Origin of the sequence: Flavobacterium sp. LC2016-13 (assembly GCF_009707955.1) — a bacterium.
In the GTDB taxonomy this organism is placed as follows: domain Bacteria; phylum Bacteroidota; class Bacteroidia; order Flavobacteriales; family Flavobacteriaceae; genus Flavobacterium.
Genome location: NZ_WMDQ01000017.1, coordinates 1 through 57671 on the forward strand (window position 1 = coordinate 1; position 57671 = coordinate 57671).

At 33.4% G+C, this 57671-nt stretch carries 40 protein-coding genes (1 of these 40 running past the window's edge); 30 read left to right on the forward strand and 10 right to left on the reverse strand.

The window, feature by feature from the left end; all coding sequences use genetic code 11:
- Positions 1-543: 543 nt before the first annotated feature.
- Entirely contained in the window at positions 544-1563 is a 1020-nt protein-coding gene (locus tag GKZ86_RS23010) for a proline-specific peptidase family protein (protein WP_154785386.1), read from the reverse strand.
- Positions 1564-1838: 275 nt separating this feature from the next.
- Here GKZ86_RS23010 and GKZ86_RS23015 point away from each other — a divergent pair, with 275 nt between their 5' ends.
- Both GKZ86_RS23015 and nagB read left to right on the forward strand, forming a co-directional pair.
- Entirely contained in the window at positions 1839-3935 is a 2097-nt protein-coding gene (locus GKZ86_RS23015) for an alpha-L-fucosidase (protein ID WP_154785387.1), read from the forward strand.
- A 145-nt stretch (positions 3936-4080) separates the two neighbouring features.
- Positions 4081-5994 carry a glucosamine-6-phosphate deaminase gene (nagB, locus tag GKZ86_RS23020; RefSeq protein ID WP_154785388.1) on the forward strand — a complete coding sequence of 638 codons (1914 nt, stop codon included), beginning with the start codon at positions 4081-4083 and terminating at the stop codon, positions 5992-5994.
- Positions 5995-6238: 244 nt separating this feature from the next.
- Here the strand turns inward: nagB and GKZ86_RS23025 are convergent, their stop codons facing one another.
- Together GKZ86_RS23025 and GKZ86_RS23030 are read right to left on the reverse strand one after the other, a co-directional pair.
- A complete protein-coding gene (locus GKZ86_RS23025) occupies positions 6239-6955 on the reverse strand; it encodes a LytTR family DNA-binding domain-containing protein (protein ID WP_154785389.1) in 717 nt (238 codons plus the stop codon).
- Between the two features lie 65 nt (positions 6956-7020).
- Positions 7021-8079, reverse strand: coding sequence for a sensor histidine kinase (locus GKZ86_RS23030; RefSeq protein WP_154785390.1), 1059 nt, complete (start codon positions 8077-8079; stop codon positions 7021-7023).
- A gap of 122 nt (positions 8080-8201) precedes the next feature.
- On the opposite strand from GKZ86_RS23030, the gene GKZ86_RS23035 reads away from it, so the two are divergent.
- From GKZ86_RS23035 to GKZ86_RS23115, 17 genes are all read left to right on the forward strand, one after another.
- A complete protein-coding gene (locus tag GKZ86_RS23035) occupies positions 8202-10430 on the forward strand; it encodes a GH92 family glycosyl hydrolase (protein WP_154785391.1) in 2229 nt (742 codons plus the stop codon).
- Positions 10431-10480: 50 nt separating this feature from the next.
- Complete coding sequence (locus GKZ86_RS23040) at positions 10481-12358, forward strand: sodium:solute symporter family protein (RefSeq protein WP_154785392.1); 1878 nt, start codon at positions 10481-10483, stop codon at positions 12356-12358.
- A gap of 94 nt (positions 12359-12452) precedes the next feature.
- Entirely contained in the window at positions 12453-13418 is a 966-nt protein-coding gene (locus GKZ86_RS23045; protein ID WP_154785393.1) for a glycoside hydrolase family 130 protein, read from the forward strand.
- Positions 13419-13425: 7 nt separating this feature from the next.
- Positions 13426-14496, forward strand: coding sequence for a carbohydrate-binding family 9-like protein (locus GKZ86_RS23050; RefSeq protein ID WP_154785394.1), 1071 nt, complete (start codon positions 13426-13428; stop codon positions 14494-14496).
- 6 nt (positions 14497-14502) lie between these two features.
- Positions 14503-15582, forward strand: coding sequence for a putative glycoside hydrolase (locus GKZ86_RS23055; RefSeq protein ID WP_154785395.1), 1080 nt, complete (start codon positions 14503-14505; stop codon positions 15580-15582).
- 6 nt (positions 15583-15588) lie between these two features.
- Complete coding sequence (locus GKZ86_RS23060) at positions 15589-16617, forward strand: isoaspartyl peptidase/L-asparaginase family protein (protein WP_154785396.1); 1029 nt, start codon at positions 15589-15591, stop codon at positions 16615-16617.
- A 189-nt stretch (positions 16618-16806) separates the two neighbouring features.
- On the forward strand, positions 16807-19947 hold the full coding sequence (locus GKZ86_RS23065; RefSeq protein WP_154785397.1) for a glycoside hydrolase family 2 TIM barrel-domain containing protein: 3141 nt from the start codon (positions 16807-16809) through the stop codon (positions 19945-19947).
- A 6-nt stretch (positions 19948-19953) separates the two neighbouring features.
- Entirely contained in the window at positions 19954-22275 is a 2322-nt protein-coding gene (locus GKZ86_RS23070) for a family 20 glycosylhydrolase (RefSeq protein WP_154785398.1), read from the forward strand.
- Between the two features lie 219 nt (positions 22276-22494).
- Positions 22495-23979 carry an alpha-L-fucosidase gene (locus GKZ86_RS23075; protein ID WP_154785399.1) on the forward strand — a complete coding sequence of 495 codons (1485 nt, stop codon included), beginning with the start codon at positions 22495-22497 and terminating at the stop codon, positions 23977-23979.
- Between the two features lie 10 nt (positions 23980-23989).
- Positions 23990-26230 (forward strand): GH92 family glycosyl hydrolase, encoded by a 2241-nt coding sequence (locus GKZ86_RS23080; RefSeq protein WP_154785400.1) that lies wholly within the window; start codon positions 23990-23992, stop codon positions 26228-26230.
- Positions 26231-26243: 13 nt separating this feature from the next.
- Positions 26244-28904 carry a glycoside hydrolase family 3 protein gene (locus tag GKZ86_RS23085; protein WP_154785401.1) on the forward strand — a complete coding sequence of 887 codons (2661 nt, stop codon included), beginning with the start codon at positions 26244-26246 and terminating at the stop codon, positions 28902-28904.
- 255 nt (positions 28905-29159) lie between these two features.
- Positions 29160-32267, forward strand: a complete 3108-nt coding sequence (locus tag GKZ86_RS23090; RefSeq protein ID WP_154785402.1) for a SusC/RagA family TonB-linked outer membrane protein — start codon at positions 29160-29162, stop codon at positions 32265-32267.
- 17 nt (positions 32268-32284) lie between these two features.
- Positions 32285-33892 (forward strand): SusD/RagB family nutrient-binding outer membrane lipoprotein, encoded by a 1608-nt coding sequence (locus GKZ86_RS23095; RefSeq protein ID WP_154785403.1) that lies wholly within the window; start codon positions 32285-32287, stop codon positions 33890-33892.
- Positions 33893-34087: 195 nt separating this feature from the next.
- On the forward strand, positions 34088-35413 hold the full coding sequence (locus GKZ86_RS23100; protein ID WP_154785437.1) for a sugar MFS transporter: 1326 nt from the start codon (positions 34088-34090) through the stop codon (positions 35411-35413).
- Between the two features lie 113 nt (positions 35414-35526).
- Positions 35527-36552 (forward strand): exo-alpha-sialidase, encoded by a 1026-nt coding sequence (locus GKZ86_RS23105; RefSeq protein WP_228526548.1) that lies wholly within the window; start codon positions 35527-35529, stop codon positions 36550-36552.
- Between the two features lie 34 nt (positions 36553-36586).
- A complete protein-coding gene (locus tag GKZ86_RS23110) occupies positions 36587-37567 on the forward strand; it encodes a M20/M25/M40 family metallo-hydrolase (RefSeq protein WP_154785405.1) in 981 nt (326 codons plus the stop codon).
- A gap of 231 nt (positions 37568-37798) precedes the next feature.
- A complete protein-coding gene (locus GKZ86_RS23115) occupies positions 37799-38209 on the forward strand; it encodes a helix-turn-helix domain-containing protein (protein WP_154785406.1) in 411 nt (136 codons plus the stop codon).
- A gap of 931 nt (positions 38210-39140) precedes the next feature.
- Here the strand turns inward: GKZ86_RS23115 and GKZ86_RS23120 are convergent.
- Positions 39141-39494 (reverse strand): helix-turn-helix domain-containing protein, encoded by a 354-nt coding sequence (locus tag GKZ86_RS23120; protein WP_154785407.1) that lies wholly within the window; start codon positions 39492-39494, stop codon positions 39141-39143.
- Between the two features lie 101 nt (positions 39495-39595).
- On the opposite strand from GKZ86_RS23120, the gene GKZ86_RS23125 reads away from it, so the two are divergent.
- A complete protein-coding gene (locus tag GKZ86_RS23125; protein WP_154785408.1) occupies positions 39596-40387 on the forward strand; it encodes an SDR family oxidoreductase in 792 nt (263 codons plus the stop codon).
- 182 nt (positions 40388-40569) lie between these two features.
- Here GKZ86_RS23125 and GKZ86_RS23130 read toward each other — a convergent pair whose 3' ends face one another.
- Positions 40570-40980 (reverse strand): hypothetical protein, encoded by a 411-nt coding sequence (locus GKZ86_RS23130; protein ID WP_154785409.1) that lies wholly within the window; start codon positions 40978-40980, stop codon positions 40570-40572.
- A gap of 174 nt (positions 40981-41154) precedes the next feature.
- Positions 41155-41742: a hypothetical protein gene (locus GKZ86_RS23135; protein WP_154785410.1), complete on the reverse strand. Its 588-nt coding sequence runs from the start codon at positions 41740-41742 to the stop codon at positions 41155-41157.
- 497 nt (positions 41743-42239) lie between these two features.
- On the opposite strand from GKZ86_RS23135, the gene GKZ86_RS23140 reads away from it, so the two are divergent.
- The 4 genes from GKZ86_RS23140 to GKZ86_RS23155 all read left to right on the forward strand — a co-directional run bounded on the left by GKZ86_RS23140 (position 42240) and on the right by GKZ86_RS23155 (position 48179).
- Positions 42240-43427, forward strand: coding sequence for an FAD-dependent oxidoreductase (locus tag GKZ86_RS23140; RefSeq protein WP_154785411.1), 1188 nt, complete (start codon positions 42240-42242; stop codon positions 43425-43427).
- A gap of 42 nt (positions 43428-43469) precedes the next feature.
- Positions 43470-43769, forward strand: coding sequence for an NAD(P)-binding protein (locus GKZ86_RS25500; protein WP_228526549.1), 300 nt, complete (start codon positions 43470-43472; stop codon positions 43767-43769).
- A 58-nt stretch (positions 43770-43827) separates the two neighbouring features.
- A complete protein-coding gene (locus GKZ86_RS23150) occupies positions 43828-45369 on the forward strand; it encodes a peroxidase, FMP-type (protein ID WP_154785412.1) in 1542 nt (513 codons plus the stop codon).
- Positions 45370-45776: 407 nt separating this feature from the next.
- Entirely contained in the window at positions 45777-48179 is a 2403-nt protein-coding gene (locus GKZ86_RS23155) for a TonB-dependent receptor (RefSeq protein ID WP_154785413.1), read from the forward strand.
- Positions 48180-48282: 103 nt separating this feature from the next.
- On the opposite strand, the gene GKZ86_RS23160 is transcribed toward GKZ86_RS23155, so the two are convergent.
- The 4 genes from GKZ86_RS23160 to GKZ86_RS23175 all read right to left on the reverse strand — a co-directional run bounded on the left by GKZ86_RS23160 (position 48283) and on the right by GKZ86_RS23175 (position 50689).
- On the reverse strand, positions 48283-48858 hold the full coding sequence (locus GKZ86_RS23160; RefSeq protein ID WP_154785414.1) for a phosphatase PAP2 family protein: 576 nt from the start codon (positions 48856-48858) through the stop codon (positions 48283-48285).
- A gap of 88 nt (positions 48859-48946) precedes the next feature.
- The gene (locus GKZ86_RS23165; RefSeq protein ID WP_154785415.1) at positions 48947-49711 is read right to left on the reverse strand and encodes a phosphatase PAP2 family protein; all 765 of its coding nucleotides are present in this window, start codon (positions 49709-49711) and stop codon (positions 48947-48949) included.
- 80 nt (positions 49712-49791) lie between these two features.
- Positions 49792-50130 carry a helix-turn-helix transcriptional regulator gene (locus GKZ86_RS23170; RefSeq protein WP_154785416.1) on the reverse strand — a complete coding sequence of 113 codons (339 nt, stop codon included), beginning with the start codon at positions 50128-50130 and terminating at the stop codon, positions 49792-49794.
- Positions 50131-50272: 142 nt separating this feature from the next.
- Complete coding sequence (locus tag GKZ86_RS23175) at positions 50273-50689, reverse strand: EamA family transporter (protein ID WP_154785417.1); 417 nt, start codon at positions 50687-50689, stop codon at positions 50273-50275.
- A 214-nt stretch (positions 50690-50903) separates the two neighbouring features.
- On the opposite strand from GKZ86_RS23175, the gene GKZ86_RS23180 reads away from it, so the two are divergent.
- The 6 genes from GKZ86_RS23180 to GKZ86_RS23205 all read left to right on the forward strand — a co-directional run.
- Positions 50904-53360, forward strand: a complete 2457-nt coding sequence (locus tag GKZ86_RS23180) for a TonB-dependent receptor domain-containing protein (protein ID WP_154785418.1) — start codon at positions 50904-50906, stop codon at positions 53358-53360.
- Positions 53361-53466: 106 nt separating this feature from the next.
- Complete coding sequence (locus GKZ86_RS23185; RefSeq protein ID WP_194632472.1) at positions 53467-54009, forward strand: YncE family protein; 543 nt, start codon at positions 53467-53469, stop codon at positions 54007-54009.
- Positions 54010-54136: 127 nt separating this feature from the next.
- Positions 54137-54472 carry a YncE family protein gene (locus GKZ86_RS23190; protein ID WP_154785420.1) on the forward strand — a complete coding sequence of 112 codons (336 nt, stop codon included), beginning with the start codon at positions 54137-54139 and terminating at the stop codon, positions 54470-54472.
- Between the two features lie 27 nt (positions 54473-54499).
- The gene (locus GKZ86_RS23195) at positions 54500-55735 is read left to right on the forward strand and encodes a TolC family protein (RefSeq protein WP_194632474.1); all 1236 of its coding nucleotides are present in this window, start codon (positions 54500-54502) and stop codon (positions 55733-55735) included.
- Positions 55728-56654, forward strand: a complete 927-nt coding sequence (locus GKZ86_RS23200; protein ID WP_154785422.1) for an efflux RND transporter periplasmic adaptor subunit — start codon at positions 55728-55730, stop codon at positions 56652-56654. The genes GKZ86_RS23195 and GKZ86_RS23200 overlap by 8 nt, the downstream gene beginning before the upstream one ends.
- Positions 56655-56658: 4 nt before the next feature.
- Positions 56659-57671: the beginning of an efflux RND transporter permease subunit gene (locus GKZ86_RS23205; protein WP_154785423.1), read on the forward strand. 2035 nt of this gene lie beyond the right edge of the window; 1013 of the gene's 3048 nt are visible here — the first part of the coding sequence; the start codon lies at positions 56659-56661; the stop codon falls past the right edge of the window.

Genomic DNA, 57671 nt, shown 5'->3' on the forward strand with positions numbered 1-57671 from the left:
TTAAGCCCGCCTGCGCAGATGGTACTGCAGTTATGTGGGAGAGTATGTCGTCGCCTTTCTTTTGAAAACACCCTATTCTTATGAATAGGGTGTTTTTTGTTTTATAAAAGTTTTTTATTTTCCCTCAAATTAACTTCTAGAGATTTTATTCTTCTAAAATTAGCCTTAATTAGATCTTTTAATCCTTCTTTTTGCAATCGCTTGAGTTGGATCACTACTAAACAGCAATTATTTCTTGCTTCTGTTAAATTATATTTACTTAAAGAGATTTTTTATTGTATCATCTATTTAATGGGAATGGGCAGTTACTGGTGCTTTATTATTGTACGCAATAATTATAAAATATCTTTACATCTGATAATGCTTTGAATTAGCAAAAGATTATTTAATTTATATTGGAGGTTGTAAAAATTAAGCTAAAAAAGCTTCTTAAATTAATAAGAAGCTTTTTTGCAAATTGTTATTTATTTAGATAGATTTCAAAGGAGATAAAACATTTAAAGCTATTTAAGAAGTGAGAATTTAATATTTGACTTAGTAATTTTAAAATTTATCAGTATCTACATCATGTATAAATTGAATAACACCATTCATAAAAACTTTCTGATCATCCCACATTGCTAAATGGCTTCCATTTGGACAATATAAGAAGTGTCCTTTTTGAACTAACTTGCTTTGTTCCTCCATAGCTTTTGGATCCATAGTGTCATATTTAGCTCCAATCATTAAGGTTGGAATTGTTATTTCTTTTAAACGATTTTTTACATCCCATTTTGCTAAGCGACCACTGATACCGAATTCACTAGGTCCTTGCATTAGAGTGTATACTTCTCCATTAACATGCTTACTTGCTCGTTTTAAACCATCTGGCCATTCTTTTAATCTGCATAGATGTTGTTGATAAAAGTTTGGAATCAATAATTCCATATAACGAGGATTATTGAAATCTTTTTTTGCTTCTAAAGCTCTTATCTCTGCCAGAATTTCGGGTTTCATTTGCTTAGCTAATACTTCATCTGCATATTTACCATATTCTGGTGCACTGGCAACCATATTAGCAACCAATAAACCTTTTAAGTTTTTTTGGTATTTTAATGCATATTCCATTGCAAGAATTCCTCCCCATGAATTTCCTAAAACATAAAAATTATTATTATCAGCTCCTATAGCTTTACGTACTTGTTCTACTTCTTCAACAAAACGTTCTGTTGTCCATAAAGTACTATCTTTTGGTTGATCGCTATAATATGATCCTAATTGATCATATTCATAGAATTCAAAACCCTCACGTTGAAAAAAGGTTTCAAAACATTCCATATATTCATGTGTCATTGCCGGGCCACCATGTAATAATAGTACTTTTATTTTTGGATTATTGCCAAAACGTTTTGTCCATACTTTGAATTCTCCAAAGGGAGTTTTAATTGGAATCATTTTTACCCCGGCAGATTCTACATTACTATTTTCGTTGTAGGTAAAATAATTTGAAAGTGTTTCTGATTTTGTTTCATTTTTACACGAAACTGTAAGAGCAATTAATGCTAAAAGAAGAATTGAGCGCATGTTTATTAGAATTGAGGTTTGACGATTTTTGTGCTAACTAAAATACAAATTATAATTATACTTAATAAGGTTCTATTTGTATTTGAATGTGTGTAATTTATATAGCTAGTTTTTGTAATTTTTGTATAATCTTAAATAATATCATTTTGTATATCTTCCGGCTCCCAATACTCTCCAAAAAACGTTATTGGTCGAAATAGTGTTAATCAAAACAATGATTTACTTTAAATTTAGCTTTTTAATTAGCTAACCAACAAAATATCAATCGATACTTGATGAAAAATATATTTTTAATACTGAGTTTTTTTTGCTTAATAGAACCAATTAATAGTCAGGAATTAGCAAAATCACCTGAACCATTTGGTCCGTTGCCAACACAAAAGCAATTAGACTGGCACGAAATGGAATTTTATGCTTTTGTACACTTCTCATTAAATACTTTTACCAATAAAGAATGGGGTTATGGCGATGAATCTCCTGAGCTCTTCAATCCGACCAATTTAGATGTCCGCCAATGGGCACGTGTGGTGAAAGCAGCTGGAATGAAAGGAATTATATTAGTAGCAAAACATCACGACGGATTTTGTTTATGGCCATCGGCTTATACAGAACGTTCTGTGAAAAATTCTCCTTGGCAAAATGGTAAAGGCGATCTTGTTAAAGAATTAGCTGCAGCTTGTAAAGAATACGATTTAAAATTAGGATTATATCTTTCGCCCTGGGACAGAAATCGTGCAGATTATGGAAAACCTGAATACGTTACGTATTTCAGAAATCAGTTAAAAGAATTGCTAACCAATTATGGAGATGTTTTCGAAATGTGGTTTGATGGTGCCAATGGCGGCGATGGTTATTATGGCGGAGCTAACGAAACCAGAAAAATCAATACACTTGAATATTATAATTGGGATGAGACCTATAAACTAATTTACAAAATAGCACCAAAAACATTAGTTTGGGGAGTTGGCCCTTCAGAAGCGCGTTGGATTGGAAACGAAGAAGGTCGCGCTGGTAAAACAAACTGGTCACTTTTACGTCAAAAAGATGAGTTAGCAGGAAAAGTACATTATACTGAATTTACATCGGGTCATGAAGATGGAGAGAAATGGGTTCCGGGTGAAGCAGATGTATCAATAAGACCAGGATGGTTTTACCACGCTGTTGAAGATGATAAAGTACGTCCGCTTGACGAAATGGTCGATATTTATTATGAATCGATTGGTCGAAATGCCACTTTATTACTTAATCTTCCGGTAGACAGAAGAGGTCTTGTTCATGAAAATGATGAAGCAAGATTAAAAGAACTGGTTGCAACTATAAAAGAAGATTTTAAAACCGAATTATTAGCAGGAAGTAAAATTACTTCAGATAATACTAGAGCAAATAGCAATGAATTTGCACCTGAAAATGTAGTTGACGGAAATAAAAACACGTATTGGGCTACAAATGATAATGTAAAAACAGCATCAATTGTATTTGAATTTGATAAACCTAAAGCTATCGATCGAATTCTACTTCAGGAATATATAAAATTAGGACAACGAGTTAAAGCTTTTACTGTTGAAGCTAAAGTTGATGGAAAATGGATAACGATTGCTAATGAAACAACGATTGGGTATAAAAGAATTTTAAGAATAGAAAGAGTTACAGCTTCGGCACTTAAAATAAATATTACTGATTCGAAAGCGAGTATTGTTATTTCGAATATTGCGGCTTATAATGCACCAACTTTTGTGCGCACACCAGAAATTCAACGTGATAAAAATGGAAATGTCACTCTAAAGTCTGAAGAAGGAAATACTATTTATTATACTGTTGATGGTTCTGCGCCGTCTGCAAAAAGTACCTTATATAAAGGAGTGTTTAAATACAATAAAGCAGTTCAGATAAAAGCAATTGCGATCAATAAAAAAGAAAATATCAGCAGTGCGGTAATAATTGCAAAATATGGTGTTTCTAAAGAAAAATGGAAAATTGTTACCGCTTCAAGTGGCGATATGAATTCGGTAAATAGAATTATAGACGGAAATCCAGCTACAGATTGGGGTTTTGGAAACGATACCAATAAACTTCCGCAAGAAGTAGTAATTGATATGGGAGCTATTCTAAAAATAAACGGTTTTACTTATGTTCCGCAGCAAGTAGGAAACAATCTTAATTTAATTTCTAAATATGAGTTTTATACGAGTTTAGATAACGTAAAATGGACAATACAATCTGAGGGAGAATTTTCAAATATTAAAAATAATCCGATAGAACAACTGAAAACATTTACTGAAACAAAAGCAAGATACCTTCGATTTGTTGCGAAATCTGCAGAAGGAAAAGGTCAGTCGGTTTCTATTGGTGAAATAAATGTGATAGAAAAGTAAAAAAAATGAATCTTAATTGCTGTTGAATTTTTTTAAAGTTTCCAATTATGTCTTTTGCCGAAGTTAACAGGTTATTAGTCGAATTTTTAATTTAATAATCAGGCTAATTCTTAATTTTATAATATAAATTAAACAAAACAGGTAAATGATTAAAGAAGGCATAAATTTTAAAGAAGCTGGGAAATTCGAGGAAACTCGTTTTGAGAAGGTTCACAATGTTATTTTTGAATCATCAAAAGAAGCTTCTGTTTTAGTTGCCCAAGAAATAGCAAATATAATTCAAAGAAAAGATGAATTAAATGAGCCTTGCGTTTTAGGGTTGGCAACAGGATCTTCGCCTATAAAAGTTTATGAAGAATTAGTTAGATTACATAAAGAAGAAGGCTTAAGTTTTGCTAATGTAGTGACCTTTAATTTAGATGAATATTATCCAATGGATAAAAATAATATTCAGAGTTACTATTATTTTATGCATGAGCATCTTTTTAATCATGTTGATATTCATCCGGAAAATATTAATGTTCCGAATGGAAATGTAAGTAATGAAGATTTACAACAATATTGTATAGATTATGAAATGAAAATTAAAGCCTATGGCGGATTGGATTTTCAACTATTAGGAATTGGCAGAACAGGACATATCGGTTTTAATGAACCGGGATCTCACGTTAATTCCGGAACAAGAAGCATAACACTTGATCATTTAACGCGTCAGGATGCAGCATCTTCATTTTTAGGTATCGATAATGTACCAAGAAAAGCGATTACAATGGGAATTGGTACTGTAAAAAATGCCAAAAGAATTGTATTGCTTGGATGGGGAATCAGTAAAGCTGAAATAATTAAAAAAACAATAGAAGGGGAAATCTCTTCAAGAGTGCCCGCAACGTATTTACAACAGCATAACAACACAACATTTGTTTTAGATACCGAAGCCTCATCAGAATTAACGAGAGTAAAAACACCTTGGCTTGTAAAATCTGTAATCTGGACAGATGAGTTAAAATTAAAAGCAGTGGCCTGGTTAAGCGAATTGACCAAAAAACCTTTTCTTAAATTAACTGACAAAGATTATAATGATAACGGAATGTCAAGTGTTTTAACAGAAGAAGGAACTGCATACGATTTGAACATTAAAATGTTCAACAAAATGCAGCAAACCATTACAGGTTGGCCTGGAGGAAAACCGAACGCAGATGATACTTACAGACCAGAACGCGCGACTCCGGAAAAAAAGAGAATTATCATTTTTAGTCCACATCCGGATGACGATGTTATTTCGATGGGAGGAACTTTTGACAGACTTGTAGAGCAAGGACATGACGTTCATATTGCATATCAAACCTCTGGAAATATTGCAGTTTCAAACGAAGAAGCTTTAAAATTTGCAGAAATTTCTAAAGCATTAAATGCTAATTCTGTTGAATCTGAAAATATTATTAACTTTTTGAAAAGTAAAAAAGCAAATGATATTGATTCATTAGAAGTTAGAAAATTAAAAGGATTAATTAGAAGAAGTGAGTCTGTTGCAGCCACCAGATATTTAGGCGTGCCGGATTCGAATGTTAACTTTTTAGATTTGCCATTTTATGAAACAGGTACTGTTAAAAAGAATAATCTTGGAGAAGATGATATTCAAATTATGTGTGATATTATTGAAAGAATAAAACCGCATCAAATTTATGCTGCGGGAGATTTAGCAGACCCTCATGGAACCCATAAAGTTTGTTTAGATAGTTTGTTTGAAGCTTTAAAAAGATTAAAGCACAATAAATTTATGGATGATTGCTGGGTCTGGTTATATAGAGGAGCATGGCATGAATGGGAATCTTACCAAATCGAGATGGCGGTTCCAATGAGTCCTGATCAGGTTCTTAAAAAGCGTCATGCTATTTTCTATCACCAATCTCAAAAAGACGGAGTGATGTTTCAGGGAGATGACAGTAGAGAATTTTGGGTAAGAGTAGAAGATAGAAATAGATTAACAGCAGAAAAATATCATGCTTTAGGATTGGCTGATTACTCAGCAATTGAAGCATTCAAAAGATATCATTTTTAGTTTTCTAAAATAAAATACAATAAATTATTTTTTAATGGTTTATTTTGGTTAGTTACCTGTATGTTGAAATGCGACCTTTATGGTCGCATTTTTTTTGTTAATTTTCAACGTAATTTTTTGTCATCCTGAGCGAAGTCGAAGGGCACAACGTAATTCCACAATCAAAAACTAAAAAACCTTTATCAAAGCTTTTAAACTTTGATAAAGGTTTTTTAATAATCTTCAATTAAACTCAAACTTCAGTTTACATCGGAGAATTCAAAATTCTTTGTTTTACATGATCGATATAAGATCTTCCAATCACATATCTAAGACCTTCAATTTCGATGCTATTTCCTTCAACGGCATCAATTTTATCAATGGCAATTGTGTAAGATCTGTGTATTCTTAAAAAATTTCTTTCCGGTAATAAATCTGTAAAATCAGATAATGTACTATGTATGATATATTTTCCTGTAAGCGTGTTTATTTTCAAATAATCTTTTAAACTCTCAATAACCAGAATTTCATTAAAAAAGATTTTCTTCATTCTTTTCTTGTCAATCTTCACAAAAATAAAAGGACTTTCTGTATTATTTTCCTGCTGAACATTGCCGGTATTATTACTAAGTCTTTTGCTGATTTTGTTAAGCGTTTTCATTAACCTCGGAAACTCAATTGGTTTTACTAAATAATCTAAAACATCCAATTCATAAGTTTCTATTGCAAATTGACTATACGCACTCGTAATAACAAGTATAGGCGGGTTTTCTAAACTTTTAATAAAATTGATACCATCGAGAACCGGCATATTAATATCCAGGAAAACAACATCGACTTTATTACTTTTTAAAAAATTAAGACCTTCAATCGGGTTACTAAAAGTATTTACTACCTCAAAATTTTCAACTGGCTCCAGGTAATTTTTAATTACATTAATTGCCAATGGCTCGTCATCTATGATCAAACAATTTATCTTCATTGGTTATAATTTTTAGAAAGAAATAATTTTAGTAGGTATAGTTGTAAAAAAAGGTTCAATTGTCTCTAAGCCACCTTAATTACAAGCTTTACGACAAAAATATCCTTTTTATTTTTAAATGAAAGCTTATAGTCATTTTTATTATAACCTAATTCAAGTCTTTTTTGTACATTTTCTAAACCTATACCACTAGACTTGTTAAAAAGGTCTTTATGTTGCGTAATTTCCGGCATTGGGTTAGTAATAGTGAAATGCAAAAAATCTCCTTTTACCTTAAAATCAATATCAATTAAGACTTTTCCTGTATTTTTATTTACGCCATGCTTAAAAGCATTTTCAATAAAGGTAAGTAATATAATAGGACTAATTTCTTTATCATGAATATCTCCGGAAATAGACATATTAACTTCTAAACGGCCATCATTTCTAATACGTTCCAAATCCAGATAATTCTGAATACAAAGTATTTCCTTCTCTAAAGTTTGTCGTGTACTTTTTGTATCATATAACATGTAACGCATTAACTCAGAAAGTTTAAGAACAATTTTTGGAGTTTTATCTGATTTTTCTACAGATAAAGAATAAATATTATTTAGTGTATTAAAAAAGAAATGCGGAGAAATTTGAGATTTCAGAAAAAGCAATTCTGTTTCTAATTGCGATTTCTCAAGATCGGTTACCCTTTTTTGTTCCCTTAAAAAATCGAAAGTAATCTTAATCGCCGTTACAAAAGTCATTACATAAAGTTCACCCATCATCATATCAATCGTATAATTCAAGGTTAATTTATCTATAGTTTCAGGACCTTCAGGCCAAACCTGATGCGTTATTAATAAATAAGTAAGATTGAATTTTAAAACGACCATAATAAATATGGCGCATAAAACAGAAATAACATAAAGAAGATACTTCTTCTTGTAAACCAAATTAGGCATAAGCACCAGTATATTCAGATAACACAATGCCATGTGAATAGGAAAACCTAAAAAATTTGTTTTTAAAGAATACCAATAATCATTAAAATAACTTCCCCATCGAAAAGTATTAAAAACGAAATAAGTTAACCAAAATATAACGTGATACTGCAATTGAATGCGGTATAATTTGCTTGAATTTAAAATCATGATATGTGTTACGTTTTATGACTTTTTTTGATGTTTATCTAAGTTTATGTGTCGTCCGTCTAAATTAATTTTAATAAAAGTTCAATTTATATAAATTTAAAGTTAAATTAAGATTGTTTTATATGAAGAATTTTACCCTGCTGGTTTTATTTATCATTTTGGCTGCAAGTTGCAAAATAAATGTAAACAAAAATAACCATCAAAACACACTTTTTGTTAACCATGTTGATCCTTTTATTGGTACAGGCGGTCATGGGCATACTTATCCGGGAGCAACAGTTCCTTTCGGAATGCTTCAGGTAAGTCCTGATAACGGTATTTCGAGCTGGGATTGGTGTTCCGGGTATCATCATTCAGATTCTATTGTTGCCGGATTCAGTCATTTACATTTAAGCGGAACAGGAATTGGAGATTTGGCAGATATTCTCTTTATGCCAACCAATAAAAAACTTGATTTAACAACAAAAACAACCTCACGAGATCAATTACCTTATAAATCCAAATACAGTCATGTTAACGAAAAAGCAACACCGGGCTCTTACCAAGTTTTTCTTGAAGATCCTAAAATCAATGTAGAATTAACTTCATCACAACGCACAGCCTTCCATAAATATACCTTTGCAAAAAATGACAAACAATCAGTTGTCATTGATCTTGGTTTTGCTATTAATTGGGATAAAGCCCTAAAAACCGGAATTACGATTGAAGATGAACATACCATTAGCGGATACCGTTATAGTACAGGTTGGGCAAAAAATCAGAAAGTATTTTTTGTAGCAAAATTTTCAAAACCCATTTCAGAATCCGTTTTACTTGCTAATAAACAAATTATTACAGGAAATAAAGCTGACGGAGAAAATACAGCAGCACAATTATTTTTCAATGCAAATAATACAAATGAATTATTTGTAAAAGTAGCCTTATCATCTGTTAGTGTGGCAAATGCCAAAGATAATCTAGATGAAGAAAGCGCTACTTTCGAAAAAACAAAATCAGAAGCAGCTTCAATATGGAATACTGCTTTAAGCAAAATTGAAGTTGAAACCCCAACAGACTCATTAAAGACAATTTTTTATACCGCATTGTTCCACGCCCAAGTTGCCCCAGTAACCTATAGTGATAAAAACGGTCAATTTAGAAAAGAGGATGATCAAATTGTTACAGCAAAAGATTATACCGCTTATTCAACCTTATCACTATGGGATACTTTTAGAGCCGAAAATCCTTTATTGACTTTATTGGCTCCAGACAAAACTTCAGACATTGTAAACTCAATGTTAGCGTATTATGATACTAAAAAGATATTACCGGTCTGGACACTATACGCCAATGAAACGAATACAATGACAGGATACCATTCCATTCCGGTAATTGTTGACGCATACCTAAAAGGAATTAAAGGTTTTGATGCCCAAAAAGCATACGAAGCAATGAAAACCACTATGATGCAGGACGAACGCGGATTGAATTTCTACAAAAAATACGGTTACATTCCTTATAATTTATTAGACGAATCAGTTACCATTACTTTAGAATATGCTTACGATGATTGGTGTGTAGCGCAAATGGCCAAAGCTTTAGGAAAAAATGAAGATTACCAATTTTTTCTAAACAGATCAAAAGCATATCAATATTTATTTGATCCGAAAACCGGATTCATGAGAGGAAAATCTGAAGATGGAAAATCCTGGAACGAACCCTTCGATGCAAAACATTCAAACCACAGAGAACATACAGATTATACCGAAGGAAATGCCTGGCAACACAGTTGGTTTGTACCACAAAATGTTGATAATTTAATTTCGATTCATGGTGGAAATGAAACCTTTACCAAGCGTTTAGAGCAGTTATTTACAGAAAGCTCAGAAATTACAGGAAACAATGTTTCGGCAGATATTTCAGGATTAATTGGTCAATACGCACACGGAAACGAGCCAAGTCACCATATTGCATACATGTTCAATCATGCCAATCAGCCTTGGAGAACACAATATTGGGTACGTCATATTTTAGATACACAATACAACACAACACCAAACGGACTAAGCGGAAACGAAGATTGTGGACAAATGTCAGCTTGGTATGTTTTCAGCTCAATGGGATTATACCCAATGAATCCGGCTTCTGGAGAATATGAAATTGGAAGCCCGATTTTCGAAAAAGCAAAAATTAATCTTGAAGGAGGAAAAACGTTTATAATTGAAGCAGAAAATGTTTCAGACAAAAACTTCTACATACAGTCAGCAACACTCAATGGTATTCCATTTAATAAAACAGTAATCTCACATCAACAAATATTGCAAGGCGGAATTTTACATTTTGTAATGGGCGCCGAACCCAATAAAAGCTAGGGATTAAATAATAACTAACCACGTAACTAACTAACAAATAAATAAAATTAATGGATATTATTGACGTATCAATCATCGTAGCTTATATTCTGCTCTCAGTAGGAATAGGAATTTGGATTTCAAGAAAAGCATCAAAAGGACTGGATGATTATTTCCTTGGCGGAAAAACAATTAAATGGTATTTCTTAGGTCTGAGCAACGGATCAGGGATGTTTGATGTTTCAGGAACGTCCTGGATGATTGGGGTTTTGTTTTTATATGGAGTAAAAAGTTTCATGTTTATGTGGCTTTGGCCAATTTGGAATCAGATTTTCGTAATGATGTTCCTGGCCGTCTGGATAAGAAGATCAAAAGTAATGACAGGTTCTGAATGGATTTTAACTCGTTTTGGAAGCGACAGAGCCGGAAAAGCATCGCATATTATTGTTGCCATTTTTGCCATTATTTCTACAATTGGTTTTATCGCTTACTTTTTTGAAGGAATTGGGAAATTCGTAACCATTATTCTTCCTTGGGATTTAAGCCTTCATTATGGAGATTTATTGCTATTAACATCAGAGCGATCTTATGCCTTGCTAATCATATTTTTAACTACAATTTATACCGTAAAAGGTGGAATGTTTTCTGTAGTAGCAACAGAAGTTGTACAATATTTAATCATGATTATTGCCGGAGTTTTAATTGCCGGATACGCTTTTATCAATTACACGGATCTTCAGATAAATTCAGTTATTACCGAAGAATGGAAAAATGTTTTCTTCGGATGGCAGTTTGAAACCCAGTGGAGTGATAAATTCCAAACCTTCAATCACTTGATTGATTCTGAAGGATATAAAATGTTTGGAGCTTTTATCGGAATGACATTATTTAAAGGATTTTTTGCAAGTATTGCAGGTCCAACACCAAGTTATGATTTACAACGAATTCTTTCTACAAAATCAGTAAAAGAAGCAGCTTATATGAGTGGTTTCACGAACTTGATTTTATTCATTCCAAGATATTTATTAATCACCGGAATCGTAGTAATCGCGTTGGTAAATTTAGCACCGGAATTGAATGCAAATACAGGTTTAACCGGAGCCGATTTAGAATTGTTAATGCCAAAAGTTGTTAACCTATATATTCCTGTTGGAATAAAAGGAATTTTACTTGCAGGTTTATTAGCCGCTTTTATGTCCGGATTTTCAGCATTTGTAAATGCAGGACCGGCTTATATTGTAAATGATATTTATAAAAAATATTTCAAACCAGTTGCGACAAATCAACATTACATCAAAGTGAGTCAGATTTCTTCTTTCCTTGTTGTTGGTTTAGGAGTTTTTATGGGATTTTTTGCAGATTCAATCAATTCGCTAACCTTATGGATAACAAGCGCATTATACGGAGGTTATGTGGCAGCCAATTTCTTAAAATGGATTTGGTGGAGATTTAATGGCTGGGGTTATTTCTGGGGAATGTTTTCAGGATTAGTTGTAGCTTCTTTACAATTTGCTTTAGGTCAGGCAAAAGGAAGTTTAACAGAAGGATCATTTTTATACGATTTAGCACAAGTACAAGCCATTTACTTGTTCCCAATAATATTTGGATTCTCTATTTTAGGATGTATTCTTGGAACATTTTTAAGTAAACCAACAGATATGGAAGTACTAAGATCTTTTTACAAAAACGTAAGACCTTGGGGTTGGTGGAATCCGGTTTACAAAACATTAAAAATTGAAGATCAGACTTTCGAAAAAAATAATGATTTCTGGAAAGATATGCTCAATTGCGTTATCGGAATTGTATGGCAGTCAAGTATGATTTTGCTTCCGATATTTTTCATTATCAGAGATTATCCAAAAGCAATTGCAGCATTAGTTGTGTTTTTAGTAACAACAACAATATTAAAATTCACTTGGTTAGATAAAGTTCGAAAAATAGAAGATTAATTAAGATATAGAAGTCACAGTTTGTCTTCCTTCTTCAGGATGGCATCAGAAAAAAATAAAACAAACAAAAAAACAAACAAAAACGAAAGAGATCATGAGTACAATTCCTTGGCAAGACAGACCCGAAAACAGCAATGACGTAATGTGGAGATATTCTGAAAATCCAATTATTGACAGATACGCTATACCAACATCAAACAGTATTTTTAATAGTGCTGTAGTTCCTTTTGGAGACGGATTTGCAGGTGTTTTCAGATGTGATAATAAAGCGGTTCAAATGAATATTTTTGCCGGTTTTAGTGAAAACGGAATCGATTGGGACATTAATCATGAACCAATTGTAATGCAATCAGGTAATACTGAAATGATCGAATCTGCTTATAAATACGATCCACGTGTGGTTTTCATCGAAGATCGTTACTGGATTACATGGTGTAACGGATATAACGGACCAACTATCGGAATTGGATATACTTTTGATTTTAAAGAGTTTTTTCAATGCGAAAATGCCTTTTTACCATTCAACAGAAATGGAGTTTTATTCCCTCAAAAAATAAACGGAAAATACGCTATGTTAAGCCGTCCAAGTGATAACGGACATACACCTTTTGGAGATATCTGGATCAGCTACAGCCCGGATATGAAATACTGGGGAGAACACAGATTGGTAATGAAACCATCTCCTTTTGAACAAAGCGCATGGCAATGTACAAAAGTAGGAGCAGGACCAATCCCAATACTTACTGAAGAAGGTTGGTTAATGATTTACCACGGTGTTATCAATACCTGCAACGGTTTTCGTTACGCAATGGGATCAGCACTTTTAGATGTCGATTCACCAGATAAAGTAAAATACAGAACACAGCCTTATTTATTAGGACCTGCGGAAATTTATGAAATGGTTGGAGACGTGCCAAATGTAGTTTTCCCGTGTGCCGCTTTGCATAATGTAGAAGAAGATAAGTTGGCCGTATATTATGGCGCAGCAGATACCGCTGTAGCAATAGCATTTGGTAAATTAAGTGAAGTAATTCAGTTTACAAAAGATAATAGTTTATAAAAAAAGCATGCATTTAAAATTAAGAGGATTAACAATTGTTTTAGTGTTTTTTTCGATTGCGGGTTTTTCGCAATCGAAAAAAAATACCGTTATACCTAAAACTTACGTAGCCGGTAAAACTACAAATACAATTGTAATCGACGGAGACGAGTCTGATGCAGCCTGGAGCAAAACAGATTGGACAGATCTTTTTGAAGATATAGAGAATGACGTAAAACCAAAATATGGAACAAAAGTTAAAATGCTCTGGGATGAAACCAATTTTTATATATTAGCAAAGCTTGATGAACCACATGTTTGGGCAAATTTAAAACAACGAGACACCATTATTTTTTACAACAACGATTTTGAAGTATTCATTGATCCCGATAGCGACACTTTTAACTATTATGAATTAGAAATTAATGCTTTAAATACAGCTTGGGATCTGTTTCTGTCAAAACCATATAGAGAAAATGATAATGTTGTATTAAACGACTGGAATATTCCAGGCCTGAAATCAGCGGTAAAAATCAACGGAACGCTTAATAACCCAAACGATACTGACGAAGGTTGGGTATTAGAAATGGCAATTCCCTGGGCATCTTATAGAACATCTTATAATGAAAAAAATGTACCAACAGATAAATTTTGGAGAGTTAATTTCTCAAGAGTAAACTGGCAACATACCATAAATAATGGCAGTTACGAACGCAAAAAAGATGCTGACGGAAAGTTCTTGCCGGAGTACAACTGGGTTTGGTCACCAATGGGAGTCATCAATATGCATGAACCCGAGAAATGGGGATATGTTTATTTTTCTTCAAAAGAAGGAAAAGAAAATTTTACGATTCCACAGGATGAAAAAATAAAATGGGAGCTATACAATTTATACAGAGCTCAAAAAGAATATTATCAAAAAAATAAAACCTGGGCAAAATCTTTAGCCAATCTTACTAAAGAAACCATTAATGTCGACGGTAAAATTTTGAAACCAGTAGTAGAAAATCATGCAACAGGATATAATATTTCGGTAAAAAGTCCTTTTTCTAATCAAACCTATATAATAAGGCAGGATGGCAAAATAATAGCAAACTAAACCACTATGAAACTACCAAAACTATTACTTTTTTTATTGGCATTTAGTATTTTTTCTTGTGCTAAAAAAGAAGAACAAACCACTTTTAAATTTGGAGTCTGGACAACTGCCGATGCCAAAAAATCTGACGCAGAATATTCAAAAGAATTTAAAAAATATAAAGATGGCGGAATTGATGAAGTATTAATCAATACAACAACAGACCCAAAACTCTTAAAAAGATTAGTGCCTTTAGCCACAAAAGAAGGTTTAAAAGTTCACGCCTGGATTATGGCCATGAACAGACCCGGAGATTCACTTGCCTTAAAACATCCGGATTGGTATATGGTAAGCAAAGAAGGAAAATCTTGTTTTGATAATCGCCCTTATGTAGATTATTATCAATGGTTATGTCCAACCAGAAAAGAATCAAGAGAACATGTTTTAGCGTTAGTTGAAGAACTTGCAAAAGTAGACGGAATCGAAAGCGTTCACTTAGATTATATTCGTTTCCCGGACATCTTTTTGCCAATCAGTTTATTGCCAAAATACAATTTGGTTCAGGATGTAGAATTACCTCAATTTGATTTTTGTTATTGTGATGAATGTATCAAAGCATTTGAAAGAATTCATCATAAAAATCCAAAAGAAAGCCACAATACTTCTATCGATATGGAATGGAAAAATTTCAGGTTAAATGCGATACAAGCCGTTGTAAATGATGCTTACAAAATTGCCCACAAACACAATAAAAAACTAACAGCAGCCGTATTTCCTTATCCTGAAATGGCAGATCACATGGTACGTCAGCGTTGGGATAAATGGAATATTGATGAAGTTTATCCAATGATTTATCATAGTTTTTATAATGAAGAAATTGACTGGGTTGGATACGCGACAAAGCAAGGAGTTGCCGATTTAGAACATAAAAAAACAAAAATTAATACAGGAATTTATATTCCCGGATTAAAATCAGATAAAGAATTAAAAGAAGCGATTTTACTGGCCAAAGAAAATGGAGCCGTAGGAGTTTCGTTCTTTGACGGAAATGCATTAACAGAAAGTAATCTGAAAACCATCAAAGAAACAAAAGCAATTTTAAATTAAAGCAACATGTCAAACAGAAGAAATTTTATAAAAAAAGCAACTTTAGGCACATTAGCCGTAAGTTCTGTTTTGGGCTTTAGCGGATTTGCAAAAAATCACGAAGATGAAAAAGAGGGCCAATTAGAATTTCCTTCAAAAAAAACAAAAAAGCCAATCGTAATTTCGACATGGAATCATGGTTTACCTGCAAATCAAGAAACCTGGAAACAAATAAAAGCCGGAAAACCAGCCTTAGATGCGCTAGAAGCCGGTCTCAAAATTCCTGAAGCAGATCCGAATGTCCGCAGTGTTGGTTATGGAGGATATCCGGATCGCGAAGGAAAAGTGACTTTGGATGCCTGTATTATGGATCATAATAGTAATTGTGGTTCAGTTTGTTTTCTGCAAGGTATTATGCATCCAATTTCAGTAGCAAAAAGAGTATTGCAAAATACGCCACACGTTATGCTGGCAGGTCAGGGAGCATTGCAATTTGCATTATCAGAAGGATTTAAAGAAGAAAACCTATTAACTCCGGAATCTGAAAAAGACTGGAAAAAATGGCTGGAAGATTCAAAATACAAACCAGTTATTAATATAGAAAATCACGATACTATAAGCATGCTAATGTTAGATGAAGACGGCAATCTGGCCGGAGGCTGTACCACAAGTGGAGCTGCCTGGAAGATGCACGGTCGCGTCGGTGACTCCCCAATCATCGGCGCGGGTCTTTTTCTTGATAACGAAGTAGGAGCAGCAGCTGCAACCGGATTAGGCGAAGCCGTTATCAGAACCGCAGGAAGCGCCATGGTTGTCGAATTAATGCGTCAGGGAAAATCACCATTTGATGCCTGTAAAGAAATTACAGAACGTATTTATAACAAACATAAAAACCACAAAGACATGGAATATCTGCAAGTTGGTTTTATTGCATTAAATAAAAACGGAGAATATGCAGGTTACAGTTTAAGATCAGGATTTAATTATGCCATTTCAGATGATGAAAAAGGGCACAGAATGGAAGATGCTAAATTTAAAATGTCCTGGGATAAATAAAGCAATTTTTGCCATTTCGACCGAAGGGAGAAATGACAAACCTTAATAAAAAAAGTGTAAATTTTAGGCATAGAACATAGATTTTATCCTCTCATAAGTTTAAAATAAAAGCCCCACACCTTTTATTAACTTTAAAAATCTATGTTTCTATGTTTTAAAAACAACACACAGAGAATAAAAAAACAAATAATGAAAAAATCAATATCCATATTAGCATTTTTAATTGCTTCAATAGTAGTTGTTAATGCGCAGGAAAAAGTTCCGTTTTGGCAAAATGAAAAAATCAATGAAGATAATAGAGAGCCCATGCACGCTGCTTATTATGTTTTTGAAAATGAATCATTAGCTGCTAAAAATGAATGGAGACAATCGAAAAATTATTTGGATATAAACGGACCATGGAAGTTTAAATATGTAAACAGCCCGGGTGAATTGCCAAAAGATTTTGAAAAAAGTACTTTTAACGATTCAGCATGGGATAATTTTAAAATTCCGGCGAGTTGGGATGTAAACGGTTACGGATTTCCGGTTTATGTTAATACAACCTACGATTTTGATTATTTAATGGCGCCAAATCCCCCGTTTGTGCCAACAAATTATAATCCGACAGGAGTTTACAGAAAAGAAATTACAATTGATAAATCCTGGGAAGGAAAAGATATATTTCTTCACATAGGAACCGCAAAATCAAATCTTACCGTTTGGGTAAATGGCGTTTATGTTGGTTATGGCGAAGACGGAAAATTACCTTCAGAATTCAACTTAAATAAATATGTAAAAACCGGAAAAAACACCATTACATTACAAGTAATGAAATGGAACGACGGTTCGTATTTAGAATGTCAGGATATGTGGAGAATGAGCGGAATAACACGTGATTCTTATCTGATTGCCAGAAACAAAGCACACTTAAAAGATTATGAAATTATTCCGGACTTAGATGCTTCTTATGTAAACGGAACTTTAAAAATAACAACTCAATTCTCCGATTTAAATAAAAATGACAACTACACTTTAGACGTTCAGCTTAAAGACGGCGCTACAGTTGTGGCTTCAAAAGTTATTACGGCATTAAACGAAAAACAAACCTTCGATTTTGCAGTAAATAATCCTAAAAAATGGAGCGCTGAAATTCCGAATTTATATCAAATAACTTTCCTTTTAAAAGATAAAAAAGGAAATGTTATCGAAGTAATCAATCAAAATGTAGGTTTTAGAAAAGTAGAAATCAAAGGCGGACAACTTTTAGTAAACGGAAAAGCCATTTACATAAAAGGAGTAAACCGTCATGAAGTTGATCCGGTAACAGGACAAACGATTTCCAGAGAACGTATGGAACAAGATATTAAATTGATGAAAGAATTTAATATCAATGCCGTAAGAATGTCACATTATCCAAACGATGAATATTTCTACGAATTATGCGATAAATACGGAATTTATGTAGTCGATGAAGCTAATATCGAATCACACGGAATGGGTTATGATATTACCAAAACCTTAGGAAATAAACCAGATTGGGAATTAGCGCATATTCAGCGGATGCAACGTATGATCGAAAGAGATAAAAATCATACATCGGTGATTATCTGGAGTATGGGTAACGAAGCAGGAAACGGTTATAATTTTTACAGAGGATATTTATGGATTAAAAACCGTGATAAATCAAGACCAATTCAGTACGAAAGAGCGACTGCAGGAGCGTGGGATGGAAAAGATTTAAAATTTGAATGGGATTCTGATATTATCGACCCAATGTACAGTTCTCCAAATAAAATGGAAGAATATATTCTTGCAAATCCAAATCCGTCAAGACCTTATATTCAATGCGAATACGCACATGCAATGGGTAATTCGATGGGAAATTTTAAAGATTATTGGGATGTAATCAGAAAATATCCAAACTTTCAGGGAGGATTTATTTGGGATATGATCGATCAATCAGTTTATAAAACGCAACCTGACGGAACTCGTATTTTGGCGTATGGCGGAGATTTTGGACCAAAAGATGTAAAAAGCGATAACAACTTTGTAAACAACGGCGTATTTACGGTAGACAGAAAACCAAATCCGCATGCTCTTGAAGTACGAAACGTGATGCAAAACATTCTGACATCATGGGAAAATCAATCAACAGCAACAATTAAAGTCTATAATGAATTTTCGTTTAAAGATTTAAGTAATGTTAGCTTACATTGGAAATTGGTTTTAGACGGAAAAGACGATGCCATTGGAACTATTGATAATTTAGATATCAAACCAAATGAATTTAAAACATTTCAACTGCCAGTTAATGTAGAAGAAAAAGAGTTTCAGGAAGCTTTTATTGTTGTAACATATCACATCAAACAAGATGAGCCGTTTTTACCAAAAGGTTTTCAAATTGCAACAGAACAGTTGGCGTATAAAGGAACCTGGAAAAATGATATAAAAATTCAGGGAGCATCAAAAATTACAGTTGAAAAAAACGTAAATAATACAACATTCAAAAGCGATAAAACAACTATAATTTTCGATAAAAAAACAGGATTCATAAACGGATATTTGTTCAATAATCAGCCAATTATAAAAGAAGGATATCAGTTGCGTCCGAATTTTTGGAGAGCACCAAACGATAATGATTTTGGAGCTAATCTTCAAATAAATTTAAAAGCCTGGAAAGAAGCTACAGAAAATCCAACACTTGTAAGCTGGATTTATTCAGCGACAAAACACAATAGGATTTTGATAAAAGCAATTTATAATTTATCTTCGGTTTCTTCGACTTTAGAGCTAAATTACGAGATAAACAGTAACGGAGAATTAGTCGTAAAAGAGAAATTAAATATTGACAAAACAAAAGAACAGCCGGTATTACCAAGATTTGGTATGGAAATAATTGTTCCGAAAGATTTTAGCAACATGAGTTATTACGGAAGAGGGCCACACGAAAATTATATCGACAGAAATTACAGCGCGCAAGTTGGAGTTTACAACCAAACCGTTTCAGAGCAATATTATCCGTACATCCGTCCGCAGGAAACCGGAAACAAAACAGATGTTCGCTGGTTAGAATTATCAAATGATAAATTGAAAATAACAGTTACATCAGATGATTTATTAGCCGTAACAGCTTTAAATTATTTAACCGAAGATTTAGACGATGGTCTGCAAAAAGACCAGAGACATGCTGCAGAATTAAAAGAAAGAGATTTAACAAGTTTAAAAATTGATTACAAACAAATGGGAGTTGGCGGAATCGACAGCTGGCAAGCATGGCCAATGGAAAAATATTTGTTGAGAGGCAAAACCTATCAGTATCAATTTAAAATAACACCATCAATAAAATAATTCATTATGAGGATATTAAAACCATTCCTTGTCGTAATCTTATGTACTGTTTTCAATTCTGGATATAGCCAAAAAATATATACAGAAAAAGATATTCAGATTATTCCAAAACCATCACAATTGCTGATTAATAAAGGTGTTTTTGAATTTTCTGCAGCTACAAAATTTGTAGCCACTACAGATTTCCAGAAAGACATTTCAAATGCTTTAATAAGCAAGTTTGAAAAAGCAGCAGGATTTCGTCCTGAGCTTTCTGCGGCAGTTCCTCAAAGCAATTTTATACAATTTAAAGTTGATCAGAATTTAGAAAAAGAAGCGTATATATTAGATGTAAACTCTAAAAACATCACCATTACGGCCAAGGGAAATGCAGGTTTTATTTATGCTTTAGAAAGTATTAGACAATTGCTTCCGGTTGTTATTGAAAGTAAAAATGTTTTACCAAACCAAAAATGGCAAATTCCAAATGTGATTATTAATGACAAACCCCGTTTTCAATGGAGAGGTTTAATGCTTGATTTGTCACGTCATTTCTTTGATAAAAATTATGTAATCGAAACCATAGATCGTCTGGCAATGCACAAAATGAATGTTTTGCATTTGCATTTAGTAGACGATCAGGGTTGGAGAATCGAAATAAAAAAATATCCAAAATTAACCGAAGTTGGTGCGTGGAGAGTAGATCAGGAAAATTTGGCATGGAACGCAAGACTTACCACAAACCCTGATGAAAAAGGAACTTACGGAGGATTTTTAACTCAGGAAGAATTAAAAGAAATCGTAAAATACGCTGCAACCAAAAACATCGAAATTATTCCTGAAATCGAAATGCCGGCGCACGTAAGCAGCGCTATTGCATCTTATCCTGAACTGGCTTGTTTCGATCAGCGCATTGGCGTTCCGTCCGGAGGATTATGGCCTATTACCGATATTTATTGTGCAGGAAAGGAAACTACATTTGAGTTTTTGCAGAATGTAATTGATGAGGTAATTACCATTTTTCCATCAAAATACATTCATATTGGTGGGGATGAAGCCACTAAGACGAATTGGGATAAATGTCCGAATTGTCAAAAAAGAATGAAAGATAACGGATTGAAAAATGCCCATGAACTGCAAAGTTATTTTGTAAAAAGAATGGAGAAATACATCAATTCTAAAGGCAAAAAAATTATCGGCTGGGATGAAATATTAGAAGGCGGTTTGGCTCCTGAAGCTACCGTTATGAGCTGGAGAGGAACTCAAGGCGGAATTGACGCAGCAAAACAAGGACACGATGTGATCATGACGCCGGAATCTCCTTGCTATTTTAATTTTTATCAAGGCCCGCAAAACGAAGAACCGATTGCTTTTGATGCTTATAATCCACTAAATGAAGTTTACAAATTTGATCCTGTTGTACCCGCAATGACACCGGAAGAAGCGAAACATGTTTTAGGCGGACAAGCAAATTTATGGGCAGAACATTTATCAGGTCCAAAAGATTCAGAATACATGATTTTTCCAAGATTGGCAGCTTTATCAGAAACATTGTGGAGTACAAAAGAAAGCCGTAACTGGATTGATTTTACAGGAAGATTAACGTCTTTATTACAGCGTTATAATTATATGGGAATCAATTATGCAAAAAGCGCTTATTTGGTTACTGCTGCTTCAAGTGCAGATTTGGGTAAAAAACAAATTAATGTGACGTTGAAAAATGAATTTCCAAACCCGGATATTCGTTACGTTTTGGGCGATAAAAATATTGAACATAATCCGATAAAATATACAACTCCAATTGAATTCAAAGAAACAACAGTTTTAAAAGCTTCTTTATTTCAGGATGATAAACCGGTAGGAAAAACATTTACAGACACTATTATTTTTCATAAAGCAGTAGCGCATAAAGTAAGTTACTTAACGCCTTTTAATGAAAATTATAAAGGAGATGGAAAGTTTACAATGGTAAATACGATTAGAGGTTCCAAAAATTTTCACGACGGACAATGGCAAGCCTGGCTGGTAAACGATATGGAACTTGTGGTTGATCTTGAAAAACAGGAAAGTATTCAGGAAGTCATAATTGGAACGTTAGAAAGTCAGGGCGCAGGAGTTAATTTTCCAACGCAGATAAAAGTTTTGGTTTCAAATGATGGAATCAAATACAAACAAGTTGGAAAAGTATTACGTCCGTATGCTGCCAACGTGAGCTCAGAGTTGAAAGATTTTAAAATTAGTTTTGAAAAACTCAGCACAAGATTTGTAAAAGTAATCGCTTATAACTTAAAGAAAAGTCCGAAAGGGGAATCTTCATGGTTGTTTGTTGATGAAATTTTAGTGAATTAAAAAGCTTTTAGAAACGAAAATTTTAAACACATAGAAACATAGATTTTTTTTTAAATGAATAAAAAGAATATAAAAAGAAACTAGTGTCTTACACATAGCTATGTTTTTTATTACAAGTGAAACGCCTTTTTTAAACTATCAAAACTATGTCTCTATGTGTTTGAAAAATCAGACCAAAAACAAAAAACAAAGAATAAAAAACTATAAAAAAGAGTAAAGATGAAAAGAGGAATATTCATAATCGCATTATTATTTTCCGTTCAAATGTTTTCGCAGGCCATTTATGAAGATGAGCGCTATGTACCGGAAACGGATCCGTTAGTGTTGAAAAATTTAGAAGAATGGCAAGGCAAAAAATTTGGATTGTTAATGCACTGGGGAACATACAGCCAATGGGGAATTGTAGAATCATGGTCGATATGTCCGGAAGATTATGGATGGTGTGAACGCAAAAAAGGAAGTAATCCGGCGAATTATAATCAATATGTAGCGGATTATGAAGGTTTGAAAAAAACATTTAATCCAACAAAATTCGACCCGACAAAATGGGCAAAAGCAGCAAAAGCGGCAGGAATGAAATACATGGTTTTTACAACAAAACACCATGACGGATTTAATATGTACGACACTAAATATTCTGATTATAAAGTAACAGATAAAGATTGTCCGTTCAGCGTTAATCCAAAAGCAGATATTTTAAAAGAAGTTTTCAATGCTTTTAGAGCAGAAAATATTTCAACAGGAGCTTATTTCTCTAAACCAGACTGGCATAACGAAAACTATTGGGATCCTTATTTTCCTCCTTTCGACAGAAACGTAAACTACGATCCATCATTATATCCGGAAAAATGGCAGAAATATGTTGATTTCACACACAATCAAATCTTAGAAATTCTTACCAATTACGGTAAAGTAGATATTTTATGGTTAGATGGAGGTTGGGTTAGAAAAAGAGACCAACAAAACTTAAAAGAAAACTATGACGAAAAGTTTGCAGAAAACGAATCTAAAAATGGTTTTATCAAACACAGAGTCGTAGATCAGGATCCTAAAATGGACGAATTGGTTATAAAAGCACGTCAAAAACAACCAGGATTAATCGTAGTTGACAGAGCCGTTCACGGAAAAAACCAAAACTATTTAACTCCTGAAGGTCGTGTTCCTGCAAAAACATTGCCTTATCCTTGGGAATCTTGTATTACTTCTGGCGGTGGATGGTCTTACACTCCGGATGCTAAATATTTAACAGGAAGAGAAGGAATTCACATGTTGGTTGATATTGTTGCAAAAGGCGGAAACTTATTATTGAATATCGCTCCAAGTCCGGAAGGAGATTGGCAACAAGGAGCTTACGATTTATTGGCCGCATACGGAGACTGGATGAAAGTAAATAGTACCGCTATTTATAATACAAAACCAATCGAGCCTTTTAAAGAAGAAAATATTTGTATGACACAAAACAAAGAAGGAAATGTATTCTTGTTTTATTTGGCTAAACAAGGAGAAGATAAAATTCCTGCAGAAGTGGTTATAAAATCGATCAATCCTAAAAAAGGAACAAAAATTACAATGTTAGGTTCTAAAACTTCATTAAAATGGACTAAAGAAGCGCAAGGATTTAAAGTTGTGATTCCTGAAAATTTAAGAAACAATTTACCATGTAAAGAAGCGTGGACTTTAAAAATTGAAGCTATTAACAGATAGAAAAAAGAATATGTTTTTAAACAAGAGGATAACTATAGAAACAGCATGTATTTTTTACATGCTGTTTTTTAGCATCACTATTTTTGCACAAGAACCTGCAGATTTCGTAAATCCGTTTATTGGAACTTCTAATTACGGAGCGACTTTTCCGGGTCCGATTGCGCCAAGAGGCATGGCAAGTATTAGCCCTTTTAATGTTGCCGGAAAACAGAATAAACTGGAGAAAGACAGTCAATGGCTATCGAATCCGTATGTAAATGAAAATACCTTTTTAACCGGATTTAGCCAGGTTAATATAAGCGGCGTTGGCTGTCCTGAATTAGGCGTTTTAATAGTAATGCCAACAACAGGAGCTGTAGAAACCAATCATTTAAAATACGGTTCAACGTATAAAAATGAAGTTGCAAAAGCAGCGTATTATAGTGTAGACATTGACAAATACAATGTAAAAGCAGAATTTACAGCATCAAAAAGAGTAGGCGTAAGCAAGTTTACTTTCCCGAAAGGGCAATCGAATATTTTACTGAATCTTGGTTTAGGTCTAACCAATGAAGAAGGTGCAATGGTAAAAGTCGTATCGCCTTCGGAAATTGAAGGAATGAGAAGCGTGGGCTCGTTTTGTTATAATAGTCCAGAAGATGCATATCCTGTTTATTTTGTGGCGAAATTTTCTAAACCAGCAAACAAATTCGGCGTTTGGAAAAAGCCATCAAAATATGAAGGTACAGAAGCACAATGGATGACCTACAACGGCAAAACCAGAATGATGGACAATACCATTAAAACGGTTGTTGGTGACAGTATTGGAACTTATTTTACGTATAAGTTTGATAAACAGGAAACTGTTGAGGTGAAAATTGGAATTTCGTATGTAAGTATTGCAAATGCAAGAGAAAATTTAGAAAAAGAAACAGGAAACAAATCGTTTGAAGCTGTTTATAAAGATACTTATAAGGAGTGGAACGAAGAACTTTCGAAGATTTTAGTCGAAGGCGGATCAGAAGATGATAAAACGATTTTTTACACTGCACTATACCACACTTTAATTCATCCAAATACCTTAAATGATGTCAACGGAGAATATCCTAAAATAAAAAGAACCAAGATTGGTAAAACCGATGGTACTCGTTATACCGTATTTTCTTTGTGGGACACATACCGAAATATGCATCCGCTAACGTCTTTAGTTTATCCTAAACAACAATCGGATATGATAAAAAGTATGTTGGAAATGTATGATGAAAACGGCTGGTTACCAAAATGGGAATTAAATTCAACAGAGACATTTACAATGGTAGGAGATCCTTCAAGTATTGTTATAGTCGACGCCCTCTTAAAAGGAATTCAGGATTTTGATTTTTACAAAGCCTATCATGCAATGGTACAAGCTGCAGATCAAATTGAAGAAAATCCGTTGCGTCCGGGACTTAAAGAATATATCGGGAAAGGGTATTTATCAACTAATTATCCTGGTCCCGTTTCTACAACGCTGGAATATAATACGTCAGATCATGCGATTTCACTTTTAGCAAAAGCTTTAGGAGAAAAAGAAGATTATAAGCGTTTTACCAAACGTTCACTTTCCTACCAAAAATTATATGACAAAGATTTAAAATTACTTCGACCAAGAACCGCTAACGGAAAATGGTATGAACCTTTTGATCCTGAAGCAGGAGCTAATTTTCAGGAAAATGTTGGTTTTATCGAAGGTAATGCATGGCAATATGCTTTTATGGTGCCACATGATATTGTTGGACTTAAAAAGTTAATGGGCGGCGACAAAGCTTTCTCGGATCAATTGCAAAAGGTTTTTGATATCAAACAATTTGATATGGCAAACGAGCCGGATATTGCTTATCCATATTTATTTAATTATGTAAAAGGAGAAGAATATAAAAGCCAGGAAATGGTCAAAAAACTGGTAAACGAATATTTTCAAAACAAACCAAATGGATTACCCGGAAATGACGATACAGGAACAATGTCTGCATGGTTAGTTTATTCTATGATGGGAATTTATCCGATATCTCCCGGCGATCCAATTTACACCATTACAGCGCCGATGTTTCATAGAATTACGATCAAATTAGATCCAAGATATTATAAAAAAGAAAGTATTGTAATTGAAAGACAAATCAATAATGATGGAAAAATCAATTCGATTGAGATAAACGGAAAACCACTTAATAGCTTTTTTATTTCGCACGAAGATTTTGTAAATGGAACAAAGCTGAAAGTGATTCAAAATTAAAAACAACACAATTATGTTACAACTAAGAATTAAAAAAACAGCCATTATTTTTGTAATGGCTGTAGGTTTTTTTAACCAAGGCTACTCGCAGAAAAAATACCCCTATCAAGACGCAAAACTACCGGTAGAAGATAGGGTAAAAGACTTGTTAAGCCGAATGAGTTTGGAAGAAAAGGTACGCCAAATGGACATGTACAAAGGCGAATTTTTTAAGGATAAAGAAGATTTTTCGAAATCTAAATCAGATCTTAAAATTGGAAATCTAGGAATTGGAGCCATTCATGACATTTATCCGCGTTCAGCGAAAATGATTAATGATCTTCAAAGTGAAATTATTAAAAAGAACAAATGGGGAATTCCTGCACTTATTATGTGCGAGATGCTTCACGGATATTTAGATGATGGAAGTACAGCGTTCCCAATGAATATTGGACTTGGTGCAACCTGGGATACTAATGTTATGGATAAAGTTGGAAAAGTAATTGGTGCCGAAGCCAGAGCACATGGTGTTCATTTTGGTTTTGGTCCAAATCTTGACATAGGCCGCGAACCGCGTTGGGGAAGAGTTGCAGAGACTTTTGGTGAAGATGCATTTTTATCGAGCGAAATTGGTCTTGCAATGATTAAAGGGATGCAAGGCGATGATTTAAAATCAGACCGATCTATTATTGCAGAACCTAAACATTTTGCAGTACACGGTATTCCCGAAGGAGGAGGAAATTCATCACCGGCTTTGGTTGGTGAGCGTGAAGCACGTCAGGATTTTTTACCAACATTTGAAAAAGCATTTAGAAAAGGCGGTGCATTAGGAACTATGTGTGCGTATTCTGAATTAGACGGAATTCCATGCGCGGCAAATCATTGGTTATTGACAGATGTTTTGAGAAAAGAATGGGGTTTTAAAGGAATTGTAGTTTCAGATTTAGGAGCAATAAAATACCTTCAGGTAACACATTACGTTACAAGTTCTCCAAAAGAAAGTATCAGAGAAGCCGTTTCGGCTGGAGTTGATATGCAGTTTTATGATTTTACAAATGAGTTTTGGCAAACCAGTATTATAGAGTTGGTAAATGAAAAGAAACTTACGATGGAAAATATTGATCGTGCAGCCGGAGGAGTTTTAAGACTTAAATTCTTGTTAGGTTTATTCGAAAACCCATACACAGATAAAAATTTAATTAAAGAGCGTTTTTATACCAAAGAAAATCAGGATGTTGCCTTAGAAGCAGCACATAAATCTATCATTTTACTAAAAAATGATAATAATATCCTGCCTTTAAGCAAAGACATTAAAACAGTTGCCGTTATCGGGCCAAATGCAAATGTTTCAAGATTAGGAGGATATGCCGTTAAAAATAAAGTAGGAACAACAGTTTTAGAAGGCGTTCAACAAATTGTGGGTAAAAACGCCAATGTACTTTATGAAGAAGGTGTTCCTTTAATTGTAAAAGGACAAATTATTCCATCGAAATTTTTATTTACTCCGGACGGATCTCAAAACGGATTAAAAGGAGAATATTTCAATAACAGAAATGTAGAAGGAACTCCGGCATTAACCCGTATCGATAGTCAATTAGAGTTTGACTGGCCTTGGTCTCCTGGTGACGGAGTTACAGACGATGATTTCTCAATTCGTTGGACAGGTTATATACAATCAGAAAAAGCATTTGACGGATGGTTAGGTTTAAGTTCTGATGACGGAATCAGAATGTGGATTGATGACCAATTGGTTATTGACAATTGGACAAAAGGTGCAACAAGCATGGTTACAACTCCAAAAAACATTGAAGCAGGTAAAAAATACAAAGTCCGTATCGAAATGTGGGAAGGAGGCTGGGGAGCCAGAGCACACTTGCGTTGGAATTTAGAAAAAGTAAACTTTCAGCCTGCAATTGATGCTGCTAAAAAAGCTGATGTTGCAATTGTGGTTTTGGGAGAATCAAATGAATTGGTGGAAGAAAACAGAGATGTTGCTTCTTTAGATTTACACGGAATGCAGCAGGAATTGATCGAAGCAATTCAAAAAACAGGAACTCCTGTAGTTTGTGTGTTGTTAAACGGTCGTCCGCTATCTACAAACTGGATCAGCGAAAATATCCCTGCAGTTGTAGAAGGATGGTTTCCGGGTGAATTTGGAGGAAGAGCTGTAGCTGATGTTTTATTTGGAGATTATAATCCGGCAGGAAGACTTCCTATTTCGGTTCCAAAATCAGTTGGACAACTACCTATATATTATAACCAAAAACCATCTGCGATTCATAAATATGTTGCAGAGAGCGAACATCCATTATATGCGTTTGGTTATGGTTTAAGTTATACAAAATTTGAATATTCAAATTTCACAATAAATACAAAAGAAATAAAACCCGACGGAGAATTGAAAGTTAGCGTAGATGTTAAAAATATTGGGAATTATGGCGGTGATGAAGTTGCACAATTATATATCAAAGATGTATATAGTAGTGTAACAACTCCAAGAAAAACATTAAAAGGTTTTAAAAGGTTATTCATCGAAAAAGGAGAAACAAAAAAAGTTGAGTTTACATTGACAGCTGATGAACTATCTATCTGGAACAGAGAAATGAAGAGAGTGGTAGAGCTAGGTGATTTTGAAGTTATGGTTGGTGGAAACTCTACAGATTTGCAAAAATTAAACTTTAAGGTTGTAGATTAGTCTATTGTGCTAATTGAATCGAAAAATATTTAGTGTTTTATGGGTTTTGATTAGAATTCTTTTATGAATTTAACAAAACCCAAAGATTAATAATGTGTAACCCCAGAAAACGTAAGGATTTTAACAGTAAAAAAGAGTGTTTTTAATCAAATTTTGACCAACACCTTTTCAAAGATGTCATTTGTCGAAATAATGATTTAGTTAACAAACACGATCCTTAAATTTAACATGTTATTAACTCAAAAAACAACCTATATGATTAAAGACGTACTAAAATTATTGTTGGTGGTTTGCTTGTTTGGATTTCAAAATCTTCAAGCCCAATCTACAACAATAAAGGGAATGATAACAGATGCTTCAAGCGGAATTCCGATTCCGGGAGCAAATGTTGTCGTTAAAGGAACAAAAACAAGTGTATCAACAGATTTTGATGGTAAATTCAGTATCAATGTTCCAAATCAGTCAGCAGTATTAGTTTTCTCTTATGTTGGCTCTGCTTCAAAAGAAGTGTCTGTTGCAGGACAAACAACTATTAATGTAACTTTAGGCGCAGACACACATCAGTTGGGAGAAGTAGTTGTTACAGCTCTTGGTATCAAGAGAGAGAAAAAAGCTGTAACGTATTCTGCTCAAAACATCGACGTAGCCGAGGTTTCTCAGGCAAGATCTTTAAACGTTGCCAACTCACTTTCAGGTAAAGTTGCAGGTCTTAACTACTCTACAACTTCAAATGGTGTAGGAAGTTCGTCTAGAATTACTTTAAGAGGGAATAGATCTCTTAATGGTAATAACCAACCTTTATATGTTGTAGATGGTGTGCCAATCAGTAACGGAACCACAACTGGTAATCCGGATATTGATACAGGAGGAACAACTCAGCCTGATGGTATCTCAAACATTAACCCTGAAGATATTGTTTCGATGACTGTTCTTAAAGGAGCGTCAGCTGCTGCTCTTTATGGAAACAGAGCGAGTAATGGTGTTATCCTTATTACAACAAAGTCTGGTAAAGCAGGTAAAACTTCTATTTCATTGTCTTCTAATTTTATGGCTTCTACAGCTTATAATTTGACAAATTTCCAAAATGAATACGGACAAGGAGATGGTGGAGTTTATAATCCTATATCTGTATCAAGTTGGGGAGGAAAATTAGACGGACGTCAGGTTGCTGCATGGCAATTACAACGTAATCCTAATTATTCAGGTCCTGCGACTACAGATTATTCGCCACAGCCAAATAACGTTATTGACTTTTACAAAACAGGATATAACTTAGCTAATACAATATCTGTTACTACAGGAAATGAAAAAGCACAAGGATATTTTTCTTATACAAACACTCGTGCAGAAGGTATTGTTCAAGGTAATGCTTTAGACAGACACAATCTTAACTTAAGATTGACAAGTAAATTATCTGATAAATTATCTTTGGATGTAAAAACAAACTACATTGTTCAGAATATTGATAATTTATTAAGAACTGGTGAAGAATCTATCGGTACATCAGCTTATTTATTACCTCGTAGTATCAAATTTAATGAGTATAAAGATTTTGAATATACTGATGCTGCAGGACAATTACAACAAAATTATTTCATAGACGAAGCAGGTTCTCCTGGAGGAAACCCTTACTGGTCTGCTTTACGTGATGATTCAAGAGATGACAGAAGAAACAGATTTATTGGTCTTGCCTCTCTTAAATATGATTTCACTAATACTTTAAGTTTACAAGTAAGAACTGGTCTGGATCAAATGACAAATAAATCTGTTAGAAACAGATATGCTACCAGAGCATTTAATAATAACTTAGGTTCATATAGTGAATCTTATGAAACAGTAAGTGAATTCAATACAGATGCATTACTTTCTTATAAAGAAAAATTCGGTGATTTTACAATTGGTCTTAATGCTGGTGCCAACATGTTAAAACAATCTAGTTCTGCATTAACATCTGGTGGTGTTTTAAGTAAAAGAAACTATTTTTCTTTAATCAATGTAGCTACAGTTCAGTCTACTTCAACAGCATTAGAAAAACAAGTTAACTCTGTTTACGGGTTTTCTCAAATTGCATTCAGAAACTATTTATTCTTAGACATTACAGCTAGAAATGACTGGTCATCTGCTTTACCAAAAGGCGCATTCTCGTTCTTTTATCCTTCTGTAGGACTTTCAGCTGTAATATCTGATATGGTTACCTTGCCTGAAGTGATTAGTTTTGCAAAAGTAAGAGGTTCTTACGCAAAAGTAGGTAATGATACAGATCCTTATCAAACTAGTTCTCAATTATCTTACATTGGTGGTAATGGTGGTATGTTGTATTCTCAAACAACAGCTGCTAATCCTAACCTTAAACCAGAGATGTCAAGTTCTTCTGAGTTTGGTGTAGATGTTAGATTCTTGAAAAATCGTTTAGGATTAGATTTTACATATTTCAAAACAAAAACGTCAGATCAGATTTTCTACATCAACACACCTGAATCTTCTTCAACATCAAGAGCAGTTGTAAACGGTGGAGATATTCAAAATAAAGGTATTGAGCTTACGCTTACTGCAACTCCAGTTCAGACAGAAAATTTCTCTTGGGATATTATGGCCAATTATGCTTCTTATAAATCAGAAGTTACTTCAATCTACGATAACAGACAAGAATTGGTTATTGGTGAAGGAAGGTTAGTTAGAAGTAAAGTTATTAAAGGAGGAGAATACGGTGATTTATACATCAAAGGATTCCAAAGAAACGCTGCTGGTCAGGTTATTGTAAATGCTGCTGGTATACCTTTAGCAACAGATGATTTTAGTGTTCGTGCTGGTAACTTTAACCCGGATTGGACTGCAGGATTAAAAAATAACTTCAAATACAAAGATTTCTCATTAAGTTTCCTTGTTGATTTCAGAATCGGTGGAGAAGTTATCTCTTACAGCCAGGCCAGAGAAGCTGGTTTAGGAGTTAGTGATGTTACTTTAGCAGGAAGAGAAGGTGGTATTGTGGTTGATGGTGTAGTAGGTACTACTACAGGTGGTGTAACTACATATACTCCAAATACTACAAGCATAACTGCTGAACAATACTGGACAGCAATTGGACAAAGAACTCCGGTAGCAGAACCTTTTGTTTATGATGCGACAAACATCAGATTAAGAGAGCTTGTTTTTGGATATTCATTACCAAAACGTATGCTACAAAATACTGGTTTCGCAAATATTGATTTCTCTTTAGTTGGAAGAAATTTATTCTTCTTCGTAAACAAAGCGAAATATTTTGATCCGGAAGCGGGAGCAGGTACAGGTAACTTGCAAGGTATCGAGTCTTTCAATATTCCTTCAACAAGAGAATATGGTGTGAATGTTAAGTTTGGATTTTAATTTAAAAAAGAAATAATATGAATAATAAATATAAAATTAAAACGATAGGAGTTGTCATGTCGATGCTCGCTGTTTTTTCAAGCTGTACCCAGGATTTTGAAGATATAAACACCAATAAAAATACGTTAACCGAAGATCAGTTAGATCAGACTCTTGCCGGTCCTGCATTTGCATCAGCATTATACGCAGGAATCCACAATGGATCTTATTCTTCTCCAGGAGTTGATGACCAGGGAACCTGGGGTATTGCTACAGGTATTTTGCCTTCTACTTTTACACAATATCTTAGTTGTGGATATGGTACAGAAAGAAATGCTTTTGTAAATGGTTATGAAGGACGTGGATGGTTAAGATTTTACACTGTTGCTGTACCGGCTTTAAATAATGCTATTAAAGCTTCTGCAGGAAATGCAGACGCACTAGCAGTATTAAAAATCTGGAAAGTGTTTATGTTCAATCAAATGGTAGATGCTTATGGTCCAATTCCATACACAGAAGCTGGAAATAAAAAAGAAAAAGTACCTTATGATAGCGTAGAATTTATCTACGGAGACTTTTTTAAATTGTTAGACGAAGCAAATGCTACGCTTAATACAACTTCAGCAACAACAGTTGCTGCTCTTCAGCCAAATGACAGAGTATATTCAGGAAACGTAGCGAGCTGGAAAAGATTTGGAAATAGTATGAGATTGCGTTTAGCATTAAGAATTTCAGATGTAGATCCTGCAAAAGCAAAAACTCAGGCAGAAGCTGCAGTAGCAGCAGGTGTTATAGAAACTAACGATCAAAGTGCAACTTTTAAAGTTAGTAACATTACACCAAACAACATGAACATGATTGTAAATGCTTGGGGTTATTATATGACTGCTTCTATGGAAAGTCTTCTTGTTGGATATGATGATCCAAGACTTGCCAAATGGTTTTCACCAGCTAATCCTACAGCTGCACCTGCAGCTCAATTTTATAGAGGTAGACCAGTTGGAGGTTTACAAGGACAGTTTGGAACAACTACATTCTCTATGTTTAATAATGACGTATTAGGAAGTGGTTCTAACGGAAGTCTTAGTGAAACTAAAAACATCGAAATCTTCATGGCGTCTGAAAACTATTTGAGCAGAGCAGAAGGAGCTTTGAACGGATGGAATATGAGTGGTACTGCACAAGGTTTATATGAGCAAGGTATTGCATTATCATTAAGACAATGGGGTATAACTGATGCTGGAGATATTGCTGACTATATTGCAGGAACATCTACACCAAGTATTCCAAATGCAGCAACTCTTTACCCAACTATAGGATTACAGACAGTTCCTGTAACGCTACCTGTTGCATGGAGTGCTTCTGTAGCAAACCAACGTACACAAATTGCAGTTCAGAAATATTTAGCAATTTTCCCTGAATCTTGGGAAGCTTGGGCTGATTTAAGAAGAAGTGATGCTAAAGTAATTTACCCAATAATTAATACAGACAATGTTGAAGCTGGAGTTGGGAAAAGCTTAATGAAACGTGTAATCTTTGTTACAAATGAATACTCTGCAAACAGAGACGCGGTTACAGATGCAATCACAAAACTTGGAGGTCCTGACTCAGGTGGTACAAGACTTTGGTGGGATACAAAAGAATAAATAAAAAATAAGTAAAGATAAAGAGATTCGTTACTTAGAGATAAAAGGAGAGGTAACTCTCCTTTTGTTTTATACAACTATCTGTAAAATAGCCACACAGAATAATAAAAACAGAAATTTAATAAGAATGGTTATCTGAGTTTTTAAGTATGATTAAAAATGATGCTGAATGATAACCGAAATACAAAGAATAATATGGCTAATAACAATACAATATCTCCCAATAAAAACACATTAATTCCGATTATAATTATAGCAGGTTTATTTTTCATTTTTGGATTTGTAACCTGGATCAACGGTGCTTTAATTCCGTTTATGAAAACCATAAATGAACTAACATCAGCACAATCACTTTTAGTAGCATCCGCATCTTATATTTCATTTGTAGTAATGGCATTGCCGGCTTCTTATATTCTATCAAAAATTGGATATAAAAAAGGAATGTCACTTGGATTATTTATTATCGGATTAGGTGCTTTGATTTTTATACCGGCCGCAGAAGCAAGAACCTATTGGATGTTTTTGATGGGAATTTTTATTCAGGGTACCGGAATGACTTTATTGCAAACAGCATCAAATCCTTATATCACTATTTTAGGCCCAATCGAAAGTGCTGCCAAACGTATTTCCATAATGGGAATTTGCAATAAAATAGCAGGCGCATTAGGGTCACTTATTTTTGGAGCCATTTTATTATCAGGAATAGACGAAATTCAACAAAAATTAACTGTTGTAAATGCTGCAGAAAAAGCAAAACTATTGAATACTATGGCTGATAGCGTAGTAACTCCTTATTTAATAATGGCAATTGTTTTATTTGTATTAGGCGTTTTAATACTAAAAGCACCTTTGCCGGACGTTGAAGCAGAACCAATTGAAGAAGCAAAAGAAGGCGAAACAACAAAAACAAGTATATTTCAATTTCCGCATTTATGGTTGGGCGTATTAACGCTTTTTATGTATGTAGGTGTTGAGGTTATTGCAGGCGATACGATTATTGCATACGGAATTTCATTAGGTTTTCCTGCTGCCGATGCCAAATTTTTCACCACATTTACTTTAATGGCAATGGTTGGAACTTATATTCTTGGCGTATTTTTAATTCCGAAGTTTATTAGTCAGGCATTAGCATTAAGAGTAAGTGCAATTTTGGGAATCATATTTTCTTTTTGCATCGTATTTACGCACGGATTTGTTTCTATTTTGTTTGTAGCAGCTTTAGGAATTGCAAATGCACTTGTTTGGCCTGCGATTTGGCCATTAACATTAAAAGGTTTAGGAAAGTTTACCAAAACCGCTTCAGCTTTGTTGATTATGGCAATTTCGGGAGGAGCAGTAATTCCTCCGTTATACGGAAAATTAGTAGATTCAAACAAAGCAGATATGATGGCTTTTGGTTTAAGCGAAGCTTTTGCAACAGCCAATGCCGCTACCGAAGGATATTGGATTTTATTGCCATGTTATATCGTTATTCTATATTATGCCGTTGCAGGACATAAGTTAGGTTTGAATAAAAAATAAATTTTAGTAATATTAATTGAAAGCAAAATTCAGATATTGAACTATTTAGGTTTTGCTTTTAATTAATGTAGTAACTCTTATTAAAAACAATGATTTCAAAATTTAAATATTTCATGCTATTTTTAGTTTTAGTATGTGTTTCCTGGTCCTCAATGGCGCAGGAACCAAAAGCGTATCATATTACAAATACTTTTATAACTCTTCAGCCTGTTACTACAAATAGTCACGCTGCCACATTGGTCGAAATTAAACCAAATGAAATCATGGCTGCATGGTTTGGAGGAAAATATGAAGGAGCAAAAGATGTCGGTATTTATTTTTCTAACTATAAAAACAATGTCTGGTCAACTCCAAAAAATCTTATTAAACCATTAATAAAACAAAACGATACTTTACCATGTTGGAATCCGGTTTTGTTTAAAAGCAAAAAAGAAACTTTATACCTGTTTTATAAAGTGGGGAAAAATCCAAGAGAATGGTTTGGAGCCATGATTACTTCTAAAGATAATGGAACGACATGGAGCGATCCTAAATATTTGCCCGAAGGTATTTTGGGACCAATAAAAAACAAACCGATAGAAGCAACTCCTGGAATTATTTTGTGCGGAAGCAGTACCGAAAGTGTAGAAGGTAACTTATGGAGAAGTCATGTTGAAACCTACAACGAAGCAACTGATACATGGAATAAAATAGCGATAACGGATAATAAAAACTTCGATATTATTCAGCCTACATTTTTGGTTCATCCAAATAAAATTCAAATGTTGTTTCGTAGTAAACACAATAAATTGATTACAAGCTGGTCTCAGGATAACGGACAAAATTGGAAAGAAACAGATAGTATAAATGTAGCAAATTCAAACTCAGGAATTGATGCTTTGTCTTTATCTAAAAAGTCTTTTTTATTGGTTAATAATCCGCTAAAACAAGGAAAAGACTGGTTTAACGGACGCAATGTTCTCGATGTTGAACATTCAAATGATGGAATTCATTGGCAAAAACTTTTCGATCTTGAATATCAACCTGATGGAGAATTCAGTTATCCGGCAATTATTCAAACTTCAGATAAAAAAGTCCATATTTTGTATACCTATAACCGAAAGTATATCAAACATGTTTCGTTTGAATTGACAAATTAGCTTTTGTAAAATATAAAAAATCACCGTTAGACCGATGAAATCTTTTCAAAAATTAGAATTTAAGATCTTATTCTTTACAGTACTATTTTTCAATATAGGAATGAATGCTCAAAATGGAATAAATGCCAAAACATTTTATCAGCACGATAAATATCTTTCGTCAGATAAAATGGAAGGTCGTTTTCCCGGAACAAAAGGGAACAATGATGCAGCAGATTATATCGAAAAATATTTTAAAAAATTCGGTTTAAAAAAGTTCAACGATAGTTATTTCCAATCTTTCAGTCTTTTTGTAAAAGAAGGTTTAAATAAAGTAAAATCAGACAGCGTTAAAACTCAAAACGTTGTCGGTTATATCGAAGGATCAGATGAAAAGCTTAAAAATGAATTTATAGTAATAGGCGCTCATTACGACCATTGGGGTTGGGGCGGACAAAATTCCGGAAGCAAAAAGAAAGATGTTGTAGCAATTCATAATGGAGCAGATGATAATGCTTCGGGAGTTTCGGCTTTGTTGTGTATTTTAGAAGAAGTTTCAAAATCTAAAATCAAACCCAAAAGAAGTATCATTTTTGTTTCCTTTAGCGGAGAAGAAGAAGGTTTGTTAGGATCTAAATATTTCGTTTCTCATTTACCTGTAGAAAAAAGCGCTGTAAAAGTAATGCTGAATATGGATATGGTAGGAAGATTAAATGCCGAAAAACAAATCTACATGGGCGGCGCCGGAACTTTTCCCGAAGGCGTTGAATTAATGAAAAAATTAGGAGAAAACAGCGGACTAAATCCGGTTGTGTTCGCCGGAGATGTTGGCGGATCAGATCATGTTTCTTTTTACAAAGCTTCGATTTCAGCCGTAGGTTTCCATACCGGAGGACATTCGCAATATCACACTCCCGAAGATGATATAGATTTAATTAATATTGATGGAGGCGCTTTGGTGTCGAAATATATTTATAATGCTTTGGTTTCGATTGCAGATTATGAGCAACCGCTGTATTTTATTAATCAGGATTAGTAAGTTAGTTGTACAGAAATTGATTCTATTTTAATCTTTTTTCAGGTAAATTCTTTTAATAATTTGATTTTTTAAAAACTGAACTTGTCCGAAAAATTGTATTTTTGTTGAATACATGTAAGTAAAGATTATTATATTTTGTATTGAATCATTTTGATACAAATCACACACAAATAAATATCTTTATTACGGATTGCTTTATTTTTTATTCCTAATTATTACCTTTGAATTATGAGCACATTAACGAAACCAAGTCATATAGGGCGAAAAATAAGCCGTATTCGTGAATTAAGAGACATGAAGCAGGAAGCATTGGCTCAGGCTTTAGGAACAAATCAACAAGCAATATCAGCAATAGAAAACAGCGAAACTATCGACGATGATAAACTTGCAGAAGTGGCAAAAGCGCTTGGTGTAACTGTAGAAGCAATTAAAAACTTTTCGGACGAAGCAGCTATTAATTATTTTAATAGTTTTACTGATACAAAGAATAGTCAGGTAAATTTTGGAAGCCATTGCACTTTCAATCCACTTGATAAATTGGTTGAAGTTTATGAGGAAAACAAGAAACTTTATGAGCGTTTGTTAGAATCTGAGAAAGAGAAAAATGCTTATTTGGAGAAATTGTTGAAGGATAAATAATTTTTTATAAGATATATTTAATTTAAAAAAAGAGACTTATTGGGTCTCTTTTTTTGTTGGTTGTAATGTGAAAAAACTCCGATATTGATTTTTTTTTATTATTATAGAATGCGCGGATTTTTTATGAAAAATCTTTGAGGAGCGAGGAGGGAAGCCTATATATTGCCTTGGATATACAAAAAACACTAAACTATTTTATTTAATAATCATTTGTATTTGTGTTATTGAGCACGTGATAAAAATAAAATTAATAAGTATATTTTTTTGTATTATAGAACATATTAATTTGTTGGAAACATTATATTGTTTCTTTTTATCTATTTGAGAGCTTAAGAATTTATTAAGGAAAAACCAAAAGATCAAAGAATAACTAAAGAATAAAATATGGTTGAATTTCGAACTATTCATTAAAATGTTAATTAACTTTAATTCATGAAGAAAAATTAAAGTTATAAATAATAATATTACAGAAAAAAGAATGAAAGGTTTTAGAATTAATACTTTGTTTAAATATATATAAATAAATAAATTTAGTGTCAAAAAGAATAATAAATACAAATAAGTCATAATGCTTTTTTAATTAATATGAAATTTTAAAACCTGCTCTTTTACCTAAAATTAGTCCTAGATCCCAGTTCTGCAAAATGTTCATTCGTAACGCTGCGTAAATGTCTCTGACTTTGCGCTATTTTAATGAAATCTTTTAGAAATCAATAGAATCTCAAACTCTTCGATTTTACTCTAAATATATTACAAATAACTTTTTTCTTTTTCAATTATCTTCTTTTTTAAAGAAAAATATCAACAAATTTTATTTTAGAAAAAGTGATAAAAGTTGGGAGATTTTTATCAAAATTACCATTAACGAGAACAAAAAAAATACGCAAAGTCAGGGACATTTGCGCAGCTTTTCATGAGAACTCTTTGTAGTTTATTTGCTTTTAATTTTTGTTCTGTGTTTTACACCAAAAGCGATTAAAGCATTAATTACAGGTTGAGTTTCAATAGCATGTTCAGTTAGCGTATACGAAACCGTAACTGGTTTTGTATTATTTACTGTTCTGGTTACAAGTAGATTATCTTCTAAATCCTGTAATTCTTTCGAGAGAACTTTTGGCGTTATCCCACCGACAGAATTGGCTAAAAGATCTTTAAAGCGCTGTGTTCCGTGCATGTAAAGACTTAGTAATATACAAAATTTCCATTTCCCGCTCAATAATTCTAAAGCATCTCGTAAAGCCCGCATATTTTCATTGCTGGTATCAATACATACATCTGTTTTCATAAATAGTAACTTTCCTAAAGGTAATCAATAGCAAAAGTATAGTAAATAGCTAATAGTTTTGATCTCAGTTAATTTTATTTTAAATATTTAAAAATCAAAGAATGGAAAAGAGTCAAAATAGTAAAGAACTTGAAGGTAAAATTGCCCTTGTAACAGGTGGAACCAAAGGAATAGGAAAGGCGATTGCAGAGCGTTTAACAAAAAGTGGTGCGAAAGTTATAGTTACAGCACGTAATAATCCTGATGCAGCAAATGCAGAACATCATTTTATTGCAGCAGACTTAACAAAGTCTGAACAAGTTTTAGCGTTAGTACAAAATATCAATGAAAACTTTGGAGGTATTGATATTTTAATTGACAACATTGGAGGCCTTACAACTCCAGGAGGCGGATTTAGTACTTTAACCGATGAGCACTGGCAAAATGAACTGCAATTAAATTTACTGAGCGCTATAAAACTTGATAAGGCATTATTGCCTAAAATGCTGGAGAAGAAAAATGGTGTAATTATTCATATTTCTTCCGTTGCCGGATTATCGCCGTTATGGAATCTTAATATGGCTTATGCCGTTTCTAAGGCTGCATTAAATGCGTATAGCAAAGCCTTGTCGAGTGAACTTGCGAGTAAAGGAATACGAGTTTTAACGGTGTCTCCCGGAGCAACAAAAACACCTCCTATGGAAAAATTTGTTGAAGATTTTGCTGCTTCTTCCGGAATAGCTATTGAAGATGCATTTCAACAATTGATGAATCAGGTAGGCGGCGTACCAATGGGCAGAATGGCAGAACCGGATGAAGTTGCATCATTAGTTCATTTTCTTGTTTCACCGGCAGCATCGTATCTCACCGGAACAAATTATCTTATTGATGGAGGAAGTCTTCCGGTAGTGTAATAGAATTTTACCATTTTAATTATAAGGGCGGTAAGAATAAAATATTTTTACTGTCTTTGTAATTAATGCGTACTTCATATAATTGTAAAAATGGTAGTTAGTTTAATTCTGCAAAATGCTCATTCTTAACACTAGCTAAGCTGAGGTGCCCTAGCTCCGCAAAGTTTGCTTTCGTTATTGTTTTAATGAATTTGAGAGCTAGGATAACTTATTGTCCAGTTCATACTATCTAATTCTTTTTTAGAATACTTATAAAATTTGGCATTTTTGCTATAAATAATAATATCCATATTTTTATAGAAATTCTCTTTATCTATTTTATTATAGATGTATAAATACAAAATAGAATCACAAGAAAATTCATCCATTTCATCAGATAAATAATTCCTAACAATAGGCGAACTCTCATTAGAAAAATTAAATTCTCCAGGAGCACAAACAACTGTGTATGCACAATCGTCCTCTATTTCGCTCTTAGCCTTTATAAAAATTTCATAGCTAATATCTTCTTTCGAATTATTTTTTATTACTAATTTATCTTTATGATATGAACATCCAGTAAATATCAATAAAAGAAAAAATATTTTTTTCATAACTTTTTATCTAAATGGGGTCAAAGTAATTTTATTTAAGCACCTGCTCCGTAAAGTGTTCATTCGTAGCGTTGCACAAATGTCTCTGACTTTGCGTTATATTAATGAAACGTTTTAGAATTCAATAAGGTCTCAAAGTCTCCGACTTTTACTTTAAATATATTAAAAATCTAATTATTTATTTTTATCAAACAAATGCTCATATAACGTGTTCTTTTCTAAGATTATATTTTCTTTCTTCGGAGTCATAATAAAGAGATAAATTTTCTGATCCTCTTTATAAATCAAAAAATTGGCTTTTAAACTTTTTAGGCCATAATATTCAATTTGACTATAGATTACTTTACTTTCCTGATTGTTAATTTTTATAACGTATTTATTGAAATCTACATTAAAACTCTTAATTGTATCATTGTTTATCTGATATTCGATTGCACTATCGGAAAAGAAATCAATTTGACTAATTTTGTAATTATCTTCAAAAATTCCTGGGTTTAAATTAACTTCATAAAGCCCTTCATTGATTGTTGAAAAATAGCCCGGAGTAGAATAGTTATTTGAAACATGATCCTTAAACTTAAAATTGTTAGAAACATTTCTCAACTTGACTACAAATAGAGAATATTTAGACTTAACTTCAAATTGTGATATTATAGTTTCTTTTCCTATAGTATAGCTTCCAATGCATCTATCATTTTTAAAAGATAATGTTTTAAATTTTAAACTTTTATAGGGAAAAAAAATCATTTCGTCTTTTAGCACATATTTTTTGCAGCTAAATAAAATTAAAACCAACAGAATAATAAAGGTAATTTTCATATATAATTATTAATGGGTATTTAATTTTTTGATTTAATATCCTAGCTACTATTTTAATGCAATCTATTAGAATTCAGCAGAATATCAAACTCTTTACTCTAAATATATTACAAATAACTTTTTTCTTTTTCACTTATCTTCTTTTTTAAAAGAAAAACATCAACAGTTGTTATTTCAGAAAAAGAAGTAAAAGTCGGGAGATTTCTATCAAGTTTAATCATAATTTATCTAAACTTTTAGCTGCAGTCTATCAGGACTTTTTACATTTTTTATTCTTCAGTATTTTTCATCCTTAATATACTTTGTCTTGTGACCAATAATTTCCGTTTTGTGTCATTTTTTTATAATCGATTTTTTATCTCCAGTAATTTAGACTCATGACAATGCTTATGTATTGTTGTAAATGCATGTCCAAAATCAACTATAAAATACACAAAACTATGACTACTGAAAACTATGATGTAATCGTTATTGGAGGAGGACCAATTGGTTTAGCTACGGGATACCATCTTGGCAAACGAAAAGCAAAAACCTTGGTGCTGGAGCAATTTACGTTTGTAAATCAATTAGGAAGTTCTGCCGGAGTTTCTCGCCAGTTTAGAATTCCATATCCACAGGAATATATGGTGCAGATGGCATTAGATGCACAGCCTTATTGGGATGCTCTCGAAAAAGAAACGAATACTTCATTATTGGATAAAGTAGGTACACTCTGGTTTGGAGATCCTAATGTACATTCTACCGAAGGAAATATTGCTGATGCTGAAAAGGCATTAAAAGCATTAGGAGTTCCTTATACATCTTTGACAGCTAAAGAAATCGAAGAAAAATATCATTTTAAAAACTTACCCGTAAACTATACCGGATTATTTCAGGCAGATGGTGCCAGCATTAATTTTAAAGCAACAAACGAAACGCTTTTAGATTTATGTAAAAAACAAGAAACCGTTCAGTTACAAGAGAATTCTCCGGTTTTGGGAATCAAACAAGTGGGAGAACTTTTTGAACTTACAACTCCAAACGGAATTTACATCGCCAAAAAACTGGCTATTATTCCCGGTCCCTACATTAATAGTGTGATCAATCTGCTGGATTTTAAAATAGAAGCTACGTATTGGAATATGTCTTCGGCCTATTTCAAAAAAACCGATCCAAATATTCAATATCCAACCTGGTTTGTTTTTCAAAATGCGATTGGCGAAAACGGAAATCAGTTTTATGGTTTTCCATCTGTAGATTGGGATCATCCGGAATACATTCGCGTAGCGCCTGACTTTGTTATAAATCCACTTGAAGAACCAAGCGACAGAACCCTAATTCCTAATCCACAAGAATTGGGATATACTTCTGATTGGGTAAAAGACCACATGACAGGATTAAGCACAGAACCTGAATATACTTCGACTTGTTTAATTTCCCTGAGTAAAATTGCAAATAAAGAATTGTTGATTGATTTTGCCCCAAGCTATGTGCCTAATCATAAAAATATTGTATTATACGCCACAGGATGGGCAGCAAAATTTACTCCGTTTTTAGGAAAAATCATGTCAGATCTTGCCTTAGACGGACATACAGATTTTGATATTACACCTTTTCAATTAGGACACAAATACTTTAAAGCATTTTAAAAATCACGACATTATGAATAAAATACGCCATTAAATTCAGAAATGAAACCTGATTTAAAAATCGAAACTGCTATTATTGGTGCCGGAACTTCCGTTTTATATTCGGCTTATCGTTTGGTAACCGATAAAAAATACACCGCTGACCAGGTGCAAATTTTTGACATGAGCAATAAATTAGGCGGAAGGCTGGAATCTGTAATCATGCCGGGAATGGATTTTGCGGGGAAGCTTATTATGATCAGCAAGGCTGGGTTGAAGGCGCGTTTTGTGAAGCAGAGAAAATGCTGCAGGATTATTTTGGACTCGATCGTCCGTTCTGGCTTCCTGAAAGTTATTATTTAGGATGGTAAAATAAAAATTCCATTATCAATACAAATTATTAATTAAAAAAGACAATAACATGTTAAAACGTAATGACCCTGCTGATGAGTTAAGTTTACCTCATTTAGCTAAAAATATAGATTTAAATCAAAATGAAGTATCATTTAAATCTACTCCTGAAAGTAAAGGCATATTAGGGGATTTGATGGATAATTATTCAAAAGTTCAAATTGAAACCCCAATTAGAGCCTTTAATGAAAACAATCTGCAGCAAATTGTAAACAATGTAGATTACGGTGTTTTAAAAGTATTAGAAGGAACGTGGGTAAGCTACAACCATAACGGACAAAGCGACAGAAAATTAAACGGAAGCGGTATACATACCACCATTATGCCGTCGCCGGGTACAAATGCAGGAACGATTCCGGGAAAATATAGTTTTGAATGTGAAGAATACATAGAAAAACTAACATTTGATTTAGTACCGGGCGGTGTTCGTAATCGCGGCGGTGCAAATGAGCAATTCTGTGGTGCGGTTAAATATGAACAAAGTATTAAAAGTGTAAACGAAGTTCCAGGTGAGTCAGCATTAAAATACACACCAATTCACGAAGAAAACGGTATGTATTTATGGCTTAGCGATATATTTAATTATGCCGCTAACGATAAAACAATTAAAGAAGATCGCGGTGTGATTCCTGTATCTCCATTAAACAAGAATAAAGATTTATATAAAAGCGGATATCAGGACGAAACGCTGTTTTTGATTGTAAATGATGAAGGGAACAAAGAATACGTAACTCTTGAAAATCTAAACGGAAGACAATATTCTGAAATTATTGCAGCAAAAGAACTTAAAGCCGGAGCTGGCCAAACGGGACCTTACTTTATACCAGATTATTCTATTTCACGAAGCGGTGTAATTCCGCACGGAAGTACGATAACTTTATTAGGAGATCTGGTTTCAGACAATGGCTATTTAATTGACAAAGAACCAAAATTCCCGGAAGGCGATGCGGCCTGGAAATATGATCATCTTTCCATTTCAAGAACTATGGGTGGAGCCGGTGCAAGCGAAGCCAAACCTATAAATCTTGACAAACCTGCGCCTGACTGGGTATTCCAAAAACTTGATTATAGTACTGATCCTCAAGAAAACAAAATTTATACACAGCGAATACTGGCTCATCCGTTATATCCGTATTCAGTAAGACCTGATTTACGCCTTCGTGATTCCATAAAAGGAGAGAAAATAAATAATCACGTACTTATTAAGATGTCATCTAAAAATAAAACAGGAGCTCAAGGTGGCATATTAAATGTTCCGTTTGTAAATCGTTTCGTTAGTACAGTTGAAATGAATATGAAAATGTGGATTGAAGCAGTTGAAGAAAACGGAAAAGAAATTCTTCAGTTGCAATACGAACAGATTATATTTTTCGAATTTGATTTTGGAGATGACGGAGGTACTACAAGCTGGCCGCACATTCAAGTCAATACACTTCGTAAAATAGAAGATGTTTCTCCTGATCAGAAACGTTTCATTGAAGAGCAATTCCCAAGCTCACGTAAAAGTGAATCTTCTGCGCAAGCTTCAGGATGTCCTTATCACAAAGAATAATTTCTGGTATAATCCATAACTTTTAAAGCTGATTCAAAGTGTTTTTTTGAAATCTGCCAAAATAAAAAGCCTTTAAACATCATTGTTTAAAGGCTTTTTGACTTTTATTTTTTTTTGAAATTTTTAATGATAGAAGAAATAGATAATAAAGATGTTATCGTTCATGAGAAATAAAGATAAAAATCATTATAAATAGGTCTATTATGCTTCTTAAATATCTTCTTTTATATATTGATTACTAGTGTAATTATATATAAAAAAGTGAATTCTTCTTTTTTATATTAAAAAAAATGATAAATAAACAGTAAAAATCGTTTACACTATTATTATCTGGAATAAATATAAATAATTTGGTTTATTTTAAGACAACGTATAAATTTGCGCTATTAAAAACAATTCTAAATAACATGAAAGTAAAAATACTACTGCGATTATTAAGCTGCTGTCTAATGCTGCTTACAGCTGCAACTTCGTTTGCACAGACAGGTACTATAAAAGGAACAGTTTCTTTATCTAATGATGAAGCTGCGGACAATATTTCTGTGGCCATTAAAGGAACAAAGATTGGAACCGTTACTGATGCTCAGGGAAATTACGAAATTAAAAACATCAAACCGGGTAACTATACACTAAAGGCTTCCGTAATAGGATTTTCATCTAAGGAAGAAAGCATTACAGTTACAGCAGGAAATGAATTTGTAGTAAACTTTACATTGATAACTACATCTGAAGCGCTAACGGAAGTATTTGTTAAAGGAAATGCAAACAAATATACTAAAGCAGAAAGCCAGTATGTATCTAGAATGTCAGTTAAAAATCTTGAAAACTCACAGGTTTATAATGTGGTAACTAAAGAATTGATAAAAGACCAATTAGTAACAAACCAGGACGAAGCTTTAAAAAATGTTCCGGGTTTATACCAATTATGGGCTGCTACAAACCGTGCTGGTGACGGAGCTTCTTGGTATTCACTTCGTGGATTTACTACGCAGAGTTTAGTAAGAAATGGTCTTGCAGGAAAAGTAAACAGTAATACAGATGCTGTAAACCTTGAAAGAATTGAAGTTATAAAAGGACCATCTGCTACACTTTTTGGAAATGTAGTTTCATCATACGGAGGATTAATCAATCGTGTAACTAAAAAACCTTTTGAAACTTTTGCAGGAGAAGTTTCATACCAAAACGGAAGTTATGGTTTTAACCGTTTAACTGCAGATGTGAATACTCCAATAAACGATGACAATACAGCATTATTCAGATTGAATGCTGCTTTTGGTAATGCAAATACTTTTCAGGATTTTGGTTCTTCAAAAAGTTTTTTTGTAGCTCCATCTTTCTCTTATAAAGTAAATGATAAACTTACCATTTCGATTGATGCTGAAATAGGAAATCAGGATAACTCAGGTATGCCTTTAATTTACCTTCCTTATGGAGTTTCAATTGCTCAGTTAGGAGTTAGTAATGCTAAAGATCTTGATATCAACTTCAAAAGATCATTTTTAGGAGATGAGTTCATTATGAATACTAAAACGTTAAATGTTTTTGCACAGGCTTTGTATCAAATCTCTGATGAGTGGACTTCACAATCTGTATTTAGCAGTAGTTCTAATAAAGCAGTTGGTTTGCAAACATGGTTTTACCTTTTGCCAAACCAACAATTATCAAGAAACGCATGGGATGCAAATGGTAGAGATAATGCTATCGAATTTCAACAAAACTTTAATGGTGATTTCAAAATTGGATCAATGAGAAACCGCTTTTTAGTAGGTGGTGATATATATCAGGGTACAAATAATTTAGTATTCAAAAATTTGCCAGGTTATGCTGCGTATGATGTCGTAAATTACACTGGAACGGCAGCAAATTATTATGATTTTAACCCAACCAATGTAAAAAACAGACTTGTTGGAGATGGAGCTAATTATATTCCATATACTTCTACCAGTTCTATATCAACTTACAGTGCTTATGTTGCAGATGCAATTAACATTACAGAAAGATTAATTCTTTCGGCAGCCGTTCGTTTTGATCACTTTGAAAACGAGGGATCATTTGATCCTGCTTCAAATACAGAGGCTGGCAAATTTTCTCAAAATGCATTCTCGCCAAAATTTGGTGCCGTTTTTCAAATCTTAAAAGATCAGTTATCTGTATTTGGTAACTACCAAAACAGTTTTAAAAACGTAGGATTTGCAAGCGCAAACATTGGAGGTAATCTTGAATTGAAACAATTTGATCCTGAAAGAGCAAACCAGTTTGAAGGAGGTATAAAAGTAAATGCATTCCAAAATAAATTGAGTGCTACCCTTAGTTACTATAATATCAAAGTAAAAGATATCGTAACTGCAGATCCTAATTTCCCAAATGCAAACGTACAAAACGGAACACAATACAGTAAAGGTTTTGAATTAGAGCTTATCGCAAATCCAATTCCGGGATTAAATTTACTTGTAGGTTATGCAAAAAATGATTCTGAGTTAAATGGTATAAGACCTGTAACTGCAGGACCGGAAAATTTAATTAACTACTGGTTCAGCTACAACCTTCAAACAACGAAACTAAAAGGATTAGGTTTAGGATTTGGTGGAAATTACGGAGATGCTACAAACATCTACAATGACGGAGCAGGAGAAACTTTCGCACTTCCTTCATATTCTGTAGTAAATGCTGCATTGTATTACGATCAACCTAAATACAGAGTATCATTAAAAGTAAATAACCTTACAGACGAATTATACTTTAACGGTTATACAACAATCAACGTTCAGGCTCCACGTACATTTATGGGAAGTGTAGCATATAAATTCTAATTGAATTTAAAAATATATAAGAACAGCAAAATGGCTCGAACTAATGTTCGAGCCATTTTTATTATTATGGTATCGCTTTTTTCTTAAAACGCTGAAAGTATCGCTAGTTTTTACTTTGATATTTAGAAATATAAACCTTCAAAATTTTAAAGACAATTACAGCCAGTACTATTCCAATAATTGCAGCTACTATTACATCTCCCGGATAATGAACACCATTATAAATTCTGCTATAGGCAACTAATACTGCCCAAAAACCTAATATCCATTTTAAAGGATTAAATTTTTTAGGAAGTAAAAGAATAAGAAATGTAGCAAGTCCAAAAGCATTGGCAGAATGTGAAGATACAAACCCATATTGTCCGCCCGGGCCGGCTTTGCTTAAATGGATAAGTCCTTCTAAAATAGGTTCATGTGAAGGACGTAATCGCTTAACCAAATTCTTAATCAAGTGAGAAGCAATCTGGTCACAAAGAGTTATCAATAAAGCGATACTTATTAATATAGTTATACTTTTCTTTTTGTATTCTCTAATCAAAAGAATTACTATTAATAGATAAAATGGAATCCAAAATAATTTATCGCTTGCCCAATACATAATTGGGTCAAAAAATGAATTGTGTTTGCTATTAAGAAATAAGAAAAGCTGCGTATCTAATTCGTTAAGTTTTTGAAGCATAATTTTTGATTTAATCTTTATGAAATGTTTAATATGAAATAAATAGGCTGCAGTAATGAAACCATGAAATTATTACATCACACTTTTATTAAAATGTTTTAGAATAACAAATAAGGAATTCTCTCCCATTATAGGAAGGTGCTAAAAACGAAGTTGTTTTTTCTGTTTTTTGACCAAATAATTTTTTGGTAAGATAAGGATTGAGCCAATACGCTGCTTTAGTACCAAGTATTCCTATTCCTGCTCCGGCAGCAACATCAGTAAGCCAATGTCTGTTATTGTACATTCTAAATATTCCTGTTCCCGTTGCAATGGCATAACCGGCAACACCATACCATATCGATTTATCTTTATATTCCTGATAAAGAAATTCAGCCCCTGAAAAAGCAATTGCAGTATGCCCGGATGGAAAAGAATCATTAGAAGTTCCGTCAGGACGTTCTTCATTGGTTATAGATTTCAATCCGAAAACAGCTACGACAGTAATAATTGTTGAAGTGGCCAAAATTACAGAACGGTCTCTCATATTATTTTTGCCTTTTACTCCAAAAGCATTTAGCGCATAAACCGATACTGCAGGAGCATATCTGGTGAAATCATCAATAGTTATTTTACGATCGATATTTTCTGTAAGTTCATCGCGAATCTGAAAATTAAAACTTTTGATTTGCCCACTTTCCATACCCCAAAAACCATATCCAAGTAAAACTCCGGGAATAATAAGTTGCTTATAATTAAAACGTATATTTTTAACTGTATCCGGATAAATACTGTCAGTTTCTTTTATAGTCTGCCCAAAAATAGTGGTACAGAAAAAAAGCAATGCATATATAAGGAAGTACGTTTTTCTCATATATAAATATATTATTTTTTTTTTAGCTTAAAGAGAATTTTAATTGTGTATCCTAAGATTACATTTTTTTAGAATTTATACTAAATATCTTTATCCTCATACTTTCTTAATTTTTCTTTGAGTTCCTGATTTTCTCTCGTTAAAAAATCAATTTTTTCCAACAAGGAAGCAGGAAGAACTAAAAACTGCTTATTGAGGTTATGAGATATTATGTTTTTTCTTATGTTATCTTCAAATACATCTTCTTTATTTACACCAAGTATTTCGGTTATTTTACTCCATTCTTCCTCAGTTATATCAATTACACCCCTTTCTTTTCGGCTATAAGTTGCCTGTGTCATGGCAAGACGATCTGCCATCACTTCCTGGGTTATTTCTCGGTCTAACCGCAATTGCTGTAATTTTAATTTTTTCTTCAACAAAGAGGATTTTAATATGAATTCGCTGTGTTTTAAAAATAAAAGTATATAAAACTATGTCAAACTTATTTTTACAAGTATTATCTTAAGCAGAAATTAATTTTAACCATAAAATTGCATTACAGTTTTATAGTGCTTATTATTAACTATATATAATTATTATAGTGCCTCCAATAATCATAATAACTCCTATAACACCAAGAGGACTTATTTTTTCATTTAAAAATATTACAGACAGGATTATTGCGATGGCAACACTTATTTTATCGACAGGAGCCACTTGAGAAACTTTTCCAATTTGTAGCGCTTTAAAATAAAATATCCAGGACAATCCAGTGGCGATTCCGGATAAGCATAAAAAAATTAAATTTTGTTTCGTTAATAAATGAATTGAGTTTGTGCCGCCTCTAAAAAAGGCAATTCCCCAGGCCAGAATCAGGATAATAACAGTTCTTATAGCCGTTGCTAAATCTGTGTCGACTCCCTTAATTCCCATTTTAGCAAAAATTGCTGTCAGCGCAGCAAAAAATGCAGAAAGCAATGCAAATATCCACCACATAATTTTTAATTATTAATTGATTAAAAAAGCAAATTAAATTTAAGATTTAGTTTTAAATTAGAATTTTACAGAATTTATAGATTTTTTGAAGACATTATAATAATTTATGTAACGATCAAAAATAATAATGTTTGTATATTAAGATAACATTATAAATTTTTTATTCAGGATAAATTCAGAATTACAGCCTTATTTTGCATCATAAATTTTTGATATGCGCTATTTTATTCTAAGCCTGATTTTTTTATTCTCACTTGCAGTTTCTGCACAATCGTCAAACACAAAAGGTAAAATCATTGGTAAAGTGATCGATGCTGAAACCAAAATTCCCATAGAAATGGCAATCGTAAGTGTTTATCGTGTGGGAGAAACCAAAGTATTAAATGGTCAGACTACTGATCAGAACGGATTATTTGCAATAGATAATCTTCCTCTTGGTGAATATAGAATCACTATAGATTTCATCAGCTATAAAGAAACTTCGTATACTGCAATAAAAGTGAATTCAGGTTCAGATTTAGTAAATCTGGAAAATGTTTTACTAGTTCCTTCCTCCAATCAATTAGATGAGGTAAAAATAATTTCAAAGACGCAGACGGTTCAAAATAAAATTGACAAAATGGTTTATAATACAGCCAATGATCTTACGAGTCAGGGAGGTGTTGCAACTGATGTTTTGAAAAATGTACCGATGATAAGTGTTGATATTGACGGAAATGTAGAATTGCAGGGAAATCCCAATATTCGCTTTTTAATAAACGGAAAACCTTCGAGCATATTTGGAGCCAGTGTTTCTGATGCGTTGCAATCTATACCGGCAAGTCAGATTAAAAGTATAGAAGTAATTACAAGTCCGGGAGCCAAATACGATGCTTCGGGTACTGGCGGAATTATAAACATTGTTTTAAAGGAAAGCAAAGTTGAGGGAATCAACAGCAGTATCAACTTATCTGCAGGAACTCGTCTGGAAAACGGTTCTTTTAATTTAAATGCACGAAAAGGGAATTTTGGAGTGGGAGTTTATTTTAGTGGTAACAAACAGTTAAATACTAAAACAAAAAGTTCAAGTGACCGTATTTCTTACAATGCAACCAGAGACAGTATAAACAGATTGTATCAAAATGGTGTAAACCCTTTTACCAGAAGTGGTTATCAGACTGGTATAAATGCAAATTGGAGCATAAGCCCTAAAGATGAATTAACGGCTACTTTGGGTTATAATCATTTTGAGAATAATTCATCAGGAATGACATTTCAGGATCAAATCTCTTCTTTGTCTAACGGTACGGTTTTATCAGAAATTATTAGCGAAAGAAATTCAGTAAGTAATTTTAAAAATAATGCTACAGACTGGAGTTTAGGATACAAAAAGACTTTTGAAAGAGAAGATCAGGAATTGAATTTTTTAGTGACATCAAGTTATGGTAAAAGCACAAATGATGCTTCGCAAAATACTGTTTATCAAGATGATATTTCGCCTGTTTCAGGTCTAAGAAGTTATAATCCGGGAAAAGATCATCAAATTGATTTCTCTTTAGATTTTGTTCGACCTCTTTCTAAAGGATTTATTCTTGAAATGGGATCAAAAGTTTCATTAGAGAAAATTGACAATAATGTTGTAACCGATACTTTGGCACTAGATGGTTCTTATATAAATAATCAGGGACAGACGTATGCCTTTAAATATAAAAGAAATATTTATGCGGCTTATTTATCTACTTCTTTCACTTTGTTTAAAAACTTTTTAGAAGGAAGGGCAGGACTTCGATATGAACGCACCAATACAACTGCTGATTTTACAGGTGTTGCTATTCCTGGCTACGATACATTTGCGCCGTCATTTACCGTTCAGCATAAATTCAGTGATAACCAGTCTATAAAATTCTCTTACACATATCGAATTGAAAGACCGGATTATGAGGAGTTGAATCCATTTTTTAACATTAGTGATCCGCATAATATCAGTACCGGAAATCCATTTTTGAAACCTGAAATTGGTAATCGTTTTGAACTTGGTTACAGTAAAACATTTGCCAATGATGCCAATATTTATTTCTCAGGATATTATCGCCGAAATACCGAAGACATTCAGAGTTTTACAACATTTCATCCTGTGTTGAATGTCAATGGAACGGATTATACTGATGTAACTTTGACACAGCGTTACAATGTTGGAACTCAAACTGATATTGGAGCCAGTATATTTGGATCAGTTAAGATTGATGAAAAACTGAATATCAGAACTACCATTGAATTTGGGGACCGAACTACAACTAATCCGGCTCTGCCTACTGTGAGTGGCTTTAATTACAGAGCAAATTTGAATTTAAGTTATCAGTTTGCACCTTCAATGATGGGAGAGATTTTTGGAAATTATCGTTCTTCTCAAAAAAATCTGCAGGGAGATCGTCCTGCTTCATTTTTCTACAATATTGCAGTGAGAAAACAATTTTTGCATAAAAATGCAAGTGTTGGTATCACGATGGCGAATCCTTTTAATAAATATATGAACCAAAAATCTACCAAATATGGTGAACTTTTTAGTCAGGTAAATAATAAGGATATACCTGTTCAGTCTTTTGGAATTTCGCTTAGCTATAAATTTGGAAAACTCGAGTTCAAAAAAGGAGAATCGGATAATAATAATGATCCGCAACAGCCTACAATTTAATAAAACATATAGCATTATTTAATACAATATTAAGATTCGTAAGAGCCTAATTCAGAATTAATTCAGGATTGAAATTCAACTTTGTATTGAATTTAAAATGCTTATTATGAAATATTTACCAGTGCTTTTGTTTTTCTTTTTTGTGCCTTTTTTAAAAGCTCAAAATATAAAATTATCCAAAGAAATTAAGGTTAGCGGAGACTTGGGATGGGATTATTTATCTGTAGACGAAGAGGCACAAAGATTATTTGTTTCTCATGGAAATGTAGTTAATGTTATTGATTTAAAAACAGAAAAAGTAATAGCAACAATATCGGATACAAAAGGAGTTCATGGTATTGCCATAGCCAACGATCTTAATAAAGCCTTTATATCTGACGGAGCTGATAATGCCGTAACAGTAATTAATTTAACCACATTCGAACTTATTGAAAAAGTTTCTATTCCGGGAGTTAAACCAGATGCTATACTCTATGATAAATTTTCAGACAAAGTTTTTGTATTTAATGCCAAAAGTAATGATGCAACGGTTTTAGATGTTCTTACGAATAAGGTAATCAAGACAATTCCTCTAGAAGGAAAACCTGAATTTTCTGCCACAAATGGTAAAGGGTTAGTCTATGTAAATATCGAAGATAAATCAAATTAAAGTTATTGATACAAAGAAACTGAAGGTAATACATTCCTGGGATATTTCGCCTGGAGATGAACCTTCAGGACTGGCTTTCGATTCAGTTAATAATAGACTTTTTAGTGTCTGTGGTAATTCAGTATTGGTGGTCACTAATGCCGAGACCGGAAAAGTGGTGACAACATTACCTATAGGAGAAGGTTCTGATGGTGTTTTTTATGATGAAAACAGGAAACTCATTTTTAGTTCAAACGGATCAGGAACCTTAACGGTTATTACACAAAAAAACAAAGACAGTTATGCTGTTTTAGAAACAATTTCTACTGCAAAAGGAGCAAGAACCCTTACCATGAGCAAGGCTACAGGTGCACTGTATTTGCCAACTGCTAATTTTGGAGATACTCCGGCAGCAACCAGCGACAACCCAAATCCGCGTGCTTCAATTGTTCCTGATTCCTTTAAGATTTTAGTAATAAAGTAATTTCATATAACTCTTGAAATGCAAAAGATGAAATGGTATTTTTTTTTCGTACTTGTTTTAATTGGTTCCAAATCTTTCTCTCAGGAGAAAGATTTGTTTTACTTCATTGATAAAGCAAGAACAAATTCTCCCTTACTGGCAGATTATCAAAATCAGATTAAAATCTCGACGCTTGATAGTCTTTTGAATAAGGCTTCATATAAAACTCAGGTAGCAGCAAATTTAAATGCCAGTTATGCGCCTGTAATTAATGGTTACGGTTATGATACAGCTTTAAGCAACGGTCAGATGGTTTCGGCATTGGTAGGATTTAATCAAAGAATATTAGGCAAAGGACAAATCAATTCACAAGCAGAATCTTTTAAGCTTATCAAAGATGCTTTGGTAATTAATAAAAAGATAGCGGTTAAAGATTTAGATAAAAGCATTATCTCGCAATATATCACAGCGTTTGGAACGGAAAAGCAGATGGCTTATAATAATAAGATTACCACACTTTTAAAAGAAGAGGAAATCATTTTGAAAAAGCTGACTAAAAATTCTATTTATAAACAAACAGATTATCTGATTTTTAATGCGACCATAAAACAACAGGAACTTACTGCTTTACAGTTAAAACAACAATATCAAAACGATCTGGCGCTCTTAAATTATCTAACAGGAGAAAGAGACACGACGCTGGTTAAACTAAAAAGTCCTGATTTAACTATAAAAGGAGATAAGGAACAGGGAAGCATATTTTTGAAACAGTTTGAGACCGACAGTTTAAAAATAAAAAATGCAGATAAACTCATTGATAATAATTATAAACCGTCGCTTTCTCTTTTGGGAGATGCCGGATATAATTCGAGTTTTATTTCTCAGGGATATAAAAATTTTGGTTTTAGCGTGGTTGTAGGTGTAAATATTCCCATTTATGATGGAAATCAGCGTAGTCTTCAGCATCAAAAAAACAGCATGGCTTTGGCTACGAATGAAAGTTATACAAGGAATTTTAAAAGACAATACGAACAGCAGCTGCTTTTGCTGAATCAAAAATTTAATCAAAGCACAGAGACCAATAAAATGCTCGAATCACAGCTTTCAGTAGCTGAAGCGTTAATTGATGCTAACAAAAAACTGCTGGTCAGCGGCGATGCTCAGATTACCGAGTACATTATTGCTCTGAGTAACCTTGTCTCGATTCAGAATGCAATTGCACAGAACAGTGTAAATAATCTTCAAACTATTAATGAAATAAATTACTGGAAATCAAATGAATAAATGCATATATAAAACAACGGGACTTTTATTTCTAATGATGCTAATTTTAGTTTCCTGCAATAAAGCTGCACCGGCAGAAGCACCAGCCGTGGTAAGTGTTCCGGTAACTGTAACCCATATTGATACTACAGCTGTTGAGAGTTATATCGATCTAAATGCGACAACGGCTTATTTGATTAAAAACACCATTAAAGCCAATACAACTGGATATTTAGAGGTTGTAAAAGTGGCATCGAATGATTTTGTTTCCAATCATCAATTATTGTTTGCGCTTAAAACCCGTGAGGCAAAAGTTTTAGGTAATACCATTAATAAAATTGATCCAAGCCTGAATTTTGGTAATGCCATACAAGTTCGGGCAACTTGTGATGGATTTGTAAATGCAGTAAATGTTCAAAAAGGAGATTATGTACAAGAAGGCGATATACTGGCTGTTATAAATGACGCAAATAGTTTTTCTATCGTTTTGAGTCTTCCGTATGAACTCAGAAAATTTGTGCCCCTTAATAAAATATTAAATGTTTATCTGCCGGATGGCACTACAATTCAAACAAAAGTAGAAAAATACATGCCATCAGTTGATCCGGCATCTCAGACACAAAATGTTATTTTAAAAAGCATTAAAGCAGTTAATATTCCGGAGAATTTAATAGTGAAGGTAAGGATCGATAAAACAGCTGATACTAAAACAATAAGTCTTCCCAAGCAGGCTATTCTTAGCGATGAAACCCAAACTGATTTTTGGATCATGAAAGTAGTGGGCAATAATCTGGCGGTAAAAGTTCCGGTTAAAAAAGGAATCGAATCTGCAGATAAAATAGAAATACTTTCTCCAAAGTTAAAAACCAGCGATCAGATTCTGCTCACAGGAAATTACGGAGTAGGAGACAGCATCAAAATAAAAATCATCAATAAATAAGCTCATGATACCTTTTTTTGCAAGACATAAAAATGGACTCAGTACAATTATCTTCCTGATTTTATTAGGAGGTATATTTTCCTATTCCAAAATGCAGACAGGATTGTTTCCTGAGATTACCTTTCCTAAAATAAAAATTATTGCAGATGCTGGTCAGCAACCCGTAGACAAAATGATGATTACGGTAACAAAGCCTCTTGAAAGCGCCATTAAAAAGGTACAAGGACTTCAAACGGTTAGAAGTACAACAAGCAGGGGAAGTTGTGAGATTTCTGCTTTTATGGATTGGAATGCAGATATTGATTTGAGTAAAACCAGAATTGAAGCTCAAATTAATCAAATTAAAAATGACCTTCCGCCGGATCTTCAGGTAACTGTAGAGAAAATGAACCCATCTATTTTGCCTGTTATCGGATATGCCATTGACAGTAAAGATCGCTCTGCTGTAGATTTAAAAAAGATCGCTAATTATACCATTAAACCTTTTCTGTCTCAGATTCAGGGAACGAGTGAAATCAGAATTGTCGGCGGAAAAGAAAAGGAATACTGGTTGTCATTAGATTATCAAAAGATGAGTGCTTATGGTATTACTCCGGCAATGGTTACACAGGTTTTTAGTGAAACCAATTTCATTAAATCCAATGGTTATTTGGCAGATTATCACCATTTATATTTAACGATTACTGATGCACAATTGGATAAAAAAGATGAACTTGAAAATCTGGTTATCCGCAATAATAGCAAAGGAATAGTAAAGCTGAGTGATATTTGCCTGGTTGAAATCAGAGAAGCTAAAGAATACATAAAGGTCAATGCCAACGGTAAAGAAAGTATCCTTATTGCAGTCATTAAACAGCCTGACGCCAATCTTATCGAGATGTCTGATGCCATGAGTAAAAAGATGACAGATCTAAAAGCAATACTGCCTAAAGATATTACGATAAAACCTTTTTATGAGCAGGCTAATTTTGTAAATGATGCTGTAAAAAGTGTTACAGACAGTTTGCTTATCGGATT

Coding starts and splice junctions, on each gene's coding strand:
- GKZ86_RS23010 (WP_154785386.1), bottom strand. CDS start 1,563: ATGCGCTCAATTCTTCTTTTAGCATTAATTGCTCTTACAGTTTCGTGT.
- GKZ86_RS23015 (WP_154785387.1), top strand. CDS start 1,839: ATGAAAAATATATTTTTAATACTGAGTTTTTTTTGCTTAATAGAACCA.
- nagB (WP_154785388.1), top strand. CDS start 4,081: ATGATTAAAGAAGGCATAAATTTTAAAGAAGCTGGGAAATTCGAGGAA.
- GKZ86_RS23025 (WP_154785389.1), bottom strand. CDS start 6,955: ATGAAGATAAATTGTTTGATCATAGATGACGAGCCATTGGCAATTAAT.
- GKZ86_RS23030 (WP_154785390.1), bottom strand. CDS start 8,079: ATGATTTTAAATTCAAGCAAATTATACCGCATTCAATTGCAGTATCAC.
- GKZ86_RS23035 (WP_154785391.1), top strand. CDS start 8,202: ATGAAGAATTTTACCCTGCTGGTTTTATTTATCATTTTGGCTGCAAGT.
- GKZ86_RS23040 (WP_154785392.1), top strand. CDS start 10,481: ATGGATATTATTGACGTATCAATCATCGTAGCTTATATTCTGCTCTCA.
- GKZ86_RS23045 (WP_154785393.1), top strand. CDS start 12,453: ATGAGTACAATTCCTTGGCAAGACAGACCCGAAAACAGCAATGACGTA.
- GKZ86_RS23050 (WP_154785394.1), top strand. CDS start 13,426: ATGCATTTAAAATTAAGAGGATTAACAATTGTTTTAGTGTTTTTTTCG.
- GKZ86_RS23055 (WP_154785395.1), top strand. CDS start 14,503: ATGAAACTACCAAAACTATTACTTTTTTTATTGGCATTTAGTATTTTT.
- GKZ86_RS23060 (WP_154785396.1), top strand. CDS start 15,589: ATGTCAAACAGAAGAAATTTTATAAAAAAAGCAACTTTAGGCACATTA.
- GKZ86_RS23065 (WP_154785397.1), top strand. CDS start 16,807: ATGAAAAAATCAATATCCATATTAGCATTTTTAATTGCTTCAATAGTA.
- GKZ86_RS23070 (WP_154785398.1), top strand. CDS start 19,954: ATGAGGATATTAAAACCATTCCTTGTCGTAATCTTATGTACTGTTTTC.
- GKZ86_RS23075 (WP_154785399.1), top strand. CDS start 22,495: ATGAAAAGAGGAATATTCATAATCGCATTATTATTTTCCGTTCAAATG.
- GKZ86_RS23080 (WP_154785400.1), top strand. CDS start 23,990: ATGTTTTTAAACAAGAGGATAACTATAGAAACAGCATGTATTTTTTAC.
- GKZ86_RS23085 (WP_154785401.1), top strand. CDS start 26,244: ATGTTACAACTAAGAATTAAAAAAACAGCCATTATTTTTGTAATGGCT.
- GKZ86_RS23090 (WP_154785402.1), top strand. CDS start 29,160: ATGATTAAAGACGTACTAAAATTATTGTTGGTGGTTTGCTTGTTTGGA.
- GKZ86_RS23095 (WP_154785403.1), top strand. CDS start 32,285: ATGAATAATAAATATAAAATTAAAACGATAGGAGTTGTCATGTCGATG.
- GKZ86_RS23100 (WP_154785437.1), top strand. CDS start 34,088: ATGGCTAATAACAATACAATATCTCCCAATAAAAACACATTAATTCCG.
- GKZ86_RS23105 (WP_228526548.1), top strand. CDS start 35,527: ATGCTATTTTTAGTTTTAGTATGTGTTTCCTGGTCCTCAATGGCGCAG.
- GKZ86_RS23110 (WP_154785405.1), top strand. CDS start 36,587: ATGAAATCTTTTCAAAAATTAGAATTTAAGATCTTATTCTTTACAGTA.
- GKZ86_RS23115 (WP_154785406.1), top strand. CDS start 37,799: ATGAGCACATTAACGAAACCAAGTCATATAGGGCGAAAAATAAGCCGT.
- GKZ86_RS23120 (WP_154785407.1), bottom strand. CDS start 39,494: ATGAAAACAGATGTATGTATTGATACCAGCAATGAAAATATGCGGGCT.
- GKZ86_RS23125 (WP_154785408.1), top strand. CDS start 39,596: ATGGAAAAGAGTCAAAATAGTAAAGAACTTGAAGGTAAAATTGCCCTT.
- GKZ86_RS23130 (WP_154785409.1), bottom strand. CDS start 40,980: ATGAAAAAAATATTTTTTCTTTTATTGATATTTACTGGATGTTCATAT.
- GKZ86_RS23140 (WP_154785411.1), top strand. CDS start 42,240: ATGACTACTGAAAACTATGATGTAATCGTTATTGGAGGAGGACCAATT.
- GKZ86_RS25500 (WP_228526549.1), top strand. CDS start 43,470: ATGAAACCTGATTTAAAAATCGAAACTGCTATTATTGGTGCCGGAACT.
- GKZ86_RS23150 (WP_154785412.1), top strand. CDS start 43,828: ATGTTAAAACGTAATGACCCTGCTGATGAGTTAAGTTTACCTCATTTA.
- GKZ86_RS23155 (WP_154785413.1), top strand. CDS start 45,777: ATGAAAGTAAAAATACTACTGCGATTATTAAGCTGCTGTCTAATGCTG.
- GKZ86_RS23160 (WP_154785414.1), bottom strand. CDS start 48,858: ATGCTTCAAAAACTTAACGAATTAGATACGCAGCTTTTCTTATTTCTT.
- GKZ86_RS23165 (WP_154785415.1), bottom strand. CDS start 49,711: ATGAGAAAAACGTACTTCCTTATATATGCATTGCTTTTTTTCTGTACC.
- GKZ86_RS23175 (WP_154785417.1), bottom strand. CDS start 50,689: ATGTGGTGGATATTTGCATTGCTTTCTGCATTTTTTGCTGCGCTGACA.
- GKZ86_RS23180 (WP_154785418.1), top strand. CDS start 50,904: ATGCGCTATTTTATTCTAAGCCTGATTTTTTTATTCTCACTTGCAGTT.
- GKZ86_RS23185 (WP_194632472.1), top strand. CDS start 53,467: ATGAAATATTTACCAGTGCTTTTGTTTTTCTTTTTTGTGCCTTTTTTA.
- GKZ86_RS23195 (WP_194632474.1), top strand. CDS start 54,500: ATGAAATGGTATTTTTTTTTCGTACTTGTTTTAATTGGTTCCAAATCT.
- GKZ86_RS23200 (WP_154785422.1), top strand. CDS start 55,728: ATGAATAAATGCATATATAAAACAACGGGACTTTTATTTCTAATGATG.